This is a genomic window from Sphingobium aquiterrae, assembly GCF_037154135.1.
GTDB classification, from domain to species: domain Bacteria; phylum Pseudomonadota; class Alphaproteobacteria; order Sphingomonadales; family Sphingomonadaceae; genus Sphingobium; species Sphingobium aquiterrae.
Genome location: NZ_JBANFL010000011.1, coordinates 115,344 through 172,657 on the forward strand (window position 1 = coordinate 115,344; position 57,314 = coordinate 172,657).

General features: G+C 66.1%; 51 protein-coding genes and 1 tRNA gene (2 of these 52 cut by a window edge). 39 read left to right on the top strand and 13 right to left on the bottom strand.

Annotated elements, in window-relative coordinates:
• The 5 genes from WFP78_RS13320 to WFP78_RS13340 all read left to right on the top strand — a co-directional run.
• Positions 1-511: the final stretch of an exo-rhamnogalacturonan lyase family protein gene (locus tag WFP78_RS13320; RefSeq protein WP_336963050.1), read on the top strand. It extends 2,204 nt beyond the left edge of the window; 511 of the gene's 2,715 nt are visible here — the last part of the coding sequence; its start codon lies beyond the left edge, outside the window; it ends in the stop codon at positions 509-511.
• A 150-nt stretch (positions 512-661) separates the two neighbouring features.
• Positions 662-3,619 carry a TonB-dependent receptor gene (locus WFP78_RS13325; RefSeq protein WP_336963052.1) on the top strand — a complete coding sequence of 986 codons (2,958 nt, stop codon included), beginning with the start codon at positions 662-664 and terminating at the stop codon, positions 3,617-3,619.
• 76 nt (positions 3,620-3,695) lie between these two features.
• Positions 3,696-4,985 (top strand): oligogalacturonate lyase family protein, encoded by a 1,290-nt coding sequence (locus WFP78_RS13330; RefSeq protein ID WP_336963054.1) that lies wholly within the window; start codon positions 3,696-3,698, stop codon positions 4,983-4,985.
• 30 nt (positions 4,986-5,015) lie between these two features.
• The gene (locus tag WFP78_RS13335) at positions 5,016-7,751 is read left to right on the top strand and encodes an exo-rhamnogalacturonan lyase family protein (RefSeq protein WP_336963056.1); all 2,736 of its coding nucleotides are present in this window, start codon (positions 5,016-5,018) and stop codon (positions 7,749-7,751) included.
• A gap of 17 nt (positions 7,752-7,768) precedes the next feature.
• Positions 7,769-8,563, top strand: coding sequence for a rhamnogalacturonan acetylesterase (locus WFP78_RS13340; RefSeq protein WP_336963058.1), 795 nt, complete (start codon positions 7,769-7,771; stop codon positions 8,561-8,563).
• On the opposite strand, the gene WFP78_RS13345 is transcribed toward WFP78_RS13340, so the two are convergent.
• Positions 8,549-9,238: a DUF6250 domain-containing protein gene (locus WFP78_RS13345; protein ID WP_336963060.1), complete on the bottom strand. Its 690-nt coding sequence runs from the start codon at positions 9,236-9,238 to the stop codon at positions 8,549-8,551. The genes WFP78_RS13340 and WFP78_RS13345 overlap by 15 nt on opposite strands.
• A 135-nt stretch (positions 9,239-9,373) precedes the next feature.
• Here WFP78_RS13345 and WFP78_RS13350 point away from each other — a divergent pair, with 135 nt between their 5' ends.
• From WFP78_RS13350 to WFP78_RS13365, 4 genes are read left to right on the top strand one after another with little or no spacing between them, the layout of a single operon-like run.
• Entirely contained in the window at positions 9,374-10,942 is a 1,569-nt protein-coding gene (locus WFP78_RS13350) for a rhamnogalacturonidase (protein WP_336963063.1), read from the top strand.
• Between the two features lie 3 nt (positions 10,943-10,945).
• A complete protein-coding gene (locus tag WFP78_RS13355) occupies positions 10,946-11,263 on the top strand; it encodes an L-rhamnose mutarotase (protein WP_336963066.1) in 318 nt (105 codons plus the stop codon).
• A 55-nt stretch (positions 11,264-11,318) separates the two neighbouring features.
• Positions 11,319-12,431, top strand: coding sequence for a beta-galactosidase BglB (gene bglB, locus WFP78_RS13360; protein ID WP_336963069.1), 1,113 nt, complete (start codon positions 11,319-11,321; stop codon positions 12,429-12,431).
• 19 nt (positions 12,432-12,450) lie between these two features.
• Positions 12,451-13,962, top strand: coding sequence for an MFS transporter (locus WFP78_RS13365; protein ID WP_336963071.1), 1,512 nt, complete (start codon positions 12,451-12,453; stop codon positions 13,960-13,962).
• A 165-nt stretch (positions 13,963-14,127) separates the two neighbouring features.
• Here WFP78_RS13365 and WFP78_RS13370 read toward each other — a convergent pair whose 3' ends face one another.
• The 4 genes from WFP78_RS13370 to rhmD are packed head-to-tail and all read right to left on the bottom strand — an operon-like array spanning position 14,128 to position 17,867.
• Positions 14,128-15,036 (bottom strand): amidohydrolase family protein, encoded by a 909-nt coding sequence (locus WFP78_RS13370; protein ID WP_336963074.1) that lies wholly within the window; start codon positions 15,034-15,036, stop codon positions 14,128-14,130.
• Between the two features lie 21 nt (positions 15,037-15,057).
• Positions 15,058-15,807 carry an SDR family NAD(P)-dependent oxidoreductase gene (locus tag WFP78_RS13375; protein WP_336963076.1) on the bottom strand — a complete coding sequence of 250 codons (750 nt, stop codon included), beginning with the start codon at positions 15,805-15,807 and terminating at the stop codon, positions 15,058-15,060.
• Positions 15,804-16,670 carry a fumarylacetoacetate hydrolase family protein gene (locus tag WFP78_RS13380; protein ID WP_336963078.1) on the bottom strand — a complete coding sequence of 289 codons (867 nt, stop codon included), beginning with the start codon at positions 16,668-16,670 and terminating at the stop codon, positions 15,804-15,806. The genes WFP78_RS13375 and WFP78_RS13380 overlap by 4 nt, the downstream gene beginning before the upstream one ends.
• A 12-nt stretch (positions 16,671-16,682) precedes the next feature.
• A complete protein-coding gene (rhmD, locus tag WFP78_RS13385; protein ID WP_336963080.1) occupies positions 16,683-17,867 on the bottom strand; it encodes an L-rhamnonate dehydratase in 1,185 nt (394 codons plus the stop codon).
• A 190-nt stretch (positions 17,868-18,057) separates the two neighbouring features.
• On the opposite strand from rhmD, the gene WFP78_RS13390 reads away from it, so the two are divergent.
• From WFP78_RS13390 to WFP78_RS13415, 6 genes are all read left to right on the top strand, one after another.
• Positions 18,058-18,894, top strand: coding sequence for an IclR family transcriptional regulator (locus WFP78_RS13390; RefSeq protein WP_336963083.1), 837 nt, complete (start codon positions 18,058-18,060; stop codon positions 18,892-18,894).
• Between the two features lie 61 nt (positions 18,895-18,955).
• Positions 18,956-19,720, top strand: a complete 765-nt coding sequence (locus tag WFP78_RS13395; protein WP_336963084.1) for an L-rhamnose 1-dehydrogenase Lra1 — start codon at positions 18,956-18,958, stop codon at positions 19,718-19,720.
• A gap of 76 nt (positions 19,721-19,796) precedes the next feature.
• A complete protein-coding gene (locus WFP78_RS13400) occupies positions 19,797-20,720 on the top strand; it encodes an alpha/beta hydrolase (RefSeq protein ID WP_419722966.1) in 924 nt (307 codons plus the stop codon).
• Positions 20,717-21,478, top strand: a complete 762-nt coding sequence (locus WFP78_RS13405; RefSeq protein WP_336963090.1) for a (Fe-S)-binding protein — start codon at positions 20,717-20,719, stop codon at positions 21,476-21,478. Before WFP78_RS13400 ends, WFP78_RS13405 begins: the two co-directional genes overlap by 4 nt.
• Positions 21,475-22,878 carry a lactate utilization protein B gene (locus tag WFP78_RS13410; protein WP_336963093.1) on the top strand — a complete coding sequence of 468 codons (1,404 nt, stop codon included), beginning with the start codon at positions 21,475-21,477 and terminating at the stop codon, positions 22,876-22,878. The genes WFP78_RS13405 and WFP78_RS13410 overlap by 4 nt, the downstream gene beginning before the upstream one ends.
• Entirely contained in the window at positions 22,875-23,504 is a 630-nt protein-coding gene (locus tag WFP78_RS13415; protein ID WP_336963096.1) for a LutC/YkgG family protein, read from the top strand. The genes WFP78_RS13410 and WFP78_RS13415 overlap by 4 nt, the downstream gene beginning before the upstream one ends.
• A gap of 88 nt (positions 23,505-23,592) precedes the next feature.
• Here WFP78_RS13415 and WFP78_RS13420 read toward each other — a convergent pair whose 3' ends face one another.
• From WFP78_RS13420 to WFP78_RS13430, 3 genes are all read right to left on the bottom strand, one after another.
• Positions 23,593-24,735, bottom strand: coding sequence for a ComEC/Rec2 family competence protein (locus WFP78_RS13420; protein WP_336963099.1), 1,143 nt, complete (start codon positions 24,733-24,735; stop codon positions 23,593-23,595).
• A 94-nt stretch (positions 24,736-24,829) separates the two neighbouring features.
• Positions 24,830-25,981: an aldose epimerase family protein gene (locus WFP78_RS13425; RefSeq protein ID WP_336963103.1), complete on the bottom strand. Its 1,152-nt coding sequence runs from the start codon at positions 25,979-25,981 to the stop codon at positions 24,830-24,832.
• An 8-nt stretch (positions 25,982-25,989) separates the two neighbouring features.
• Positions 25,990-27,549, bottom strand: a complete 1,560-nt coding sequence (locus WFP78_RS13430) for a PQQ-dependent sugar dehydrogenase (RefSeq protein ID WP_336963106.1) — start codon at positions 27,547-27,549, stop codon at positions 25,990-25,992.
• Positions 27,550-27,926: 377 nt separating this feature from the next.
• Between WFP78_RS13430 and WFP78_RS13435 the strand changes: the two genes are divergently transcribed.
• The 4 genes from WFP78_RS13435 to WFP78_RS13450 all read left to right on the top strand — a co-directional run bounded on the left by WFP78_RS13435 (position 27,927) and on the right by WFP78_RS13450 (position 34,844).
• A complete protein-coding gene (locus WFP78_RS13435; protein ID WP_336963108.1) occupies positions 27,927-30,677 on the top strand; it encodes a TonB-dependent receptor domain-containing protein in 2,751 nt (916 codons plus the stop codon).
• Positions 30,678-30,790: 113 nt separating this feature from the next.
• Complete coding sequence (locus WFP78_RS13440; RefSeq protein ID WP_336963111.1) at positions 30,791-31,879, top strand: YVTN family beta-propeller repeat protein; 1,089 nt, start codon at positions 30,791-30,793, stop codon at positions 31,877-31,879.
• On the top strand, positions 31,876-33,594 hold the full coding sequence (gene dld, locus WFP78_RS13445) for a D-lactate dehydrogenase (protein ID WP_336963114.1): 1,719 nt from the start codon (positions 31,876-31,878) through the stop codon (positions 33,592-33,594). The genes WFP78_RS13440 and dld overlap by 4 nt, the downstream gene beginning before the upstream one ends.
• Positions 33,595-34,139: 545 nt before the next feature.
• Entirely contained in the window at positions 34,140-34,844 is a 705-nt protein-coding gene (locus WFP78_RS13450) for a GntR family transcriptional regulator (RefSeq protein ID WP_336963117.1), read from the top strand.
• A 210-nt stretch (positions 34,845-35,054) separates the two neighbouring features.
• Here WFP78_RS13450 and WFP78_RS13455 read toward each other — a convergent pair whose 3' ends face one another.
• Together WFP78_RS13455 and WFP78_RS13460 are read right to left on the bottom strand one after the other, a co-directional pair.
• Complete coding sequence (locus WFP78_RS13455; protein ID WP_336963120.1) at positions 35,055-35,795, bottom strand: SDR family oxidoreductase; 741 nt, start codon at positions 35,793-35,795, stop codon at positions 35,055-35,057.
• A 16-nt stretch (positions 35,796-35,811) separates the two neighbouring features.
• The gene (locus WFP78_RS13460) at positions 35,812-36,636 is read right to left on the bottom strand and encodes an SDR family NAD(P)-dependent oxidoreductase (RefSeq protein ID WP_336963122.1); all 825 of its coding nucleotides are present in this window, start codon (positions 36,634-36,636) and stop codon (positions 35,812-35,814) included.
• 262 nt (positions 36,637-36,898) lie between these two features.
• Here WFP78_RS13460 and WFP78_RS13465 point away from each other — a divergent pair, with 262 nt between their 5' ends.
• The 7 genes from WFP78_RS13465 (at position 36,899) to WFP78_RS13495 (ending at position 43,961) form a co-directional block, all read left to right on the top strand.
• Positions 36,899-38,206, top strand: a complete 1,308-nt coding sequence (locus tag WFP78_RS13465) for an MFS transporter (RefSeq protein WP_336963125.1) — start codon at positions 36,899-36,901, stop codon at positions 38,204-38,206.
• Entirely contained in the window at positions 38,203-38,958 is a 756-nt protein-coding gene (locus WFP78_RS13470) for an SDR family NAD(P)-dependent oxidoreductase (RefSeq protein ID WP_336963128.1), read from the top strand. Before WFP78_RS13465 ends, WFP78_RS13470 begins: the two co-directional genes overlap by 4 nt.
• A gap of 78 nt (positions 38,959-39,036) precedes the next feature.
• Positions 39,037-39,972 (top strand): ThuA domain-containing protein, encoded by a 936-nt coding sequence (locus WFP78_RS13475; protein ID WP_336963131.1) that lies wholly within the window; start codon positions 39,037-39,039, stop codon positions 39,970-39,972.
• Positions 39,973-39,975: 3 nt separating this feature from the next.
• Entirely contained in the window at positions 39,976-40,482 is a 507-nt protein-coding gene (locus WFP78_RS13480; RefSeq protein ID WP_336963134.1) for an SRPBCC family protein, read from the top strand.
• A gap of 25 nt (positions 40,483-40,507) precedes the next feature.
• Positions 40,508-41,419, top strand: a complete 912-nt coding sequence (locus WFP78_RS13485; protein ID WP_336963136.1) for a c-type cytochrome — start codon at positions 40,508-40,510, stop codon at positions 41,417-41,419.
• Entirely contained in the window at positions 41,416-43,047 is a 1,632-nt protein-coding gene (locus WFP78_RS13490) for an outer membrane protein assembly factor BamB family protein (RefSeq protein ID WP_336963139.1), read from the top strand. The genes WFP78_RS13485 and WFP78_RS13490 overlap by 4 nt, the downstream gene beginning before the upstream one ends.
• A 35-nt stretch (positions 43,048-43,082) precedes the next feature.
• Positions 43,083-43,961 carry an MBL fold metallo-hydrolase gene (locus WFP78_RS13495; RefSeq protein WP_336963142.1) on the top strand — a complete coding sequence of 293 codons (879 nt, stop codon included), beginning with the start codon at positions 43,083-43,085 and terminating at the stop codon, positions 43,959-43,961.
• 187 nt (positions 43,962-44,148) lie between these two features.
• Here the strand turns inward: WFP78_RS13495 and WFP78_RS13500 are convergent.
• Positions 44,149-44,238: transfer RNA gene (locus WFP78_RS13500), tRNA-Ser, on the bottom strand.
• A gap of 123 nt (positions 44,239-44,361) precedes the next feature.
• On the opposite strand from WFP78_RS13500, the gene hspQ reads away from it, so the two are divergent.
• Positions 44,362-44,742 carry a heat shock protein HspQ gene (gene hspQ, locus WFP78_RS13505; RefSeq protein ID WP_336963145.1) on the top strand — a complete coding sequence of 127 codons (381 nt, stop codon included), beginning with the start codon at positions 44,362-44,364 and terminating at the stop codon, positions 44,740-44,742.
• A 107-nt stretch (positions 44,743-44,849) separates the two neighbouring features.
• On the opposite strand, the gene WFP78_RS13510 is transcribed toward hspQ, so the two are convergent.
• Entirely contained in the window at positions 44,850-45,707 is an 858-nt protein-coding gene (locus WFP78_RS13510) for an ABC transporter permease (RefSeq protein WP_419722962.1), read from the bottom strand.
• Positions 45,708-45,846: 139 nt separating this feature from the next.
• Here WFP78_RS13510 and WFP78_RS13515 point away from each other — a divergent pair, with 139 nt between their 5' ends.
• The 6 genes from WFP78_RS13515 to WFP78_RS13540 all read left to right on the top strand — a co-directional run bounded on the left by WFP78_RS13515 (position 45,847) and on the right by WFP78_RS13540 (position 51,204).
• Positions 45,847-46,542, top strand: coding sequence for a GcrA family cell cycle regulator (locus WFP78_RS13515; RefSeq protein ID WP_336963150.1), 696 nt, complete (start codon positions 45,847-45,849; stop codon positions 46,540-46,542).
• A gap of 140 nt (positions 46,543-46,682) precedes the next feature.
• On the top strand, positions 46,683-47,402 hold the full coding sequence (gene rutB, locus WFP78_RS13520) for a pyrimidine utilization protein B (RefSeq protein ID WP_336963213.1): 720 nt from the start codon (positions 46,683-46,685) through the stop codon (positions 47,400-47,402).
• 34 nt (positions 47,403-47,436) lie between these two features.
• Complete coding sequence (gene rutC / locus WFP78_RS13525) at positions 47,437-47,820, top strand: pyrimidine utilization protein C (protein ID WP_336963153.1); 384 nt, start codon at positions 47,437-47,439, stop codon at positions 47,818-47,820.
• Positions 47,820-48,635, top strand: coding sequence for a pyrimidine utilization protein D (rutD, locus tag WFP78_RS13530; RefSeq protein WP_336963155.1), 816 nt, complete (start codon positions 47,820-47,822; stop codon positions 48,633-48,635). The genes rutC and rutD overlap by 1 nt, the downstream gene beginning before the upstream one ends.
• A gap of 4 nt (positions 48,636-48,639) precedes the next feature.
• Complete coding sequence (gene rutA, locus WFP78_RS13535) at positions 48,640-49,698, top strand: pyrimidine utilization protein A (RefSeq protein ID WP_336963157.1); 1,059 nt, start codon at positions 48,640-48,642, stop codon at positions 49,696-49,698.
• A gap of 105 nt (positions 49,699-49,803) precedes the next feature.
• Complete coding sequence (locus WFP78_RS13540) at positions 49,804-51,204, top strand: L-serine ammonia-lyase (protein ID WP_336963159.1); 1,401 nt, start codon at positions 49,804-49,806, stop codon at positions 51,202-51,204.
• Between the two features lie 36 nt (positions 51,205-51,240).
• Here WFP78_RS13540 and WFP78_RS13545 read toward each other — a convergent pair whose 3' ends face one another.
• Positions 51,241-51,561 carry a chorismate mutase gene (locus WFP78_RS13545; protein WP_336963162.1) on the bottom strand — a complete coding sequence of 107 codons (321 nt, stop codon included), beginning with the start codon at positions 51,559-51,561 and terminating at the stop codon, positions 51,241-51,243.
• 180 nt (positions 51,562-51,741) lie between these two features.
• Between WFP78_RS13545 and WFP78_RS13550 the strand changes: the two genes are divergently transcribed.
• The 6 genes from WFP78_RS13550 to WFP78_RS13575 all read left to right on the top strand — a co-directional run.
• The gene (locus tag WFP78_RS13550) at positions 51,742-52,011 is read left to right on the top strand and encodes a hypothetical protein (protein ID WP_336963164.1); all 270 of its coding nucleotides are present in this window, start codon (positions 51,742-51,744) and stop codon (positions 52,009-52,011) included.
• Between the two features lie 215 nt (positions 52,012-52,226).
• Entirely contained in the window at positions 52,227-52,841 is a 615-nt protein-coding gene (gene rpsD / locus WFP78_RS13555; RefSeq protein WP_336963167.1) for a 30S ribosomal protein S4, read from the top strand.
• Positions 52,842-53,053: 212 nt separating this feature from the next.
• Complete coding sequence (locus WFP78_RS13560; RefSeq protein WP_336963169.1) at positions 53,054-54,739, top strand: M28 family metallopeptidase; 1,686 nt, start codon at positions 53,054-53,056, stop codon at positions 54,737-54,739.
• Between the two features lie 333 nt (positions 54,740-55,072).
• Positions 55,073-56,521, top strand: a complete 1,449-nt coding sequence (locus WFP78_RS13565; protein WP_336963172.1) for a L,D-transpeptidase family protein — start codon at positions 55,073-55,075, stop codon at positions 56,519-56,521.
• A gap of 3 nt (positions 56,522-56,524) precedes the next feature.
• Positions 56,525-56,902, top strand: a complete 378-nt coding sequence (locus tag WFP78_RS13570) for a hypothetical protein (RefSeq protein WP_336963175.1) — start codon at positions 56,525-56,527, stop codon at positions 56,900-56,902.
• A gap of 201 nt (positions 56,903-57,103) precedes the next feature.
• Positions 57,104-57,314: the 5' portion of a murein L,D-transpeptidase catalytic domain family protein gene (locus tag WFP78_RS13575; RefSeq protein WP_336963177.1), read on the top strand. It continues 452 nt past the right edge of the window; only the first 211 of its 663 coding nucleotides appear in the window; the start codon lies at positions 57,104-57,106; its stop codon lies beyond the right edge, outside the window.

Genomic DNA, 57,314 nt, shown 5'->3' on the forward strand with positions numbered 1-57,314 from the left:
CCCGAAGACCGCGCATCTTCACAATATCGACGCGGATTTCAAATATTCCTACCATCTCGCGACCATCTTCGGCGGCGCGGAAGTGATGTTCGAGCTGGAGACGCTGGTGGATTCGCCGGCCTTCATGAAAAGCTGGCTGCAATTCTGCCAATATTACAACGCGCCGGAGGCCGAACGCCGCCGGGACATAGACGACCGGGCGACCGACAATCATTTCACCGCGCCGGAATGGCATGCCCGGCTGACCGCCTATGCCGCGCACAAGACCGGCAACCGGGCGCTCGCGCGGCGGGCTTGGGAGGAGCTGCTGGGCGAGGCCCGCGCCAAATATTCCAGCATCTTCCCGTTCGCGACATCCCGCATCGCGCCGCCGCTGGTGCTGGAGCCGGTCGACGAGGTGGTGCGCGTGTCGACCAACCATGTCGCGCAATGGTCGCTCAACGTCATCGAAGTGCTGGCGCTGGCCGGGGACGACATTCCCAATCCGCTGCCCGGCAGCTGGGGCGCCTGAGCGCAACCGGTGCCACATCCGCTTGACAAAACGCCTGAACGGGCATTAATGTTCATTAAATAGGATAATAGTCCATATGTTGGGATATTAAACTCCCAACGAAACGAAAACAGGGCTGCTTCGGCAGTTGAAATTAGGGGACGGATAAACATGCGTAACATCATTGGGCGCAACATCATTGGGCGCACCGGCTTGCATCTTGCAGCCTCCACGGGAACGATCATGATCGCCCTTGCGGCAGCGGCACCTGCTTATGCCCAGGTGGCGGATCAGGCCGCAGGGCCGCAGGCCACGGCCGCCGAGGAAACCCCGGACATCATCGTCACCGGCTTCCGCGGCAGCCTTGAGAATGCGATCCGCATCAAGAAGGATGCCGCCGGCGTGGTCGACGCGATCAGCGCGCAGGACATTGCCGACTTCCCGGACGCAAACCTGGCCGACTCGCTGCAGCGCATTCCCGGCATCTCGATCGAGCGCGACGGCGGCGAAGGCCGCGGCATCACCGTGCGCGGCCTGGGCGGCGATTTCAGCCGCACCCGCTTCAACGGGCTGGAGGCGATTTCGGCCACGACCGGCTCCACGCTGGGCGCCGGCGTCAATCGCGGCCGGACCTTCGACTACAGCGTGTTCGCGTCCGAGCTGTTCAACTCGATCGTCGTCAACAAGACGCAGTCGGCCTCGGTCGACGAAGGCTCGCTCGGCGCGACCGTCGACCTGCAGACCGGCCGCCCCTTCGATCATCCGGGTTTCCAGGCGGCCTTCTCCGCCCAGGCCGCCTATTATGACAACAACAAGAGCTGGGCGCCGCGCCTTGCCGGCCTGATCAGCGACACCTGGGCCGACGACACGATCGGCGTGCTGCTGTCGGTCGCCTACAGCAAGCGCAAGCTGCAGGAAGACGCCTATTCCAACACCAACCTGGCCGACTACACCGATCTCAACAACGGCTTCTGCCCCATCGTGCCCGGTTCGATCGTGACGCCCAACAACCCGCTCATCGGTTCGGCGCCCTTCACCTCGCAATGCGTCGCCGATACCGACGGCCCCTTCCCCGGATCGTCGCCCGATGCCTATAACCAGATCAACCGGCCCGGCGTCTTCATCGCGCGGCTGCCCGGCTATGGCCGCTTCCTGAACGCGCAGGAGCGCCTGGGCATCACCGGGTCGATCCAGTTCCGGCCGTCCGACACCGCGCTCATCACCATCGACGGCGCCTATTCGCGCTTCAAGCAGGTGCGCGAGGATCAGGCGACCAACCCGATCAGCCTCAATCGCGGCAACGGGTCGCCCCCGGCCGGATCGGCCTTCACCCCGGTCCAGCTTGCCGGCCGCCCGAACATGAAGATCCGCGATGTCGAGGTCAACGACGCCGGCGAGATCGTCTATGGCGTGTTCGACGACACCGATTTCGGCGTCACCTCCGCGCTCGACCGCTCGACCACCGAATTCTATCAGGTCAACCTGAACTATGAGCAGGAACTGGGCGATCGCGGCAAGGCCAAGATCCTGATCGGCCAGTCGCGCTCCTTCTTCGACAATCCCTATTCGCGCCTTGTCACCTTCAGCCGGTTCGACGGCGACGGGTTCGTCTTCGATGCGCGCGAGACGCCCAAGACACCCTATCTGAACTATGGCTTCGACGCGACCAATCCCAACAACTGGAGCTTCGTCAACGGCTACGACAATATCCGCCTGTTCCGTTCGTCGGTCGACAACCGCTTCAAGACCGGCAAGCTCGACCTCAGCTATGACATCGACGACAATTTCACGGTGAAGACCGGTGCCGCGTGGAAGGAATTCAAGTTCATTTCCAAGCGTGAGCAGCGGATCGCCTCGCAGAACCTGCTGCCCGCGTTGCCATCTGGCGTCACCATGGCCGATATCAGCAAGCTGCTGACCGTCGACGGCATCAACCTGCCCGACGGCGCGACCAATTCGCTCGCGATCCCCAACATCCCGGCGATCATGGACCTGTTCGACGTCGATTGCGAATGCCAGAACCAATATGGCGATTTCCGTATGGGCAGCATCGGCACCGGCGCACTGGGCGACAACCGGTCGGTGCGGGAACGCGACGTCAGCGCCTATCTTCAGGCCGACTACAAGTTCGACCTGGCGAACGGCATGCGCATTCGCGGCGACGCCGGCCTGCGCTATGCCCGCACCAACCAGTCCTCGACCGGCTATGTCGGCGCATCGACGCTGACCAACGCCAGCCGTTCCTATGAGAACTTCCTCCCCTCCGTGAACTTCGCGCTGGACATCACCCAGGAGATCACCCTGCGCCTTGGCGCGGCCAAGGTGATGTCGCGTCCCTCGCTGAGTTTCCTGACGCCGGGCGGCTCGATCGGCACCGACGCAGCGCCCTTCTCCGCGACGATCGGCAACCCCGATCTCGACCCTTATAAAGCGACCAATTTCGACGCCAGCCTGGAATGGTATTTCCAGCCGGGCGCCCTCGTCTCGGTCGCCTTCTTCCACAAGAAGGTCAGCAATTTCGTCCAGCAGATCACGCAGACGACAACCTATGCCGCCGCCGGCCTGCCGCTGTCGCTGCTGCGCCCCGGCCAGGACCCGAACACGACGACCAACGTCACCACCTATGAGAACACCTCGGGCGGGAAGATCAACGGCATCGAGCTGTCCTACCAGCAGCCCTTCACGTTCCTGCCGGGCTTCCTCAAGAATTTCGGCGCGATCGTGAACTACACCCACATCGATTCGAAGATCTCCTACTTCCTGACCCGCAACGCCACGGGGGGATCGCTCTCCGCCCCGCTGATCAACGTCTCGCCTAATTCGGCGAACGCCACGCTTTATTATGAGGACAGCAAATTGTCGGCCCGCGTGTCGATGGCCTATCGCGACGAATATATCCGCATCGTGCCGGTGCGCGCGGGTCTCGCCGACACGGCCGGCGCCTATTCCAGCACCAATATCGACGCATCGATCAGCTACAAGCTGACCGACCGGATCAGCATCGGCATCGACGCGATCAACCTCACCAACCAGCCGACAAGCTATTGGGACGGCCAGGATCGCCGCGACCAGCAGGTCTACAGCCAGACCGGCCGCCAGTTCTTCTTCGGCGCCCGCTTCAAATACTGACCTCCCTGCCTGGAGCGGCGCCCCTGCACGGGCGCCGCTCCTCCCTTGCCATCCACGCGCAGCCTGAGGGGGTATCATGAAGATCATCTGGAGCATCGCCGCTGCCGCCATCGTCGTGGCGCACGGCCCGGCCGTCGCCTCCGACGTCGGCAAACGCTTTCCGTCCGAGATGCGGACCGTCACCGACCGGATCACCGGCCGCCCGCTGACCGTGCTGACATCGGGCGCGTCGAGCGATTCCAAAATCTATCCGACGCACCGGCAATGGACGAAGGACGGCCATCATATCGTCTTCCGCTCGTCCAACCGCGCCGCGTCCGGGACGGCGCAGGTGTTCGTCGTCGACGAGATCACCGGCGACATCACCCAGATCACCGACAGCAGCGGCGTCAACACCGGCGGCCTCAACGTCGCGCGGCTGAGCGACAGGGTCTATTATATGCGCCAGCCTTCGGGCGCAGTGGACGGCGCCCAGCTGGTCGAGATCGACCTGGAACGCCTGCTGAAGGATTCGGCCGCCGGCACCCCGCGCCGCGAAGGCTATGAGCGCATCGTCGCGACCATGCCGAAGGACGGGTCTGTCACCAACGGCTTCGCGCTCGATGCCGATGAGAAGACGGCCTATGTCAGCTTCACCGTGCGCAAGGCGCCGCCCCGCCCGGCGGGGGCATTGGCGCCGCAGGTGCCCAGCGGCATCCGCGCCGTCAGCATCGCCGACGGCGGCATGCGCGACATCCTGCACACCGATTTCCTGATCGGCCATATCCAGGCCAATCCGATCAAGCCCGGCGAAGTCATGTATTGCCACGAAACCGGCGGCGACGCACCACAGCGCATGTGGCTGGTGAACGGCGACGGCAGCGGCAACCGCCCCATCTATGTCGAGGGCCCGGACGACTGGGTGACGCATGAGCAGTTCGCCGACGCCGACCATGTGATCTTCAACCTGATGGGCCACACCATGAAGCTGCGGCAGCGGCCGTCCGGCCTGATGGTCGTGTCGCTTCGCGACGGGCGGGTGGAGAATCTGGGCCAGACCGACAGCACCACCGTCACCCGCAGCGAACTCAAATATCTCAGCAGCCCCAACATCCCGCAGGATGACAGCAATACCGGCGGATATTGGCACAATGCCGTCACCTATGACGGCCGCCTGGCGGCGGGCGACGATTTCGACGGCAATGTCCACCTGATCGACCGGCGGACGAGCAAGCAGACGCTGCTGACCAGCGGCCATCGCATGCGGCCCGACCATGCCCATCCAAGCTTCAGCCCGGACGGCACCCGCGTGCTGCTGCAATCCGGCATGATGACCGACGGCGAGCGCCTGTCGCTCGTCACCGTGCCCGTGCCCGTGACGGAGTGAGGCGGGAGAAGGCCGGGAAAGGAACAGCCCATGGACAGTGACGGTGGTGCGATCACGCGGCGCGACACAATGAAGCTTGCTGCCGGGGCGGCCGTGGTCGCGGGCGCCGCGTTGGGGGAGCCGGTTTCCGGCGCGACGGCGCGCGCCCAGCCTGTCGCGGCACGCTGGCTGGGCGATGTCGCCCCACCGGCAGGCCCCGACCTGAGCTGGGGCCTGAGTTATGGCCTGAGCTGGGGCGTTCCATGGCCCCGCGGGACGCTGCGCAAGGATAGCACGCTCACCGCCCATGGCCCGGACGGCACCCCGGTGCCGCTGCAAAGCTGGCCGCTCGCCTATTGGCCCGACGGCAGCCTCAAATGGACCGGCCACGCCGCCGGGGGGACGATGTCCGCGCCCGAAATCCGGATCGAACCGGGGCGCGGCACGCCGCCGGCCGCCCCGGTGATCGTCACCGAACGCCCGGACGCGGTGGTGATCCGCACCGGCACCAGCGCCTATGTCCTCCCCCGTTCCGGCCCCGTGCTGATCGCCGAAGCGACGCGCGACGGAAAGGCCCGCCTGCGCAACGGCCGCCTCATCTGCCTGCGGCAGGACAGTGCCGACATCGGCGCGCCGGCGATCCGCACCGAAGCCTTCGAAAGCCTGGTCCAGTCGGTGCATGTCGAGCAGAAAGGCCCGGTGCGCGCGCTCGTCCGCATCGACGGGGTGCATAGCGGCCGTGGCCGGAGCTGGATGCCCTTCACCATCCGCATCGCCGTGTTTGCCGATGGCGGGATGGCCCGTATCGTCCATTCGCTGGTGTTCGACGGCGACGGGGAAAAGGATTTCCTGTCCGGCCTGGGTATCCGCTTCGACGTGCCGATGGCCGACGAACCGCAGAACCGCCACATCCGCTTCGCGGGTGAAGGCACCGGCCTGTGGGGTGAGGCGGTGCGCAACCTGCCGGGCTGGCAACCCGAGCTGTTCACGCTGGCGCCCCGGTTCCAGGACCAGCTAGACGGCAGGCCCATCCCCATGCTGGCCGAGATGGACGCAAAGACACGCGACCAGTTGCTGCAAGTGCCCAGCTTCGGCGACTTCAAGCTGTTCCAGGGCGGATCGCGCCAGTTCACCGTGACCAAGCGGCGCAAGCCGGGCCTCGCGTGGATCAAGGCGGATCATGGCGGGCGGGCCAGCGGCCTCGCCTATGTCGGCGGGACGTCTGGCGGCGTGTCGCTGGGCCTGCGCGATTTCTGGCAGCGCCATCCGACCGCGATCGAGGTGAACGGCGCCGATGGCGACATCGCGACGCTCACCATGTGGCTATGGTCGCCAGACGGCGGGGCGATGGACCTGCGCCACTATAGCGACGGCCCCCATGGGCTGGACATCAATTATGAGGATTATGAGGAAGGCTTCGCCACGGCGACCGGCATCGGCCGCACCAGCGAACTGTTCCTGTGGCTGCACGACGCGACGCCCTCCCGCGACATGCTGGCGGCGATGGCGGGCGTCGTCCGCGCGCCGCCGCTGCTGGCCGTTTCGCCCGCGCATCTGCACGCGACGGGCGTGTTCGGCCTGTGGAGCCTGCCGGACCGCTCGACGCCGGTGAAGGCCCGGCTGGAGGAGGAATATGACCGGCTGCTCGCCTTCTATGCGCAGGAAGTGGAGCAGCGGGACTGGTATGGCTTCTGGGACTATGGCGACATCATGCACAGCTATGACGACGACCGTCATGTCTGGCGCTACGATGTCGGCGGCTATGCCTGGGACAATAGCGAGATGGGGTCGGACCTCTGGCTCTGGTATGGTTTCCTCCGCTCGGGCGATGCCGGGCGCTTCCGCATGGCGGAGGCGATGACGCGGCATACCAGCGAGGTCGATTTCTACCATGTCGGCCGCTTCGCCGGGCTGGGCACGCGCCATGGCGTGCGCCACTGGGGCGACGGGGCGAAGGAGCCGCGGATCAGCATGGCGCCGATCCGGCGCTTCCTCCACTATCTGACCGCCGACGAGCGCACCGGCGACCTGATGCGCATGGTGGTCGACGCCGACCATGCCATCGCGGCGATCAGCCCGGTGCGCAAGATCATGGAACCCTCCCGCTTCCCCGCCGTCGCCCGCAGCGGGCCGGACTGGTTCGCCTTCGCCGGCAACTGGATGACCGAGTGGGAACGGACGGGCGACAGCCGCTGGCGCGACAAGATCCTGCGGGGGATGAAGGCGCTGGCGACGATGCCCGACGGCCTCTTCACCGGGCCGCCGCTGGGCTATGATCCCGAAACCGGGCAGCTGTTCGACATCGGCTATCATTTCAAGGTCTATTACCTCCTCACCATGATCTTCGGCGGCGCGGAGGTGCTGTTCGAGCTGGACACGCTGCTCGACATGCCCGATTTCGACGCGGCGCTGGTCCGTTATGGCGAGACCTGGAACCTGCCGGAAGCCGAACGGGTGAAGGCGCTGGGGCCGGGCGCGCTCAATCCGCTGTTCGGCGGGGAAAAGCTTTATACCACGGTCTGGTATGCGCGGATGACCGCCTATGCCGCCTGGAAGAAGAAGGACCCGGCACTCGCCCGCCGCGCCTGGACGGAGCTGCTGCGCGGCCGGGGCGGCGTGCTGCCAAAGCCGTTCCTGCAGGCGCCGGCGCGCGAAACGGCGGGCCCCGCCACGCTTGAGCCTCGGCGGGAAATCCCCGGCCTTACCACCAACAATGTCGCCCAATGGTCGCTGAACTTCGTCGAGCTGCTCGCGCTCGCGGGGGATGCGGCCCCCGATGCGCTGTAGACGGCACTGGAGAGATGATGCGCCGCCTTGCCCTGATCGCCGCCCTCGCCTTCGCGCCGCCGGCCGCCGCGCAACCGGCGCCGGACGCGGCGGAGCGCGTCTTCATCGCCAGCGATTCCACCGCCGCCGCCTATCCCGCCGATCAATATCCGCAGATGGGCTGGGGCATGTTCCTGCGCTGCGCCCTGCCCGCGTCGGCGCAGGTGGTGAACATGGCGCGCGGCGGGCGAAGCACGAAGACCTATCGCGAGGAAGCGCTCTGGGCCGTGCTGCTTACCCAGGTTCGCCCCGGCGACACGGTGCTCATCCAGTTCGGCCATAATGACGAGGACATGCAGAAACCCTGGCGCCACACCGAGGCGAAGGGCGACTTCACCGCCAACCTGACAGCGATGGTCGCGGACGTGCGCCGGCGGCAGGCGGTGCCGGTGCTGCTGACGCCGGTGGCGCGCGACGCATTTGCGAACGGCCGCATCCAGGAAACCCATGGCGACCATGCGCTGGCCGTGCGCGACGTCGCGGCGGCCACCGGCACGCCGCTGATCGATCTCAATGCCGACAGCATGGCCTTTCTCGACCGTGCAGGCGAGACGGGGGCGAAGCGCTATTTCATGATCTACACGCCCGCCGACGGCATCGCCCGCTTCCCGCAGGGGCATGTCGACACCACCCATCTCAACGAGCTGGGCGCGCGGGCCATAGCGGCGCTGGTCGCGCAGGGGCTGGGCGGGCTCGGCGTGCCGATCGCGGCGAGGGTCAGGGCTGCGGCACCCGATTCGGTCCGCGCGCTCGGCGATTCAACCTGCCCGTGACGCGACCTGGAAATCGCGGATGCGAAGATGGCTCTTCGTCGTGCGCAGCCCGAAATAGCCGGCGCGATAGGGAGCCCGATCATCGAGCGCGAACAGCCCCTGCCCGTCGCGTTCCACCGCGATCCGCCGCCCGTCCGCGATCAGGCGCACATGCGTCCAGCGATTGGGCTGCAACAGCGAAGGCGGATCGCCCCGATCATGTTCGGGCAGCAGCGGCCGGTTGCCCCGGCGGCCGACATAGCGGCGGAAGCGCGTCGTGCTGTTCCGGTTGCCGCCGATGCCGACATAATAGGTGCGCAGGTCGTCATAATCGGCGAACGCGCCGCTCCGCTTGCGCAGCGCCGCGCCTCCCCCTGCCTCATGCGCCATCCAGAAGGCGTTGACATCGCTCACCGCATCGTTGGCGCCGCCTTCCGCGACAGCCATCACGTCATAGTCTATTCTCACAGGGCCGGTCAGGCGCCGCCGGAACCACAAAGTGACCCCCTCCGGCGTATCGATATCGAGCACGCCGTCCTTCGCCGCCACCCGTGCCGGGGCCTCGGCCTCGACATCCCATTGGGCAAGGCCGTTGCGGAAGTCGTCGCCCATGGCCGCGCTGCGCGCCAGGGCGCCACGCGACAGCGGGATAAAGGACAGGCCGGCCGCGCCCATCAGCAGCGTGCGACGGGACATAAGAATAAGGCCGGAAGATTCTTGCACCATGTGGGACGTTGTAGCATAGTGTGAGATGAATCCTATAGGCAACAAGCAGGAACGGCAGGAGGGCATGATGAGGGGTCGCACAGGTTCACGTCGCGTCATCGCCCGATGACGTTGATGGTCACGCGCCGCGAGGGGGCCGGGGGCCTGGCGGCGGCGCTCGCCCTGCTGCCCTTTCCTGCCCATGCCCGCGCCGTCTTCGATGTGCGCGACCTGGGCGCGCGGGGGGATGGCGCGCAGCTCGACACCGATGCGATCAACGCCGCGATCGGCGCGGCGGCCCGCGCGGGCGGCGGCACCGTCCGCTTGCCCAAGGGGCGCTATCTCAGCTTCTCGATCCGCCTGCAGAGCCGCGTCACGCTGTTGCTGGAGGATGGCGCCGTCATCGAGGCCGCCGATCCGGCGGTGCATGGCGGGCGCTATAACGACCCGGAGGAAGGATCGGACGGCCTCTACCAGGATTTCGGCCACAGCCACTGGCACAACAGCCTGATCCGGGGCGACGGGCTGGAGGATGTCGCCATCATCGGCCCCGGCCTCATCCACGGCAAGGGGCTGACCCGCAACGGGCCGGGCGCGCGGTGGCAGAAACAGGCGGGCGAGCGGCCATTGTCGATGCGCGACATGCCCCAGGCCGAGATCGACCGGCTGGAAACCGATCTTACCGCGATGCGTGGGCGGGGCAACAAGGCGATCGCGCTTAAAAATTGCCGCCGCGTCAGGCTTCAGGACTTTTCCCTGCTGAAGGGCGGCCATTTCGCCATTCTCGCGACCGGCGTCACCGGCCTCGACATCAGCGGGCTGAAGATCGACACGGAGCGCGACGGCATCGACCTCGATTGCGTCCGCGACGTGCGCGTCACCGGCTGCCGGGTCAATACGCCCAATGACGACGCCATCGTCGTCAAGAGCAGCTTCGCCCTGGGCCGCGCGGTGGCGAGCGAGCATGTGACCATCCGCGACTGCACGGTTTCCGGCTACGACCTCGGCACGATGCTGGACGGCAGGCGGGGCCGCAGCCAGGAACTGGCGCCCGATCGGGACCGGGTGACGGGCCGCATCAAGCTCGGCACCGAAAGCCATGGCGGCTATCGCCATGTGCTGATCGAGAATTGCCGCTGCGAACGCAGCCGGGGCCTTGCCTTCGAACTGGTCGACGGCGGCGCGATGGAGGATGTGACGGTGCGCGGCGTGCGGCTGGACGAGGTGACGAGCGCCCCGCTCTTCCTGCGCCTGGGCGACCGGCGGCGGGGACCGGAGGGCACCGGCATCGGGGCGATCCGGGGCGTGTCGATCAGCGATATCGAGGCGAGCGGGATCGACCATCGCTATCCCGCGATCGTCGCCGGCCTGCCGGGCCATCGGGTGGCCGACATCCGCCTGAGCCGCATCCACCTGCGCTTCCTGGGCGGCGGCACGGCGCAGGATGCCGCGCGCGTGCCGGAAGAGCTGGCCGACGCCTATCCGGAGCCGAGCATGTTCGGCGCCCTGCCCGCCTGGGGCCTGTGGATGCGCCACGCCCGCGGCATCGCCATCGACCGGCTGACGATGGAGACCGCCGGCGATGCCCGCCCGGCCATCGTCACCGACAACGTCGCCGATATCGCGGTGACGGCGACGCCCCTGTGGGCGCGCGCCGTGCATCGCCCCGCCCCGACCGCCAGCAAAAGGCCCTGACCGATGCCCAGCACCCATGCCTTCCGGATGCAGCTCAAGCCCGGCGCCGTTGCCGAATACAGGCGCCGCCATGACGAGATCTGGCCGGAACTTTCCGCCCTGCTCCGCCAGTCCGGCATCTATGATTATACGATCTTCCTCGACGAAGCGACGCTGTCGCTGTTCGCGGTGCTGAAGCTGCGCGACGACAATGACCGCGAGGCGTTGCCACAGCATCCGCTGATGCGCCGATGGTGGGATCACATGGCGCCGCTGATGGAAGTGGAGCCCGGCAACCGGCCCGTGGAATGGCCGCTCCTTCCCGTGTTCCACATGGATTGAAGCGACCCGAAACGGCGATGACGACAACATGGCACGACAATAAGGACGGATTTTCATGGCAGCTCTTACCCATTCGGTTCCACGCGCGGACGTGATCGGCGCGATCAACAAACTGATCGACAATCTGGTGAACCTGAAAGACGAAACCGGCGAATTCCTGCTGCGCCTGGACGACGGCCGGGTGATCGACACCAAGGGGTGGAACGATTGGGAATGGACCCACGGCATCGGCCTGTTCGGCATGTATCGCTATTATGAGCAGACCAACGACGAACGCGCGCTGGACATCATGCTGCAATGGTTCGCCGACCGCTTCGCCGCGGGGACGCCGACCAAGAACATCAACACCATGGCGCCCTTCCTGACGCTGGCGAACCTTTATGAAGATACGGGCGACCAGAGCTATATCCCCTATCTCGACAGCTGGGCCGAATGGCTGATGGCGCCGGACGGCCTGCCCAAGACGGAGGAAGGCGGCTTCCAGCACATCGTCTTCAACGACGAGAATCCGCAGGAGATGTGGGACGATACATTGATGATGTCGGTGCTGCCGCTGGCGCGCATCGGCCTGCTGCTGGATCGTCCCCATTATGTCGAGGAAGCCAAGCGCCAGTTCCTGGTCCACATCAAATATCTGTTCGATCGGCAGACGGGGCTCTGGTATCATGGCTGGACCTTCGAGGGGCGGCACAATTTCGCGGGGGCATTGTGGGCACGCGGCAATTGCTGGGTGACGATCGCCATTCCCGAGATCATCGAGATGCTCGACCTGCCCGCAGGCGACGCCTTCCGCACCTTCCTGGTCGACACGCTCGCCGCGCAGGTGAAGACACTGGCCCGGCATCAGGACGAAAGCGGCCTGTGGCATACGCTGATCGTGGACCCTTCCAGCTATCTGGAGGCATCGGCCACCGCCGGTTTCGCCTATGGCATCCTGAAGGGGGTTCGAAAGGGCTATCTGCCGCGCGAGTATGAAGCGGTGGGGATCAAGGCCGTGCAGGGCGTGCTCGCCAATATCGACGACAGCGGCGAGTTGAAGCAGGTGAGCTTCGGCACCGCGATGGGCGACACGATGCAGTTCTACAAGGACATCCCGCTGACATCCATGCCCTATGGCCAGAGCCTCGCCATCTGCGCGCTCGCGGAATTCCTCCGCACCTATATCTGACCGGGACCGGGAGAGGATCATGACACAAGCAGCACCCGCCCCCCAGGGACGGCCCGTCAGGCTCATCAACTATATCGCCTATGGCTCCAACGATTTCCTCGGCGCGGGGTCGATGGCGGTCGTCTCGGGCTGGGTGCTGATCTTCTATACGCAGTTCTGCGGGCTTTCCGCGGGCCAGGCGGCACTGATCTTCGCCGTCGCCCGCATCCTCGATGCCGTCGCCTCGCCGCTGATCGGCTATGTCTCCGACAATTTCGGGCGGACCTGGCTCGGCCGGCGCTTCGGGCGGCGGCGCTTCTTCATCCTCGCGGCCATCCCGCTGCTGCCCAGCTTCGCGCTGATGTGGCTGCCGGGCCAGGCGTTCCTCTACTATCTCGTCAGCTACGTCCTGTTCGAGCTGGTCTATGCGATGGTCATCATCCCCTATGAGACGCTCGCGGCGGAGATGTCCAACGACTATCGGACCAAGGCGAAGTTCGCCGGATTCCGCATCTTCCTGGGCCAGATATCCGCCATCCTGGCGGGCTTCCTGCCGATGTGGCTGATCGACTATCTGGGGCGGGACAGCGCCGACACCTTCTTCTACATGGGTGCGATCTTCGCCCTGCTGTTCATGCTGACGGCGGGTTTCCTCTACAGCTTCAGCTGGGAGCGGGAACCCGTGGCCGGGGAGCCGGAGAAAGCCGTCCAGGCGGCCGGGCCCGTCGACGCGCTGAAGGCGCTCTACAGCAACCTGCTGTCCACCATGCGCATCCGCGCCTTTCGCCTGCACCTGGGCATGTATCTGGGCGGCTATATCAGCCAGGACGTCTTCAACGCGGCCTTCACCTTCTTCGTGATCTTCGCGCTGGCGGGGTCGACCGCGCTGGCCTCCAGCCTGATCGGCACGATGTATGTCGTGCAGCTGGTCGCCGTCTTCATCGCGATCAACGTCGCGCTGCGGGCCTCGCCCAGCCTTGCCTATCGCATCGCCGCAGTCAGCTTCGGCACCGGCGTCCTGCTGCTGATCGGCTGCTGGGCGGGCGGCGTGCGCGCCGGCAACTGGATGCTGTGGGCGCCCATCCTCTTTGCCGGGCTGGGGCGCGGCGCGCTCAACTACATCCCCTGGGCGACATACAACTATATGGCGGACGTGGACGAGATCGTCACCGGCAAGCGGCGCGAGGGCAGCTTCGCAGGCGTCATGACCTTCGTGCGCAAGGCGACGCAGGCGGCGGCGGTCGCCGGTGTCGGCTACATCATGCAGCTGGGCGGCTTCCAGTCGAAGGCGCAGGTGCAGTCGGACGCGGCGATCCACATCATCGTGCTGGTGCTGGGCATCGGCACGCTGGTGGTGCTGGCGGGCGGCATCCTGGTGTCGTTCCGCTTCCGGCTCGACCCCCGCACCCATGCAGTGCTGATGAGCGAGATCGAGCGGCTGCGCGCCGGCGCGACCGAGCCCGCCGATGCGAAGAGCCGCGCCATCGTGGAGGACCTGTCGGGCTGGCGCTATGAGCAGCTATGGGGCCGGAACAGCGTCGCCACGCGCTGACGCCTTGCGCCGGGGGCATTCATGATGCTCCCGGCCTTCGGTTCAGCGTGGATTTTCGCACGTCCGCAGGCCCGCATCGGCGCGATGTCGGTCGGCCCCGGCGTGATTTCGCGCCGGATGGACTCATCCCGGACCCACTCCCGTTCAATCGGAACCGGAGTGGGTCTAAAGTGCGAGCCCCAGCCGATAGATCCGGTTCGCGTTGCGGCCGAACAGGGCGCGGCGTTCGTCCTCGGTAAAGTCGGCGACGATCGCGGCATAGGCGTCCAGATGCCGGTCGAAGCTGCCCGACAGCTTGTCCGTCGGGAAATCGCTGGCCAGCATCGCGCGGTCGGTGCCGAACAGGTCGATCGTGTCCAGCACATAGGGCCGCGCGCCATCGACGCTCCACGGGCGCCAGACGAAGCCCATGCCCGAAATCTTGACGAAGACATTGGGCAGCGCCGCCAGCGCCGCCATGCCCCGGCGCCACGCCTGCCAGCCGTCGGCATCGGCCGGCACCGCCATGCCCGCGTGGTTGATGATGACGGGAATGCCCGGATGGCGCGCGATCAGCCGCGCGAGGGCCGGGAACTGGCCCGGATAGGCCTGCAGGTCGAAGGACAGGCCATGATGGGCGAGCCGGGCGAACCCCCGCTCCCATTGCGGGTCCAGCGTCACGTCGCGCGGCGTGTAGCTGCGGCGCGGATCGGCATGCCAGTTGACGATATGGCGGATACCCCGGACATTGGCGCTGACGGCATGCGCGGCCAGCAGCGCGTCGACGGCGGGATCGTCCAGCGGGGCGAAGGCGACGATCGCGTTCGGCATGCCGCGCGCCTCCGCCATCGCCTGCAGCCAGCGGGTCTCGTCCAGCGCCGCCGCCGCTTCCGCGCCGGCATCCACATGCACGATGCCCCGGACGTCCCATCCGGCCGCGTCCGCCAGATAATCGTCAAGCAGATAGGTCGCCGCGATCGGCGCGACGCTGCCGTTCGGCCCCTCGTCGGAGAAGGGAGGCGTCAGCCAGGGATAGCGAATCCGGTCGAGGTCCCACAGATGGACATGGGCATCGACGAACGGCATGTCGCGCATGGCTGGGCTCCCCTCCCCGCGTCAGAAGGTCGTGCGTCCGCCCGACGTGTCGAAGGTGGCGGCGGTGGTGAAGCTGCACTCCTCGCTCGCCATGAAGCACGCCATGGCGGCCGACTCCTCGACTTCGCCCAGGCGGCCCATCGGTATCTTCGACCGCATATAGTCGACCTGGCTTTGCGGCAACTGGTCCAGGATCGGGCTTTCGAAGGTCGCAGGCGTCAGGCTGTTGGCGATCACGCCCCTGCCGGCCAGCTCCTTGCCCAGCGACTTGGTGAGGCCGATCACGCCCGCCTTCGACGCCGAATAGGCCGATGCATTCGGATTGCCTTCCTTGCCCGCGACCGAGGCGACGTTGACGATGCGGCCATAGCCGTTGGCGAGCATATGGGGAACGACCGCCCGGCAGCAGTAGAACAGGCCGTTGAGGTTGATCCCCATCACCTGCTGCCAGCTGTCGATGGGGAATTCATGCACGGGCTTTGTCGCGCCGGTGATGCCGGCGGAGCAGACGAGGATGTCGACCTTGCCCAGCGCCGCCGCGCTGGCATCGGCCGCCTGCGCGACCGCTTCCGGGTCGGAAACGTCGAGGGCGTACAGATATGCGGCGCCGACCTCGGCCGCCGTGGCAGCGAGCTTGTCGGCATCCACGTCCCACAGCGCGACCTGGCCGCCTTCGGCGACGATGCGTGCGGCAACGGCCTTGCCAAGGCCGGATGCGGCGCCCGTCACGATGGCGCAGCGGCCTGCGAAACGACCGGCAAAAATGCTCATGCCTGGTTCTCCCCCGTCTTGCAGGCGACAAAATCCTGCCGCTGTTCACCCAGCTTCTCGATGCCCAGCGTCACCACGTCGCCCGGCTTCAGATACCAGGGCTCCGGCTTCTGCCCCATGCCCACGCCCGGGGGCGTGCCGGTGGTGACGATGTCGCCGGGCTCCAGCGTCATGAACGTGCTGAGATAGGAGACGATGGTCGCGACGTCGAAAATCATCGTGCGGCTGTTGCCATGCTGCACGCGCCTGCCGTTGACGTCGAGCCACATGGAGAGGTTCTGCGGATCGCCCACCTCGTCGCCCGTCACCAGCCAGGGGCCGACCGGGCCGAAGGTCGGGAAGCCCTTGCCCTTGTCCCAGGTCGCGCCGCGCTCGATCTGCCAATGGCGCTCCGACACGTCGTTGATCACGCAATAGCCCGCCACATGATCGAGCGCATCGGCCGCATCGACGCGATAGGCACGCGTGCCGATGACGACGCCCAGCTCGACTTCCCAGTCCGTCTTCTGCGATCCGGCGGGAATGGTAACGGGATCGTTCGGCCCCTGGAGGCAGCTGATCCACTTGTTGAACACCACCGGTTCCGCCGGGATCGGCAGGTTCGATTCCGCCGCATGGTCGGCATAGTTGAGCCCGATGGCGACGAACTGGCGCGTGCCGGCAACAGGCACGCCATAGCGCGCGGCGCCTTCGGCCAGCGACAACGATGCCGGGTCGATGGCGGCGAGCCGCGCCAGCCCGGCCTTCGACAGCACGTCGCCGCCAATGTCATCGACATGGGCGGAAAGATCGCGAATCCGGCCGTCCGAATCGATCAGGCCGGGTTTCTCGGCGCCCACGGGGCCATAGCGGCAAAGCTTCATCTTCTGTCTTCCTCAGTTCGGATAGGGACGGTGCAGCGCGATCTCGCGATTGAGCTCGACGCCGAAACCCGGCTTGTCGAGCGCGCTCGCCTTCAGCCGTCCCTTTTCGGGGACCGGCTCGCCGATCAGTTGCGGGTGGAACATCGGCACGACCTTGTCCGCGCCCGGCGCCATCATCAGGAATTCGGCGAAGGGGCTGTTGTGGCGCGTGATGACGAAATGATAGCTGTAGACCGAGGAGCCGTGCGGCACGACCAGCTTGCCGCGCGCATCCGCCAGCGCGGAGATCTTCAGCAGCTCGGTCACGCCGCCGCACCAGCCGACATCGGGCTGGATGATGTCGCAGCAGTCCATGTCCATCAGCATGCGGAAGCCCCAGCGCGTCGCCTCATGCTCGCCCGTCGTGACCAGCATGCCCCTGGGCACGTTGCGCTTCAGCTCGGCATAGCCCCAATAATCGTCGGGGCTGATCGCCTCCTCGATCCATTTTAGGCCATGTTCGTGCGCGGCGATGGCAAGGCGCGTGGCATAATCGACGTCCAGCGCCATCCAGCAATCGAACATCAGCCAGAAGTCTGGGCCCACGCGCTCGCGCATCGTCGCCAGTTCGGCGATGTTCCGGTGCAGCCCTTCCAGCCCCTCGGCAGGGCCATGGTGCAGCGGCATCTTGCCGCCGATGAAACCCATGTCCCTGGCAAGGTCGGGCCGCGCGCCGGTCGCGTAGAATTGCAGCTCGTCGCGCACCGCGCCGCCCAGCATATGGTAGACCGGCTCCTGCCGCAGCTTGCCCAGCAGGTCCCACAGGGCAAGGTCGACGCCGGAGATGGCGTTCACGACCAGCCCCTTGCGGCCATAATATTGGGTCGAGAAATACATCTGGTCCCAGATCTTCTCATATTCGGCCGGCGAGCGCCCGATCAGGAAGCGCGACAGATGCTTCTCCACGATGAAGGCCGCCGGCTCGCCGCCGGTGGTGACGGCAAACCCGATGGTGCCATCCTCCGCCTCCAGCTCCACGACCAGCGTGCCGAGCACGTTGATGCCGAAGCTCTGCCGGCTCTGCCGATATTCGGGGTAACGCGCCATCGGCGTCGCGATATGATCGTCGATCCAGTGGCCGGCGCCCTGGTCATGATAATCGGCGCCACCGCCCCGCACCACGAACGCCCGGACATGCTTGATTTTCGACAGCCCCATTTTCCTACCCGCCATCCTCTGAACAATGCCCATCCGCCGCATTGCCTTGCATATTGGAGCAGTCATCCCAGTATGTGATACTGGAAGATGTCGATCTCCAACATGCGGTGGGATCGGACCCGTTCGGGGCCGTTCCATGCCGTGCGATTGATGGTTTACTTTCTCACGTTATGGGATAGGGTATTAAGGAATGAGACAGAAGGCGTCAAACGAAGATTCCGATGCAGGCAAAAATGAAGCCGGCACAGGACCGCAGGGAAGCCAGACCCTGCTGCGTGGCCTCGACATGATGGACCATGTCGTGGATGGGCCGGTCACGCTTGCCGAGCTGTCGGCCCGCATGGGCCTGACGCGGTCGACCACGCACAGGCTTGCCAATGCACTCATCGACCGCGGCTTCCTCACCTTCTTCCCGCGCGAAGGCTATCAGCTGGGGCCGAAGCTGCTGTATCTGGGCTTCCTCGCCCAGAGCCAGGTCGACCTGATCCAGACGGCGCGGCCCTATCTCGAATCGCTGGCGGCGCTGACCGAGGACACGGTCCATTTCGGCCGGCTGGAAGCGGACAAGGCGCTGTATCTGGACAAGATGCCGGGGCGGCGCAGGGTGGAGATATCCAGCCGCGTGGGCGATCGTCATCCGCTCACGTCGACGGGCCTGGGCAAGGCGCTGATCCTCGATCATATGCCGGCCCAGTGGCGCGCGCTGTTCGACGCCGACCATGCCGACAGCACCCCCGCCACCGACTATGCGCTGTGGGAGGAACGCATGCGCGGCTATGTGGCGGCCGGCCGCGCGTTCGACCTTGAAGAGAATGAGGATCAGATCCGCTGCGTGGCGGCGCCGGTCCGCGATGCGTCGAACCGCATCGTGGCGGCGATCAGCGTCTCCAGCGCCGCGCAATATATGAGCGACGCGCGCATGGCGGCGCTGAGCGACGACATTCGCGCCACCGCGCAGCAGATCAGCGTCGCGCTCGGCTGGAGCACGAATCCGGCGCCCGAACGGCATCATCGCGGGCGCCGCTAAAGCATCGAAGGACCAAGGCGGTTCCGGTGGATGGAACCGTTCTAACGAAAGGATTGCAGGCGTGGGTTTGCTGGAAGGAAAGACGGTCGTGATCACGGGCGCCTCGACGGGCATCGGGCGCGCAATCGCGATCGGCGCGGCCGAGCATGGCGCAGACGTCGCGATCAACTTCTCGCGCGACAAGGCGGGGGCGGATTCCTGCGTCGCGGCCATCGCGGCGCTGGGCCGGCGCGGGCTTGCCGTGCAGGGCGACGTCGCCGATCCGCAGACCGCCACCGACTTCATCGGCCATGCGGTGGATGCGTTCGGCAAGGTCGACGTGATGGTCAGCAATGCCGGCATCTGCCCCTTCCACAGCTTCCTCGACATGCCGGTCGAGACGTTCGAGCGGACGATGCGCGTCAACCTGCATGGCGGCTATTTCATGTGCCAGGCGGCGGCGCGGCAGATGGTGGCGCAGGGGCATGGCGGGTCGATCATCGCGGTGTCGTCGATCTCGGCGCTGGTCGGCGGCGAATATCAGACGCATTACACGCCCACCAAGGCGGGCCTGCATTCGCTGATGCAATCGGCCGCCATCGCGCTCGGCCGCCACGGCATACGCTGCAATTCGCTGCTGCCCGGCACGATCCTGACGGAGATCAACAAGGAAGACCTGGCCGATATCGAGAAGCGCAGATATATGGAAAGCCGCGTGCCGCTCGGCCGGCTGGGCATGCCGGAGGACATGGCCGGGCCGGCGGTGTTCCTGGCATCCGACATGGCCCGCTACGTCACCGGGGCGGCGCTCCTGGTCGATGGCGGCATGTTCGTGAACCTGCAATAGGGCGCGCGCCGTGACGAGCCGCCCCGCCTGGCACATCAATCGTCGTTCGCTGCTGGCGGCGGGCGCGCTGGCGGGCATGGCTTCCGCGGCGCGGGCATTGCCGCCGGTGCCGGAAGGCTTTGCGCGTTTCCCGATCTGGCCCGGCGCCATTCCCGGTGCCGTTCCCGGCGGCAGGGCCCTGAAGCTTGAGGACAGGGAAGTGCCGCGCAGCCCCGACGGCCCGGTGGACGACACCGCCTTCGTCCAGATCGCAACCCCCACCCTCACCATGATCCGGCCCCGCAAAAGCAATGGCGCGGCGCTGCTGCTGTTGCCCGGCGGCGGATATCGGCGGATCGCGATCGGGCATGAAGGCTATGCCATCGCGCGGCGCTTCGCGGCCGAAGGCTATACCTGCTTCATCCTGCTCTATCGCCTGCCCGCGGACGGCTGGGCGGATGGCCCCGATGCGCCCTTGCAGGATGCCCAGCGCGCCATGCGGATCGTGCGGCAGCGGGCGGCGCAGGAAGGCTACAGCCCGGACCGGATCGGCATGATCGGATTTTCGGCCGGCGGGCATCTGGCCGCGCGCCTGGCCACGCGCTTCGCGCAGCCGACCTATCCGCCCGTGGATGCGGCAGACGGCCTGTCCGCGCGCCCGACGGTGGCGAACCTCATGTATCCGGTGATGACGATGACCGGCCCGCTGGTCCATGCCGGATCGCGCGACATGCTGCTGGGCGAGAACCCGCCCGAGGAACGCCTGCGCGCGCTGTCGCCGCAGCTTTGGGTGCCGGCGGACGGACCGCCCACCTTCCTTGCCCATGCGGCCGACGACGCCACCGTGCCCGTGGGCAACAGCCTGCTGATGTTCTCCGCATTGCAGGCGGCGAAGATCCCGGCGGAGATGCACATCTTCGAAAAGGGCGGCCATGGCTTCGGCCTGACCCTGCCCGACAGGACGACATCCCCCTGGCCGACCCTGTTCATGGACTGGGCGCGCAGGCACGGCATGCCATGAACGTCGCGCTGTTCGTCACCTGCCTGGTCGACCTGATGCGGCCGCGCATCGGCTTTGCCGCGATCCGCGCGCTGGAGGCCGCCGGCTGCACCGTCATCGTCCCCGAAGGGCAGACCTGCTGCGGCCAGCCCGCGCTCAATTCCGGCGATCGCGAGAGCGCGACCGACATCGCCCGGCGCACGGTGGCGCTGCTGGAATCCTATGCGCATGTCGTGGTGCCCTCCGGCTCCTGCGCGGGCACGATCGTGCATCACTATCCCGAATTGCTGGCCAGCGACCCGGCATGGGCGGCGCGCGCGCAGCAGGTGGCGGGACGCACATGGGAAATCCTCGCCTTTCTGGACGAGAAATGCGGCTGGAAACCCACAGGCACCGCGCTGCACGCCGTCGCCACCTATCATGACAGCTGCTCGGGCCTGCGTGAGCTGGGCGTCCGCGTCCAGCCCCGGCGCCTGCTCGCCGCGGTCGAGGGATTGGAGATGCGGCCGCTTGCCGGGGCGGAAACCTGCTGCGGCTTCGGCGGCACCTTCTGCGTCAAATATCCGGCGATCTCCAACGCAATCGTAGACGAGAAGGCCCAGGCGATCGAGGACAGCGGCGCCGACCTGCTGCTGGCCGGCGATCTGGGCTGCCTGATGAACATGGCGGGCAAGCTCAACCGGCGCGGTTCCTCCGTCCGCGCCTTCCATACGGTGGAGATTCTGGCCGGCATGGGCGACGGCCCGGCCATCGGCGAACGGGGGAACGGGCGCGAATGAGCAACTCTGCCTTCACCCGCCGCGTCGACATGGCGCTGGGCGACCCGATGCTGAAGGTCGCGCTGGACCGGACGGCGGGCACGGCAGAGGCGAAGCGGGCCGTCGCCGTCGCCGCCTTTGCGGAATTCGACGCGGCACGCGACCGCGCCGCCGCGATCAAGGATCATGTGATCGCCCATCTGGGCCATTATCTGGAACAGTTCGAGGCGAATGCCATCGCCGCCGGCGCGCGCGTCCACTGGGCGACCACCGCCGACGAAGCCTGCCGGATCGTGATCGACATCTGCCGCGCGGCCGGCGCGACGTCGGTGGCGCGCTCCAAGTCGATGCTGGGCGAGGAGATCGGCCTGCCCCACGCGCTGGAGGCCGCCGGCATCACGCGGATCGAAACCGACCTGGCCGAACATATCATCCAGCTGGCCGACGAGCGCCCCTCGCACATCGTCTGGCCCGCGATGCACAAGACGCGCGAGCAGGTGTCGGACCTGTTCCGCGCCCATCATCGCGTGCCTCACCAGGAGGAAAGCATCGCCGCCATGGCCGAAAGCGCCCGGCGCGAGTTGCGGCAGCGGATGCTGGGCGCCGATGTCGGCATATCCGGCGCGAATTTCCTGATCGCCGACAGCGGCGCCGTCTGCACCGTCACCAATGAAGGCAATGCCGAGCTGTCGCTGGTCCCCCCGCGCGTCCACATCGTCACCGCCGGGATCGAGAAGATCGTGCCGAGCATGGCGCATGCCGTGCATATGCTGCGGATGCTGGCCCGCTCCGCCACCGGCGCGGCGCTGACGCAATATACGACCTTCTATGCAGGGCCGCGGCGGCCGGGGGATGGCGACGGGCCGGAAGAGATGCACATCGTCCTGGTCGACAATGGCCGCACCGGGATGCGGGCGGGCGATCTGGTCGAGATGCTGCGCTGCATCCGCTGCGGCGCGTGCATGAACCATTGCGTCGTCTTCCGCCAGATCGGCGGCCATGCCTATGGCGGCACCTATCCCGGCCCGATGGGATCGGTGCTGACCCCCGCGCTCGACGGGCTGGCGCCCAATCGCGACCTTGTCCACGCCTGCACGCTCAACGGGCGTTGCCAGGAGGTCTGCCCGGTGCGGATTCCCCTGCCCACGCTGTTGCGGGGCTGGCGGGAGAAGAGCTGGCGCGAGGGGCTGGAGCCAGTGACCACGCGGACCGCGCTGGGACTCTGGGCATGGTTCGTCCGCCGCCCGCGCCTTTACCGGCTCGCCAGCGGCATCGGCGCCCGGTTCCTGGCGCTGTGGGGCGGCGGGGGCTGGATTCGCACGCTGCCGCTTGCCGGCGGCTGGCTCGCCCATCGCGACCTGCCGGCGCCCGAAGGCGGCAGCTTCATGACGCAATATCGCCGGCGGCAGCGCGGCAGATGAGCGCGCGCGACACGATCCTGTCGCGGCTGGCGTCCGGCAGCGGCGCGCGAGGCGACCTCATCGCCGGGGAGGCTGCCGCATTGCTGCGCGACATGCCTCTGCCGCCCATGCCCGAAGGCGAAGCGGCGCATCTTTTCCTGGAGAAGCTGTCGGAGCCGTCGATCTCCGCCACGCATGACCGGATCGCCGACCTGGCGGCGCTGCCCGAGGCCGTCGGCCGCTATCTCGATGGCTTCGCCCTGCCGCGCGCGCTCTACCTGCCGCCCGACCCGGCACTGGAGACGCTCGACTGGACCGGTTTCGACCGCCATGCCTCGGCCGCGCCGGACGAGACGGCAGCGCTCGCCCGCGCGCTGATGGGCGTGGCGGAAACCGGGTCGCTGATCTTCGAAACCGCACCGCATGCGCCGATGCTGCCCAATTTCCTGTGCCTGCATCATCTGGTCGTCCTGCCGCGCGCCGCCATCGTCGCCCGGCTGGAAGCGGCGGCCGCCTACGGCCTCCAGCCGGTACGCGCGCGCTACTGGGTCTCCGGCGTCAGCGGCACGACGGATATCGAGGGCCAATATGTGCGCGGCGCCCATGGCCCACGCTATCTGCATGTGATCGTAACGGACGAGGGCTGAAGGCGATGTCCCGTCAGCCGGCTTGCAACCGACGGACCCGCCGGGCGCCTTCTCCGCCCGGCCCCTCCCGCGCCCGCATCGGCTGCTGTCAGCGCGCCGCCTGCGGATAGGTCCTGCTGAAGCCGTTGCGCGGATTGGTGATCGTCACACTGCCCGTTTTCGCCACCATGATCTGCAGGGGATGGATCGCGTCGGGCATGCCGTCGGGATTGGCGATCTGATCGGATGGCGGGTTCTTCCCCGGCGCGCGGGTGGCCATGTGCAATTGCCAGATCGCCTGTATTGCCGGGATCGCGCTGGCCGTGTCGAACGTGGCCGGGTCCGCGCCCTTGGTCGCGCCATTTTCGATCAGCAGCACGGTCGGGCGGACCGATCGGAGGAATGTCGGGCTGTTGCTGTTCGCGCTGCCATGATTGTTGGCGACCATCAGGTCGACCGGGCCGATCAGGTTGCGCGGGCAGACCAGGCTGTTCTCCACATCCCAGGTCGTGTCGCCCAGCGACAGGATGCGCGCCTTGCCCCAACTGGCGACGATGCCCAGCGAGCGGGGATTTTCCTCGCCGCCAAGATCGGGCGGGCCATCGCTCGGCGGGCAGCCCGCGCCGGGCGCGCCATCGCCCGCCAGCGGTTGCGCTGGAATGGCGCGATCGCTGTCGACCGCGATGAGGACGAGATCGTCGATCCTGAGCATATCGCCCGGCTTCATGACGCGATGCGGCCTGCTGCCGATCGCCGCGACATATTTGGGATAGTTCACCGCCGGGGCAAAGCTCTTCTGCCGCTCGGTCGCATCGGCCGGCAGATCCTCGCGATTGGCGCCATGGTCGATGAAGGTGCCGACCGGGATCAACTGCATGAGTTCCACCGCACCGCCGATATGGTCGATATGATAATGCGAGAGCATCAGATAATCGAGCTTGCTCAGCCCCGCCGCCTTCATCTGCGCGACGATCCGCTGCGCGCTGCTCGGCGTGGGCGTGGGCGCCGCCCCCTCGGCCGGACGCGGCCCGCCCATGCCGACGGGCCAGCCGGCGTCGATCAGCAGCGAATGCCCTTCCGGCGTGATGTAGAGCGTGGCCGCGCCGCCCTCCACATCCACAGGGATGATGCGCAGCATCGCCTCCCCATGGGCCGCACGCGCGGGCGCTGGCCCCGGGGCCAGCATGGCGGCGGCGAGGGCAGTCAGGGCGGCTGGGGCAGTCAGGGCGGCCGGGGTAAAGCGTCCCATCATGATGATGCGATCCTCATGTCATGTCCTTATCTGGCGGCGCGGAAAATGCGGCATTGCAAGCCCCGGGGCAATCCCGTGACCATGCACCGCGCCATCATCCGCCATCGGTGCCGAAGGCGAATTCGGTGGTCGAGTGGAAAACCTGCCCCGGACGCAGGACGGTGGAGGGGAAATTGGGCTTGTTCGGGCTATCGGGGAAATGTTCGGTCTCGAAGGCCACGCCGTCGCCCTGGCGCAGCGTCCGCCCCCCCGCGCCGGGCATGCCGCCGTTCAGATTATTGCCGGTATAGATCTGCACCGCCGGCTCGGTGGTGCGCACCTCCAGCGTCCGCCCGCTTTTCGGGTCGTGCAGCCTCACCGCGACGCTGAGGTCATTCTCATGCGGCTTGTCGAGCACGAAATTATGGTCGATGCCCTTGGCCAGCAGCATCTGCGGATCGCTCGACCACACGCGCTCGCGGATCGGGGTGGGCCGGCGGAAATCGAGCGGCGTCCCCTCGACCGGAACGATCTCGCCACGCGGCACCTGATGCTCGTCGGTGGGCGTCCAGCGGCTGGCGAAGACCTGCATCACCTGGTCGTAGACCGACCCCGAATCATCGCCGCCGATGTTGAAATAGCTGTGGTTGGTCAGGTTGATCACGGTCGGCTTGTCCGTCGTCGCCTCATAGTCCAGCCGCAGCACATTGGCGTTGGTCAACGTATAGGTCATCTTGACGCGCAGTTCGCCCGGATAGCCATTCTCGCCGTCCACGCTGACATAGGTGAGCACCGCGCCCGCAGCATCCGCGCGCTGGAAGGTCGAGACCTGCCAGATCTGGCTGCCGAACCCTTTGGGCCCGCCATGCATGGCGACGCCCGTCGCCGGGTTCGCCCGCAGCGTGTAGAAGACGCCGTCGAGGGTGAAGCCGCCGCCCGAAATGCGGTTCGCATAGCGGCCGACCACGCTGTTGAAGGCGCCCGCCTTTTCCCAATGCGCGAAATCGGGCATGCCCAGGACGACATTGCCGACCTTGCCGGTCCGGTCCGGCGCGTCGATCTCCACGAAGGTGCCGCCGCGGGTCGAGAAGCGCACGGTCATGCCCTTGTCGTTCCGCAATGTCACCAGCTCCACGGTCCGGCCGTCGTCGGCCTTGCCGAATATCGCCTTCTGCGCGGTCGCTGCCATCGCCGCGGCGGGCAGCATGGCGAGCATGACGGCGGCGCAGGCAAGCCCCGTCCGGTTCGCGTTCATATTCGCGTTCATGGCCCCCCTCATTGTGCCGGCACCAGTCTGATCACCATGCCGGGGGTCGGATCGGACAGGCTGAGGCCGGTCCCTGCCCCCGTCGGGTTCTGCAACAGCACATAGAGCAGGCCGTCCGGCCCGGTCGTCACCGCGCGCGTGCGGCCGAATTTGCTGAACAGCACCTCCTGATGCGTCACCGCGCGATCGCCGATCTCGATCCGGCGCAATTGCTGGCCGGCCAGGGCCGCGACGAAAAGACCATTTTTCCATCCCGGATACCGATCCCCCTTGTAAAAGCCGATGCCGCTGGGCGCGATGGTGGGCGTGTAATAGACGATCGGCTGTTCCATGCCCGGCGCGCTGCGTTTGGTGATGCCCGGCTGGCTGCCCATAGAGATCACGCCCCAGCCGTAATTCTTGCCGGGCTCGATGATGTTGATCTCGTCGCCGCCGGTCGGCCCATGCTCCGATTCCCAGAGCAGGCCGGTGCGCGGATCGAAGGACAGCCCCTGGGGATTGCGGTGGCCATAGCTCCAGATGCTGGGGATCGCCCCGGCCGTGTGGACGAAGGGATTGTCGGCCGGGATCGAGCCGTCGTCATTGACCCGGTGGATCTTGCCCAGCGGCACGTCCAGCCGCTGCGCATTGGCCATGTCGCCGCGCTCGCCGAGCGAGAAGAACAGGTGCCCCTTGCCGTCGAACAGGAAGCGCGATCCATAATGCGCGCCGCTCGTGGTGTAGAGCGCGACCGGCGCGCGGAAGATCGTCTGCGTATCGACCCATTCGTTCCGCGCATTGATCCTGCCGCGGATCAGCACGGTCATCGTCGGCGGGTTGACCGGGCGCTGGCCGGGCACCCGCTCGGCGCGCTCCTGCGGCGTCATGACATGGCCGGGCGCCACTTCGGTATAGGAAAGGTAGATCCAGCCGTTCCGGCGATAATCCGGATGCACGGCGACATCCAGCATGCCGCCATCCTGGCGCACCCATGGCGTGGGCGTGCCCTTCACCGGATCGGGCAGCAACGCGCCCTTGCGGTCGACGATGCGCAGATGGCCGCCCCGTTCGGTGACGAGCAGGCGGCCGTCCGGCAGGAAGGCCAGCCCCCAGGGCGTGTCCAGCCCCTGCGCCACCACCTCGATCCGGAAGGTCTGCTTCTCGCTCCTGATGATCTGGTTGGCGGGATCGGGGACGAAGGCGGGCGCGCCCTTGATCTCATGCGCATGGGTGCGGAGATAGCCGATGAGCTGATAGATATCGTCATCGGGCAGCATGTCCTTGAACGGCGGCATCTCGGTATCCGTGATGCCGTTGGCGATGATGTCGTGCAGCGCCTCGTCCTTCATCCCGCCGATCAGCGCCTCGTTGAACAGGCTCGGGCCGCGGCCGCCGGAAAGATCCGTGCCATGGCAGCCGGCACAAGTGTCGGCATAGAGCTGCGCCGCGTGGCGATAGGGATTGAAGCCAGCCGCGGGCGGCGCGACGGGGGAAGCCTGCGATGCCGGACCAGCGCCCTGTCCATCGGCACGCCCCCACGCGATCGCCGCGACGATCGCGACGGCGATCAGGGAGGAGCCCCGGAACATCCCGGCCGCAGCCCTTCCCCCACGCCGCCGAATCAAGCGCATTGCCATCAACTCCTCTCCCCCTGACCATTTCTCGTCATGTGCTACAAAACTGTATGCGAAAAATCGGGAATCCGTCCCCCTCTCATCCGTTATATTTGATCAATGTGCGATGAAATGTTGCAAAATCACGTTGTATTGAAATCTGACAGCTTCAAGCAAGATGCATACAGTCTACAGATGAGATACCAACCGGCAGGGCCAAAGGAGACATCGTCAAGGACGGACGCCCCATCACCAGGGCGCAGGCCAACGCGCCTGCAATCAACAAGTTCGAAAACGAACAATCGAAGGATCGGCCGCTCTCGACCGGGCGGTCTCCAACAACGGGGAGAGATATGCTTACACACACATTTCCGAATGGCGCATCGATCGTCAGGCGCGGCCGGCTGTTGGCAGGGTCTGCGATCATCCTCACGCTGCTGGCCGCAGGACCGGCCCTTGCCGAAACACCCGCCGCCCCCGCTTCGGCGCAGGGCGGCCCGGCCTCCCCGGCGGACGCACCGCCGGCACGGGATGCCGCCACCGCCCCGCAGGGCGCTGCCACCGACCCAGCCGACCTCAACGAGCAACAGGTCCAGGACATCATCGTCACCGGATCGAGCATTCGCGGCGTCGCGCCCACGGGGTCCCAGCTCATCGGCGTCTCGCAGGCGCAGATCGCCGATACCGCCCCCGCCAATACCAAGGAATTGCTGGCGGCCATACCGGCGCTGGGCAATTTCGGCGCCAATGCCGAGCAATCCACCTCCAACCGTTTCCGCACCGCAGGCTATCAGCCCAACATCCACAATGTCGGCATCTATGCGACGCTGACCCTGTTCAACGGCCATCGCTTCGCGCCGGTCGGCGGCGAGGCGGTGTTCCCCGATCCCTCGATCATCCCGGTGATCGCGGTGCAGCGCGTGGAAGTGGTCGCCGACGGCGGATCGGCCATCTATGGTTCGGATGCGGTCGCCGGCGTGGTGAACTTCATCTATCGCCGCAATGTCGAGGGCATCGAGGGATCGGTGACATACGGCTTCAACGACACGCGCTACCGCAAATATGACGCGGCGCTGATCGCCGGCCATAGCTGGGGCACCGGCAATGTCATGCTGGCCTATGAATATTCGCAGAACCGGTCGCCGCTCACCACCGATATCGACTTCCTCGCGCTCGGCGGGGACCAGACCTCGCGCGGCGGCCGCGACCTGCGCAGCTCCAACTGCCTGCAGCCGAACGTCACGGTGAACAACCGCACCTATGCCTATCCCGGCTATACGGTCGGCCGCAACACATGCGGGCTGCTGGACGCGGGGAGCATCATCCCCGACGGCCATCGCCACGCGGCCCTGCTGACCGCGCGCCAGGAACTGGGCGACAATGTCGAGCTGTGGACCGAGATCAACTATTCCAACTACAAGACACGCTCCTTCGGCGGCCAGACCTCGCTCGCGCTGATCATTCCCAACACCAATCCCTATTTCCAGCTGCCGCCGGGCGAAGTGGCGGACTCGATCCTCATCCGCCGCAGCGCGCTCGGGCTATTTCCGTCGCGGTTCAGCATCCAGTCCTCCAAGGCCTGGGGCGTGACGGCCGGCGCGGATGTCGACCTGGGCGGCGACTGGCGCGGGACGGCGATGGTCCATGTCTCCAAGACGAACGACTTCAACAGCGATCCCGAGCTTGACCTGGTCAATGCAGAGGCCGCGGCCAACGGCACCACCCTGGCGACCGCGCTCAATCCGTTCGGCCAGGCTGCGGACAATAATCCGGCGGTGCTGGCGAGCATCGACGACAATTATCGCCGCGACAACCGCACCAGCCAGCGGCTGCGCGAATTGCAGTTCAAGGCCGACGGCCCGCTGTTCGACATCGGCGGCGGCACCGTCCGCGCGGCGGTCGGCGTCGATTTCCGCGAGGAAGAGGCCGTGCAGCTGCAGACCAGCGGCACGGCGCTGCGCAGGATCATCACCGTGCGCGACGACGATATCGACCGCACCGTGATGGCCGGCTATGGCGAGCTCAACATCCCCCTCGTCGGCACGACCAACGAGATGCCGTGGTTGCACCAGGTGACGCTCTCCCTGGCCGGCCGCGTCGATTATTACCGGCAATATGGCGCACAGTTCAATCCGAAATACGGTATCGTCATTGCACCCTTCGCCGGATATTCGCTGCACGCCAGCTATGGCACATCGTTCGTCGCACCCAATCTGGGCCTGCTGTCGAGCAAGTTCGGCTATGTCGGCTCACGCGACCAGACCACGCCCTATACCGACTGGGAAACCGGCCAGCCGCTGCAGATTCCTTATAATATCTACAACTCGGGCGGCGGCAATCCGGACCTGCAGCCGGAAAGCGCGAAGACCTATTCGTTCGGCGTCGACCTTGCCCCGCCGCAGATCCGCGGACTGCGGTTCAGCGCCAGCTATTATCATGTGACCTATGAAAACACGATCTACAAGGCGACGCTGACCGACGCGATCACCAACCCCGCCTTTGCCGCCTATCGGGTGATCAACCCGACCCCCGCGCAGATCGCGGCGGAGATGGCCGCCGTCCCGCCGGAAATGGAAGTGCAATCCTATATCACCTGGGATGTCATCTTCCGCTCCTATGCGATCAACCTGGGCGTCCGGAAATTCGCCGGCATCGATTTCGACGGCGGCTATGATTTCTCCACCGGGATCGGCGATTTCAACTTTGCATGGAACGCCAATCTGAAGTTGACCGACAAGCAGCAGGTGCTGCCCAGCGCGCCATTCAACGATCGCCTGGGCACCGATCAGGCCCCCCGGTGGAAGGGGCGCCTCGCCCTGACCTGGGCGCTCGATCCTGTGACCATCAACCTCGCGGCCAATTATGTCGACTCGTTCAGATATAATAATGGCAGCATGTTCAAGAAGGCGGACTCCTGGACGACCTTCGACCTGGTCGGCCGCCTCTCGCTCGACAATCTGCACAAGGGGCTGTCGCTGCAGGGCCGTGTCGTCAACCTGTTCGACAAGGACCCGCCGTTCGTCGACAATGCCAACGGGTATCTGCCGGCGCTGGCATCGCCGTTCGGCCGTCAGTTCGAGCTGACGTTGCGCGCGAAGATGTAATGCCATGCCCGAGCGAGGAAGGGCCGCGGCAAGAGGGGCCCTTCCTCGCGAACGGTTGCATCGACAAGCCCGCACCGGGGGTATAGACTATTTCATTCGACATGAGGTGGATCTTGATTATCGCGCCATGGAACCGCAATCCACCGCCCTCCCCGCTTTTGCGACGATCCGCAATCGCCCTGCTCGCCGCGCTCGCGGCCTGCTCGGGGGGCCGGCAGGAGGCATCGGCCGGGCCCGGCGGCACGGCCACACCGATCTATGTGTCTGACGAGCGTGGCAACCAGGTCCTGGTGATCGATCCGGCGACCGGCGGCATCACCCGCACGATCGCCGCCGGCATTCGGCCGCGCGGCATCCGCCTGTCGCCGGACGGGAACACACTCTATGTCGCGGTATCGGGATCGCCCATCGGCGGCCCCGGCGTGGACGAAAGCACATTGCCGCCGGCCGATCATGGGAAGGACGGCATCGCCGTGATCAACCGACAGAGCGGGGTCGTCCAGCGCATATTGAATGCGGGCACCGATCCGGAGACCTTCACGCTGACGCCGGATGGGCGGACGCTGGCGGTCTCCAACGAGGATGCCTCGCTGGTCTCGCTGGTGGATGTGAGCGGGGTGCGGCCGACCCGCGCGATCAAGGTGGAAGACGAGCCCGAAGGGATCGCGATCACGCCCGACGGCAAGCGGCTCTTCGTTGCCTGCGAGGGGACCGACATGGTGCTGGCGTTCGACCTGGGGACCTTCCGGCAGGTTGCTTCGATCGCGATCCCCGGCCGCCCGCGCACGCTGCTGGCATCGGCGGACGGCAAGGCGATCTATGTCGCGGTCGAGACCGGCGGCAAGCTCGCCGTGATCGACGCCGCGGCGATGGCGCTGACGCGGCAGATCGACCTGGCCGGAGGCGACGCCAGGGTGCGGCCGATGGGCCTTGTCGAGGCGCCCGGCGGCAGGACGGTGTTCGTATCAACCGGCCGCGCCGGCACGGTGCTGGAGGTCGATCCGGCCAGGGGCGCGATCCGGCGCACCATCGCCGATGTCGGCGCGCGGCCATGGGGCATCGCGCTGAGCGCGGACGGCAAGACGCTGATCACCGCCAACGGCCCTTCGGGCGACATCAGCCTGATCGACCGCGACACCGGCAAGGTCCGCGCGCGCGAAAAGGCCGGGGTCGGGCCGTGGGGCATCGCGTTGGCCGGATGAACGGGCCTGCGGACCATGCCGCGCTGATCGCCCGATTGCGCGCGATCCTCGGCGGCCGGTACATCCTCACCGATCCCCGCGCGACGCTGCGCTACCGCCGCGGCTATCGCTGTGGCGAAGGGGCGGCGGTCGCGGTCGTGCGGCCGGGGTCGCTGATCGAGCAGTGGCGCGTCGTCCAGGCCTGCGTCGCGGCGGATGTGTCGATCATCCTGCAGGCATCGAACACCGGGCTCACCGGCGGCTCCACGCCCGATGGAAACAGCTATCCGGGCGGCGTCGTGATTATCAGCACGACACGCATCTCCGGGCTGCATGTGATCGACGGCGGCCGGCAGGTCGTGGCGCTGCCCGGCACCACCCTCTATCAGCTGGAACGCGCGCTCAAGCCCCTCGGCCGCGAGCCCCATTCGGTGATCGGCTCTTCCTGCATCGGCGCTTCGGTGCTGGGCGGCGTCTGCAACAATTCGGGCGGGGCGCTTGTCCAGCGCGGGCCCGCCTTCACCCAGCTCGCGCTGTACGCCCGCATAGACGCGGACGGCCGCCTGGAGCTTGTCAACCATCTGGGCATCCAGCTGGGCGATGATCCCGAAGAGATCCTGCGCCGGCTCGAAGCGGGCGATTTCACGGCGGAGCACATCAGCGACGATCCGGGCCGGTGGGCATCGGACCATGGCTATGCCGACCATGTCCGCGCGATCGACGCCGAAACGCCGGCGCGGTTCAACGCCGATCCGCGCTGCCTGTTCGAGGCATCGGGCAGCGCCGGCAAGCTGGTGCTGTTCGCAGCCCGGCTGGACAGCTTCGCGAAAGACGAGGCGACCGCCACCTTCTACATCGGCACGAACGATATCGCGGAGCTTACCGCCCTGCGCCGCGCCATATTGGGCGGGTTCGGCACATTGCCGATCGCGGGCGAATATATGCACCGCACCGCGTTCGACATCGCCGAACGCTATGGCAAGGACAGCTTCCTGGCGATCCAGCTTCTGGGCACCGACCGCCTGCCGGCGCTTTTCGCGATGAAGGCGCGGGTCGATGCGATCGCCGGCCGGTTCAGGCTGTTCGGCAAGGCGCCCGGCGATCATCTGCTGCAATTTCTCAGCCGGCTGTTCCCCACGCATCTGCCCGCCCGCATGCGCCAGTGGCGCGACCGCTATGAGCACCATCTGATGCTGAAAATGGCGGGCGACGGGATCGCCGAGGCGCGCGCGCTGCTCAACGGCCTGTTCCCTTCGGCCCAGGGCGATGTCTTCGAATGCACGCCGGACGAGGCGACCAAGGCCTTTCTGCACCGTTTCGCGGCGGCGGGCGCGGCGGTGCGCTATCGCGCGGTGCATGCCGACACGGTGGAGGATATCGTCGCGCTCGACATCGCCCTGCCCCGCAACGAGCGCGACTGGTTCGAGACGCTGCCCGCCGATCTGGATGCCAGGATCATCCACAAGCTCTATTATGGGCACTTCTTCTGCCATGTCTTCCACCAGGACTATGTCGTGGCGAAGGGGCATGATCCGCTCGCCATCGAACATGCGATGTGGGATCTGCTGGACGCGCGCGGCGCCGAATATCCAGCCGAGCACAATGTCGGCCATCTCTACAAGGCCAAGCAGGCGCTGGCCGATTTCTACCGGTCGATCGACCCGCGCAACCAGCTCAACCCCGGCATCGGACAGACCAGCAAGGCGCGCGCATGGGACGACGGCATTCGCCCCTGACCGCCCCGTCGACGCCGCGCGGACAATCGGGCTGCGGCCGGGGATCACGATCGGCAGCGGCGATGGCAGCGGAGGCGGCCCGCGCATGAGCGGCCGGCCCCGCCGCCCCGAGGGGCTGTTCGGCGCGACCGGTTCGGCGAGCGCTCGCGGGGCCCTGCCCCGAAGCGGGAAATCAGCATGGCCTTCCGTATATTATATTCATTCAACCCTATCTAAAACCTGCCGATTTCCTGAATTTTCCTGCTGAAAACAACGCGATACCGGCAATGTGTGACTGCATTTGACGCAAGGATGCACCCTTTGGTATACAGCTATCCCAGTAGCAGGAACCGATCTGGCCCGCGCGGCCGATTCGCGCGACGCACTGGATCGGCAGGACGGAGCGGCCTATGTTGGCTTCCTTGAAATGCGGGTATCGCAGCGCGGACAGTGCTGGCAATGCGCCGCGAAAGGCTTGTGCCAGCCCAACCTGATCCCGTTTACCGGCCAGCTGGAACGGCCACATGAATGAACAACCGCCCGAGCCATGGAGAATTCGCCCGAGCATGCAGACCCAGAATATCGAAGCGGACGACACGTCAATATCCGACCACATGCCCTCGACGTTGCGCACGCACCTGGTCAAGACGCTGCGCTCGCAGATCCTGAGCGGCCGGTACAAGCCAGGGGACCGGCTGAACGAGAGCCAGATCGCGCGGGAATTCAACATCAGCCGCATCCCGGTGCGCGAAGCCCTTTCGCAGCTTCAAGAACAGGGGCTGGTGATGAACCACGAACGCCGCGGCATGTTCGTCATCCAGCTTTCATCCGACGAGGTGCAGCAGATCAATAGCCTGCGGCTAGTGCTGGAGGCCGAGGCGATGCGCCTGGCCCGCGCGCGGATGACGCCCGAAATCCTGGCCGAACTCACCGAACTGGTCGAACAGATGGAGGCATGGGACGGACCGCTGATCGACGCGGCCGCACTGGACCGCAAATTCCATGCGGTGATCTGGCACGCGGCGGGCAATCCCTATCTCGAACGCACCCTCAATTCGCTGACGACATCGCTGTTCGCGCACAAGGCGCTGGAGCATGTCAGCCAGGAAATCCGGCGCTGGCGCCTCAACCATCATCGCGCGCTGCTCGATCTGGTTTCCGGCGGCAATGACGACGATCCGCAATTCGCCCTGCTCACGCACCTGCGCATGGCCTATTCGGAGCCGGAGCGCTTCTCGAGCCTGGCCCTGACGGACGCGCATCGGGGCTGAGCCCGGCCTTCCACCTTCCATGAAGCCGCAGCGCCTTGGGCCGGCGGGCGACGAACGTCCGCCCCACGCGCCGCTGATTGCCCACGATTCCCTGGCCAGCGACAGCCTGGAGATCGGCCTGGAGCGGCTTGCCATCCGATGGCACCGGATCAACCGCTCCAGGCTTTTGATATGTCATATTTTCGGGCCGTCAGGTGATTTCGAATCCCGCTACAGACTCATCCCGCCGTCCACGATCAGATTGGCGCCGGTCATGAACCTGACCTCGTCGGAGGCCAGCATGACCGCCACCTCGGCAATCTCTTCAGGCTGGCCGATGCGCCCCATCGGCTGCCGCGCGACGAAGGCCGCGCGCGCGGCCTGTTCGTCGCCGGTCGCGCGCAGGCGCTCGCCGAGCGAGGGGCTGTCGACTGTGCCGGGGCTGATCGCGTTGCAGCGGATGCCCTCGCCGATATAATCGCGCGCCACCGACATGGTGAGGCCCACGACGGCGGCCTTGCTGGTGCCATAGGCGAAGCGATCCGGCGCGGCCATCACCGACGAGACGACCGACGCGATATTGACGATCGCGCCATCGCGGCGCGCGCGCATGGCCGGCAGGAAGGCGCGGATCATCCCCATCATCGACATGACATTGATGCTGAGGCTGCGCTCTAGATCGGCCGGATCGCATGCGAGGATGCTCCCGCCCACCACCCAGCCCGCGCAATTGACCAGCACATCGACCTGGGGAAAGGCCGCAGCCAGCGCCTCGGCCGCTGCGCCGTCCGTCACATCCAGCTTCGCGGTCCTGACCTCGCGGTCGGCGAATGCCTCGTTCAGGCGCACCTCGTTGAGATCGGTCGCGATCACCGTGGCGCCCTCGCGCAGGAACGCTTCGACCACGGCGAAGCCTATGCCCTGCGCCGCGCCGGTGATCAGGCAGGTCTTGCCAGCCAGTCTTTCGCTCATGTCATCCTCTTCTTCGTCAACCGGGGAAAAGCGTGGTGCCGCCATCGATCCGCAGGATCTGGCCGGACATGAACCGGCTTTCCTCGGACGCGAGGAAGACGACCACATCGGCGATCTCGGCGGGCGTGGCATAGCGATCGAGCGACGGCCCCTCCTGCATCATCCGGGGATCGGCATCACGGGTCGCAAGGAAGCGCGCGGTCTTGGCCGGGCCGGGGCTGACGGCATTGACGCGGACGCCCGATGGCCGCATCTCCAACGCCAGGCAGCGGGTATAGTGGATGATCGCCGCCTTGGCGCAGCCATAGACGACTTCGGGCGAGACGCCCTGATGCCCGTTCAACGAGCCGAAATTGATGATCGCACCGCGATTGCGCGCGGCCATGCCCGGCGCGACCGCACGGCACATCAGCATCGTGCCGATAAAATTGCGCTGGAGCACGGCCATCGCGTCGGCCAGGCTGATGTCCAGCGCGCCATTGGGCTCCGGCTTGGTCCCCGCCGCGCCGATATCGCCGCCGGCGCAATTGACGAGGATCGAAATCGGGCCGAGCCCGGCCTCCACCTGCCCGACCATGCGGGAAACGGCGGCCTCGTCGGTGATGTCGCCGGTCACGCCCATCGCCCTTGCCCTGTCACGGGCAAGGCGTTCGGCCACTTCGGACAGGCTGGCCGATTCGCCATATTGCGCCGGCGCCTCCTCGCTGATGTCGTGAACAGCGACAGAGGCCCCGAGGCCGACGAGCTTTTCGGCGATCATGTGCCCCAACCCCCGGCCCGATCCGGTAACGAGCGCGACCGCGCCGTCCAACGGCGCCGGGTGAACAGTGCGCGATCCCATTTCTTGCTCCTTGCCGATCATGTCTCCACCCCAATTGAATACAGTATTTACTGCCAGCATGTGCATCGAAATCGCTTGCAGATGCGGTTGATCCGTATCTATCCATGACGCGCACCCGGCGTCTTGACAAGCCCAAATCTGCATTTAGTATACAGGCCATGCCATGCGATATGGCCTATCAAACAGGAGCCACCGGCCCGGCCGGCGGAATTCGGTCGGGGGAGAGCATGATGGTGGTGCGGCCGATGCGCGCAGGAAGAGCATGACGCCGAGTCGGGTTCGCTATGGCGTCGTCGGCTTCGCGCTGTCGCTTGCGGTGCTGTCCTATGTCCAGCGCGTCGCGATCTCGCAGGCGGCAGGGCCGATCGCCGCCGACCTGGGGCTCAACAAGGTGCAGCTGGGCGCGGTGCTCGGCGCCTTCGGCCTTTCCTACGCGCTGTTCGAAATCCCGATGGGCCTGCTGGGCGACAAGCTTGGCGTGCGCCGCGTCCTCACCCAGATCGTGATCATCTGGTCGATCTTCACCGCGCTCACCGGCGCCGCCTGGAACCTGGCCTCCCTCTGGACGCTACGCTTCCTGTTCGGCGCCGGGGAGGCCGGCTGCTTTCCCAACCTCACCCGCATGCTCAGCCAGTGGCTGCCGAGCGGCGAGCGCGTGCGGGCGCAGGCGCTGATGTGGGCCTCCACCCGCTGGGGCGGCGCGGCGGCGCCCCCGCTGGCGCTGGCGGGCATCACCCTGTTCGGCTGGCGCTGGAGCTTCGTCGCCTTCGCGCTGCTGGGCGTGCTATGGGCGATAGCCTTCATGCTCTGGTTCCACGAGAACCCGGCCGACCATCCCAAGGTCAACGCCGCGGAGCGCGCATTGCTCAGCGAAGCGACCCGGCTGACCAGCCATCATGAGGAAGGCTGGACGCACATCCTGCGCCGCCCGCAGACATTGCTGCTGATGCTGCAATATTTCTGCTGGTCCTATGTCTGGTATTTCTTCGTCACCTGGATGCCGACCTATCTGCATGAGGCACATGGCCAATCGGCCGCGGCCACCGCGGGATTGTCCGTGTTGCCGCTGCTGCTGGGCGGTTTCGGCTCGCTGATCAGCGGCCTGCTGCCGCTGCGCATCCCGCGCCGGCTGATCGCGATCGGCGCCTTTGCCACGGTCGCCCTGCTGCTGGTCGCGCTGACGCATGCGCCGAGCGCCGGGATCGCGATCGCACTGATGGCCGCGATCAGCTTCTGCGGCGACCTGACCGTGCCGATCTCGTGGAACGCCTGTGTCGAGATCGGGCGGCGCTATACCGCGACGGTGGCGGCGGCGATGAACATGTTCGCCAATTTCTCGGGCTTCGTCGCGCCGTGGATCGCGGGGATCATCCTGCAGAAATCGGGCGACGACTGGAACCAGGTGCTGCATGTGATGACCGGGGTCGCCGCGCTGGGCGCGGTGCTCTGGCTCTTCATCAATCCGACCGGCCAGCGTGCAACGGACGAAACCCAAACGGAAACAGACACCGAAGCGACGCCCGCCAGCGAGGCGCTGCAACCCTTCAAACCATCAGGAGTAACCTTGTGAACATTGATCTTTCCGGGAAGACGGCAGTGCTGATCGGGGCGACCGGCGGGCTTGGCGAGGCGATGGCGCATGCCCTTGCCGGCGCGGGCGCGGCGATCGCGCTGGTCGGGCGCAACCAGGCGAAGCTGGATGCGCTTGCCCAGGCGGTGGTGGCCAGGGGTGGCACCGCCGCCAGCTTCACCGCCGACCTGACCGACGAAGCCAGCGTCGCCGCGCTGGCGGAGGCCGTGAATGCGCGCTTTCCCCGCCCGCAGATCCTCATCAATTCCGCCGGCACCAACATCCGCAAGAATATGGTCGACTTCACGCTGGAGGAATTCCGCAGCGTGGTCGATTCCAGCCTGATCACCACCTTCCTCGCCTGCCGCGCCTTCGTGCCCGGCATGATGGGAACGGGCTATGGCCGCATCATCAACATGACCTCGATGCTCGCGCATGTCTCGCTGCCGCAACGCACCGCCTATTCCTCGGCGAAATCGGCGCTGCTCGGTTTCACCCGCGCGCTCGCGCTGGAACTCGCCGGCGAGGGGATCACGGTGAACGGCATCAGCCCCGGCCCGTTCGGCACCCCGCTCAACGCGCCGGTGATGAACGATCCGGAGGCCAACGCCGCGTTTCTCGCCAACCTACCGGTGGGCCGCTGGGGCAATCCGGAGGAAATCGGCGCCCTGACCGTCTATCTGTGCTCGACGCTTTCCGGCTTCGCCACCGGCACGGACATCGTCATCGACGGCGGCTGGACCGCGCGCTGATCGACATTTTTTAGCGCCAGCCGCCCGGCAGAGGCGGCGGCTCCCCCTCCCCTGTTCAGAGCTTTTGGAGAAGATGCCATGACAAAAACCGCATTTCATTGGCTGCCCCTTGCCGCGTGCCTGCTTTTCGCCCCGGCCACGTCGTTCGCGCAGCAACAACCCGCCCAGGACCAGACCCAGGCATTGCTGCAGAAGCCGCACATCCCGGGCCAGAATGTGAACGGCCTGCATGTCTATCTGCGCGGCGGGCTGAAGACCCATCGCCAGGGCCAGCATGACTATCCGCAATTCGTCGCCGACTGGTCGAAGATCCTGACCGAGCATGGCGCGGTGGTCGATGGCTCGCTCCATTCGCCGACCGCCGAAGAGCTGAAGGATGTCGACGTCATCGTCATGTACAAGGGCGATGCCGGCTTCATGACGTCGACGGAAAAGGCCGCGCTCGACGCCTTCGTGAAGCGCGGCGGCGGCATCGTCATCATCCACGATGCGCTGTGCGGGCCGGACCCGGCACAGTTCGCCGATTATGTCGGCGGCGCCAAGAAACATGGCGAGGTGAACTTCACCCTGGGCACCAGCGTTCCCTACAAGATCGTCGATCCGCAGCATCCGATCATGAAGGGCATGTCGGACATGACCCTGTTCGACGAATCCTTCTATCGCATGACATGGGCGGACGATGCGAAGATCCATGTGCTGGCGACGGCGACGATCACGGACACGCCAAGTTCGCGCAGGGGCGGCGGCGTCGGCCAGACCGTGCCGCAGATCTGGACCTATGAGCACACCCCGTCCGGCGGCAAGCCGGCCCGCGCCTTCGTGTGGATGCAGGGGCACACCTATGCCAATCTGCAGAATTACCAGATCGAGAACATGCTGCTGCGCGGCATCGCCTGGGCCGGCCGTCATCCGGTGGACGAACTGGTCAGCTTCCAGAGCGAGGATCTGGGGCCGGGCGCGCACGAGCCGGCCGAATCCTACCTGCCCGCCAATGGCGGCAGCGCGGGGCGCTGACCGATGCGACAGTGGCTCGGCGCCCTGCTGCTCATCCCAGCCGTGGCGGCCATCGCGCCCGCCGCGGCGCAGGACCATGTCGTCATCCGCCATGAGGTGGCGGTGGCCCGCCCCGCCGATGCGGTGTGGAAGGCGATCGGCGATTATTGCGCGATCAGGGACTGGATGCAGACCGATTGCGACTATGCCCGGGGCCATGGCGAGGTCGGCACCATCCGGCGGATTCGCAATCACAGCACGTCCGAGGTGATGGTCGCCAGCACGGCGCATTCCTACACCTATTGGCAGACGGTCGGGAACATGGCGCCATATGACTATCATGGCACGCTGGCGGTGGAGCCGGACGGGCCGAACCGTGCGCGCCTCTCCTACACCCTGTTCTACGATCAGGCGGCGATGCCGTCGGATGCGGTGCGCGCTTCCGAACATGCCCGCATCGACAAGCGCTTCGCTGACCTGCTCGGGGTGATGAAGACCATGGCGGAAGCAAGACAGGCGGATGTGAAATGAATGGATATGCGAAGGAAATGAGCCAATGCGCCACCTGATCCTGGGCCTCAGCCTCGTCACGCTGGCCAGCGGCGTCGCGTTCGGCCAGATGCGGGATGCAGCGCCGCAGGCCGCACCGCCCGCGCCGCAAGGCGCCGGCGCGGCATCGCAGGACGACGCCGCGGCCGCGCTCAACGCGAGCGGCGGCGGGCGACGCGGCGGCGGCAACCGCGCCGACGCGACCCGGACCTTTCTCGGCCTCGGCGCGGCGCCCGATCCCGAGGCGGCGAAGCGGGGTGCGCCCATTTTCGCGGAGAACTGTGCCGCCTGCCACGGCCCCGATGCCCGTGGCGGGATCGGCCCGAACCTGCTCTATTCGGGCCAGGTGCTGGATGACGACCATGGCGAGAAGCTGGTGCCGTTCCTCACCGCCGGCCGGCCGGAAAAGGGGATGCCGCCCTTTGCCCAGCTGGGCGACAAGGGCCTGGCCGACATCACCGAATTTCTCCATCAGCAGGTCGAGAATTACGCCAATCGCGGCACCTATCAGAACACCAACAACCTGCTGGTCGGGGACGCGAAGAAGGGCGCGGCCTATTTCAAGGCCACATGCACCAGCTGCCATTCGGCGACCGGCGACCTGAAGGGCGTCGGCGCGAAGTTCCGCCCGCTCGACCTCCAGCGCAGCATGATTTTCCCGTCGCGTGAGGACCATCCCGCGCGCATGGTCCGGGCGACCGTCACCACGCCGCAGGGCAGCGTCGAGGGGCGCGTCACCAGGATCGACGATTTCACCATCGCGCTCGTCGATGCCGCCGGCCTCTCCTATGCCTTCCGCCGCGATCCCGACGTCAAGGTCGCGCTGAAAGACCCGCTGCAATGGCACAAGGACTTTTCCTACCGCCTTAAGGACAATGAGATGACCAACCTCGTCACCTATCTGGCGACCCTGAAATGAGCCGCGCCCGCCTGCCCGCGCGCGCAGCGCTGCTCGCCCTGCTCTTCGCGTCCGGCGCGGCGGCGAACGAGCTTGATCCGGCCCGGCTCGGCGCGCCGCCCACGGATATGTGGCCCACCTTCCACGGCGATTATTCGGGACGGCGCTTCTCGCCGCTGAAGCAGATCGACGAGCGGAACGTGCCATCGCTGCAGATCGCATGGACCTCGCGCTTCAACGATGTCGGCGCGATGCGCGGCGCGCCGCAGCCGGTGATCAAGGGCACGCCGCTGATGGTCAACGGCGTGATGTACATGACCCTGCCCGACCTCGTCTTCGCGCTCGACGCGCGCACCGGCGAGCGGCTGTGGACCTATAAATGGGTCGACAAGGGCGGCCATCTCGTCGGCAATCGCGGCGTCGGCATGTGGAAGGACCGGCTCTATTTCATGGGCCCCGACAATTGGGTGATCTGCCTCGATTCCAGAGACGGGAAGGAGTTGTGGCGCAAGGAGATCGCCGACGCGCGCAAGCAATATTTCAGCACGTCCGCGCCGATCGTCGCGGGCGACCATCTGATCGTCGGCGTCGGCGGCGATGCGATGGACATTCGCGGCTTCCTCCTCTCGCTCGATCCGCAGACCGGCGAGGAGCAATGGAAATTCCATGTCACGCCCGGCCCCGGCGAACCGGGGATCGAGACCTGGCCGGATGCGGAATCCGCCTCCCATGGCGGCGGTGGCACCTGGCTGCCCGGCAGCTACGATCCAGAGCTCAAGACGCTCTACTGGGGCACGGGCAACGCCAACCCGGTCTATGCCGGGCAGGGCCGGATGGGCGACAATCTCTACACCGCCTCGCTCATCGCGCTGGATGTCGATACCGGCAAGCTCAAATGGCATTTCCAGGCGATGCCGCACGACACCCATGATTATGACGGAACCAACACGCCGATCCTCTACGATCGCGTGGTCAACGGCCGGACGATGAAGCTGGTGTCCTATGCCGCGCGCAGCGGCTGGTTCGTCACCGCCGATCGCGTGACCGGCAAGCCGATCGTGTCCATGCCCTATATGGAGCCGCTCAAATGGGTGAAGGGCCGCAACCCCAGGACGCTGGAGCCGATCTCCGATCGCGACAATGATCCCAAGACCACCGGATCGATCGGCAATGCGAACCCGACCAACTGGTACAACCCCTCCTATAGCGACACGAACGGGCTGTTCTACCTCAACACGGTTCGCGGCATGGGCCTTTATTATCTCTATGACACCAGCCCCAAGCCGGCGGGCTATGCCGGCGGCGGTGGCGGCGCAATCGGCGAGGGCACGCGCGTGCTGATGGCGATCGACCCGCTGACCGGCAAGCATGCCTGGGAACATGCCTATCCCAATCTGGCGAGCCCCGGCTCCACGGTCGGCCCCGGCCTGATGACGACGGCGAGCGGGCTGATCTTCACCGGCGACGACCAGAACAACATCATCGTCTATCGCGCGGCGGACGGCAGGATATTATGGCATCTGCGCGCGAACGCGAACCAGTCCAACGGGCCGATCTCCTATATGATGGACGACAAGCAATATGTCGTGCTCGCCGCGGGCGACACGCTCTATGCCTTCACCCTGCCCGATGCCATGGTGCAGCGATGACGGCGCCACGGACCGGATGGACGCGGGCCGGATGGATGCGGAGGGGGCTCTTCTCCGGCCGGGCGCTCGCGCTGGCGTTCGCCTCGGCGACGCCCGCTTTCGCGCAATCGGCGCCCGCGCCAGCACCAGCGATCCAGCCACAGGCGATCAAGCGGATCGCGCCGGATTATTATATGGTCACGGGCGCTGGCGGCAATGTGACGCTGTGGGTCGCCGATCACGGATTGATCCTGGTCGACGACAAGCTCGCCGGGCAGGCCAATTTCGACAATCTCGTCGGCGCCATCCGCACGGTCAGCGACAAGCAGGTGCTGGCCGTGTTCAACACGCATCATCACGCCGACCATATCGGCAATGACGATCGTTTCCTCGACGCCAATGTGATGGTGATCGCCAATGACGGCCTTGCCGACCAGCTCGCGAAGCAGCTTGCCCATGGCGCCTCGCCCAACATCCTCTACAGCAAGGATTTCTCGCTGCTGATGATGACCGGGCGGGTCGACGCGCATCATTATGGCCCAGGCCATACCGGCGGCGACACGGTGGTCTATTTCCCCACCGGCCGGATCGTCGCGGCCGGCGACCTGCTCAATGCCACGACACCGACGATCGACTATGCCGGCGGCGCCAGCATAACCGGCTGGCTGCATGCGCTCGACGCGATCCTGGCGCTCGACTTCACGCTCGCAGTGCCGGGCCATGGCGACGCGCCGATGACACGGGCGCAGGTGCAGGCCTTCCGCGGGAAGATGGCGACCTTCCTGGATCGCGCCCGCGCCGCGGTGCGCAAGGGCGTGCCCAGGAACGGCCTCGTCGCGGCGATCCCGGTCGATGACCTGGGCTGGACATGGAATGCGAATGCCTGGCCACCGGCACGGCGCGACGGGCTTTGGACGGAAGCGGGCGGAAAATAGCCGACAGCACAAGCGCGGGCGTGCGCCGGCACCTGTCGACGCACCCCCGATGATCGCGCGGCGGCACAACGAAGCCGCCGGTGACGAAATCCATACATGGGATCGAGAACCGGCCTGCCCGACATGCTTTTTTGCTGCCCAGGGCGAGAGATCGGCGACCATGTGCAGGCTAAACCAAGGGCGTAAATGGCGGAGAGGGAGGGATTCGAACCCTCGGTGAGCTTGCACCCACGCCGCATTTCGAGTGCGGTGCATTCGACCACTCTGCCACCTCTCCGCAGAAGGACTGGCAGCGCCTGTCCCGGTCGAGGGGCGGGCATTAGCGAAAGCAATGGGCTTTGCCAAGCGGGCTTTATGCCATTTTTCTTGTGCTGGCGCGCGGCGCGCCTACATAGGGTGCATGACGACACGGACTCTGCCGGCCATCGGCGCGAATCTTGCTCTTGATGCCCCTTTCATCGCCCATGCCCGCTTCAGTATCGGCGACGTGGTGAAACACCGCATGTTCGGCTTTCGCGGCGTGGTGTTCGATATCGATCCCATCTTCGCCAACAGCGAGGAATGGTATGAGGCGATTCCCGAAGACATGCGGCCCGATCGCGCCCAGCCCTTCTACCATCTGCTCGCCGAAAATGGCGAGGCGAGCTATATCGCCTATGTCAGCCAGCAGAATCTGATGGCGGACGACAGCGACGAACCCGTCGAGCATCCCGCCATTTCGGGGCTCTTCGGCAGCTTTGCGGACGGCAAATACAGGCTTCGGCCGGTGCATCGCCATTAAGGCCCACGGCCACTAAGCGACGAAGGCAGTGATTTCCCGCGCGCCGGTGCGCCGAAAATCACGCCCTACATTGCTGAACCCTTGGGCCGCACGCGCGCCCCGGCGCATCAGGGCTTGAGCTTCCATCCCCGGCTCAGGGCCGTGTAGCACAGCAGCGCCAACCCGACGACGATCGCCAGCAGCACGCCGCTACCCACCACGATATTGCCGTCCGCCGCCGAGACGAAGCCATAGCGGAAGCCCGAAATCACATAGAAGAACGGGTTGGCATGGCTGATCGTGCGGAAGGTCGGCGCCAGCCGGTCGATCGCGTAGAAGGTGCCCGACAGCAGCGTCAGCGGCGCCACCACGAAATTGGTGACGGCCGCCGCATGATCGAACTTGTCCGCCCAGATCGAGGTCAGCAGGCCCAGCAGTGCCAGCATCGTCGCCCCCATCGTGCCGAACCACAGGATCGCCCAGAGATGGATCGGCGTCACATGCACGCCGGGCCAGATCGCCATCGCCAGCCACACCGCCAGGCCGACCAGCCAGGCGCGAGTCACGGCGGCCCCGATGATCGCCCCCATCATTTCCGCCGTGGAAATGGGCGGCATCAGATAATCGACCAGCGTGCCCTGCATCTTGCCGGCGAGCAGCGAGAAGCTGGAATTGGCGAAGGCATTGTTCAGCATGCCCATGACGATCAGGCCCGGCGCCACGAAATCGGCGAAGTGGATGCCCATCACCATGCGGTTGCCGCCGCCCAGCGCGACGGTGAAGATCACCAGATAAAGCAAGGTGGTAACGGCCGGCGCCCACACCGTTTGCAGCTGCACCTTCATGAAGCGCCGCACCTCTTTCAGGTACAGCGCGCGCATGCCGGCCCAGTTCACCGAGCGGATGAGAGGGATGCCGGGTTCGGCGCGGATGCGTGAGTTGCGCGCAGGCATGTGCCCGGCGTCATTTTGGGGCTGGCCGTTCATCGCAGGATCGCCTATCGGGTGCCGCTTGTCGCTGCAAGTGATTTGACGAATTGAAGCAGGGCCATCGCATACCCATATGCGAAGCCTCGCTGCTCGTTCGTTCGAGCTTGCCATGATTTTCTGTTTCGGGAGCTGCCCATTGGCCTGGACTGACGAACGCATCGACCAGCTGAAGACGATGTGGGAAAAGGGCATGACCGCCAGCCAGATCGCTGAAGAGCTGGGCGGGGTCAGCCGCAATGCCGTGATCGGCAAGGCGCATCGCCTTGGCCTGCAATCGCGCCCTTCGCCCGTAAAGTCGACGGATGCCACCGCGCCGCGCAAGGCCGCAGCGCCCGCGGCCGTGAAAAAGGCCCCTGCCCCCGCCGCGCCGCCACCCCGGCAGCCCGCGCCGGAAACCCCGCGCGCCGCCGCAACGCCTTCGGCATCTTCGGCGCCCGCCGCATCTTCCAGCGAGCCGGCCGCCGCAACTCAGCCCGCGCCGGAAGCGCCGCCCATGCCCCGCATCGTGTCGGTCGGCCCCGGCGGCTTCCTGCGCCAGGGTCCGGGCGACCAGCAGGCGCCGATTCCGCCCGCGCCGCCGCGCCGACTCGTGCCAGCCAAGCCCAGCCCGGAAATCGCCGGCAAGACCAGCCTGCTCGACCTGACGGAAAAGATCTGCAAATGGCCGATGGGCCATCCGGGCGAGCCGGATTTCCACTTCTGCGGGCAGCAGGTGAACCCCGGCTTCCCCTATTGCGTGGAACATTGCGGCCGTGCCTATCAGGCGCAGCTGCCGCGCGGCACACGCCGCCCGCCCCCGCCGCTGCCCTTTGGCGGCCCGCGCGTCCGCTGAGCGTCGACAGATGAATGCAGGGAAAGGCCGCCGTGACAGGCGGCCTTTTCTTTCACGGGCTTGCGCTTCACCGCAATGATGGTTCATGTTCGCAATCGCGGCATGGACAGGGATCAGTGAGCGAAACCGAAAGCCCCACCATCATCGTCGGCAGCGCAGACGGCAATGCCGTGGCGGACGGCATCACCCTGCCCGCGCGGCCAGAAGCGCTAAGGCTGAACCCCGCCGAAACGGCCGTCGTCGTCATCGACATGCAGAACGCCTATGCCTCGCCCGGCGGCTATGTGGACATCGCCGGCTTCGACATTTCCGGCGCAGCGGGGACCATCGGCAAGATCGCGACCGTGCTGGATACCGCCCGCGGTGCCGGGGTGCAGGTGATCTTCCTGCAAAATGGCTGGGATGCCGATTATGTGGAGGCGGGCGCAGCGGGATCGCCCAACTGGCACAAGTCCAACGCGCTCAAGACCATGCGCAAGCGCCCGGAACTGCACGGACAGCTGCTCGCGCGCGGCGACTGGGACTATCAGCTGGTCGATGCGCTGACGCCCAGGCCCGGCGACATCTCGCTGCACAAGACGCGCTACAGCGCCTTCTTCAATTCGCAGCTCGACAGCGTGCTGCGCGCGCGGGGTATTCGCACCATCGTCTTCGTCGGCATCGCGACCAATGTCTGTGTGGAAAGCACGCTGCGCGACGGCTTCCACCTGGAATATTTCGGCGTGATGCTGGAGGATGCGACCCATCATCTGGGGCCGCCCGCCATGCAGGAGGCGACCGTCTACAATGTCGAGAAATTCTTCGGCTGGGTTTCCACGGTCGCCGATTTCTGCGGCAGCTTCGGACAGGTCGAGGAATAAATAAGCCGCGGGATCGTAAATCAGGAGCTTTCACATGCCCTTCACCCCCATCAACCCGCCGCAGTTCCCAACACCCATCGCGCCCTATTCGACGGGCGCGAGGGCGGGCAACACCGTCTATGTCTCGGGCGTGCTGGCGTTGGGGGAAGGCGGCGCGGTGCTGCATGTGGGGGATGCCGCCGCGCAGACCCGCCATGTGCTGGACGTCATCAGGATCACGCTGGAGGCGGGCGGCGCGACCATGGCGGACGTCGCCATGAACCATATCTTCCTGAAAGAACTGAACGATTATGCCGCGTTCAACGCGGTCTATGCGGAATATTTTCCGGGCGACAAGCCGGCGCGCTATTGCATCCGATGCGATCTGGTGAAGCCCGATTGCCTGGTGGAGATCGCCAGCGTGGCGCATATCGGCTGATGACGACGCCCGGCGGCCAGACGCCCATCGACCAGCTGATCGCCGGGCTCCATTGGGAAAGCCATGGGCCGCAGGATGGCGTTCCGCTGATCCTGTCCGCCGGGCTCGGCGGATCGGGCCGATACTGGCTGCCCAATGTGCCGGCGCTGGTGGAGGCGGGATACCGCGTCATCCTCTACGACCATCGCGGCACCGGGCGCAGCGACCGTGCCCTGCCCGATGTCGTGACGGTCGACGATCTGGCGGACGACATGCTGGCCCTGATGGATGGCCTTGGCCTGCCGAGCGCCCATATCATGGGCCATGCGGCGGGCGGCGTTGCGGGGCTTGCGCTGGCGTTGAAGGCGCCGGAGCGGATCGACAGGCTGGTGGTGGTGAACGGCTGGGCGCGGCCCGACCCGCATTTCGCCCGCTGCTTCGACGCGCGACTCGCCATCCTGCATGGGGCCGGCGCGGAAGCCTATCTCAAGGCCCAGCCGATCTTCCTGTTCCCCGCGACGTGGATTTCGCAGCATCATGAGCAGCTGGAGGAAGAAACCCGCCATCACCTCGCCCATTTCCCCGGCGCGGCGACGATGGAAAAGCGCATCGCCGCGCTGCGGGCCTTCGACATCGGCTATCGGCTGGGCGACATCGGCGTTCCCCTGCTGGCGCTCGCGGCGAAGGACGACATGCTGGTGCCTTATACGGCATCGCATTTCGTCAAGGAGGTGCCCGGCGCCGTGCAGGCGCTGATGAACTGGGGCGGCCATGCCTGCAATCTCACCGATCCACAGGCGTTCACGCGCCTCGTCTCCGATTTCCTGAGGAGTTGACCCAATGCAAGTCGGCGTTTTCGTACCCATCAACAATAATGGCTGGCTGATCAGCGAGAACGCCCCGCAATATAAACCCAGCTTCGACCTGAACAAGGAGATCGCGCTGCGGGCGGAGAAGCATGGGCTCGACTTCCTGCTTTCCATGATCAAGCTGCGCGGTTTCGGCGGCAAGACGGAATTCTGGGAATATGGGCTGGAAAGCTTCACGCTGATGGCTGGCCTCGCAGCGGTGACGGAGAAGATCAAGATCTTCGCCACCTGCCCCACGCTCATCATCCCGCCGGCCTTTGCGGCGCGGATGTGCAACACCATCGATTCGATCAGCCATGGCCGCTTCGGCCTCAACCTCATCACCGGCTGGCAGCCGCCCGAATATACACAGATGGGCCTGTGGCCGGGCGAGGAGCATTTCCGCAGCCGCTACAAGGTGCTCGATGAATATGCGCAGATATTGCGCGAGCTTTGGGAAACCGGATCGTCCGACTTCAAGGGCCAATATTATCAGATGGACGATTGCCGCGTATGGCCGAAGCCCGGCGCGGACATGAAGATCATCTGCGCGGGATCGTCCGACGACGGCCTCGCCTTTTCCGCCAAATGGGCAGACTATGCCTTTTGCCTGGGCAAGGGCGTGAACACGCCGACCGCCTTCGCCTTCAACAATGAGCGACTGGCTGCCGCCACGGCCAGGACCGGGCGCGCCGTGTCCGTCTTCGTCCTCATCATGATCATCGCGGCGGAGACGGATGCGGAAGCGCAGGCGAAGTGGCAAAGCTATAATGACGGCGTGGACATGGACGCCATCGCCTGGCTCGCCGATCAGGGCGGGAAGGATACCGTGAACAAGGATACCAATGTCCGCCAGCTCGCCGCGCCCGAAGGCGCCGTCAACATCAACATGGGCACGCTGGTCGGCAGCTATGAAAGCGTGGCGCGGATGCTGGATGAGATGGCGGCGGTGCCCAATACCGGCGGCGTGCTGCTGACCTTCGACGATTTCGTGGAAGGCGTGGAGGCGTTCGGCACCCGCATCCAGCCCCTGATGCAATGCCGGCGCTGACATGGTGGCATTATCCGGCATTATAATGGCGCGGGGCATGGCGGCTATTGATTGATAACCCGTTCTACGGTTGACCTTCCCCCAGCCGTTGCACGATAGTCCCGCATGACCGAGAATATAACCGTTCGCGCCAAATCGCGCATAGACAGTTCCATTGCCATCAGCGTGACGGAGCTGTTCACCATCGGCGTCGGCCCGTCCAGTTCCCACACCGTCGGACCGATGCGCGCCGCGCTGATGTTCATGGAAAGCCTGCCGCGCGAGCCCAACCGTGTCTGCTGCGAGCTTTACGGATCGCTGGCGCTGACGGGGCGAGGTCATGCGACCGACAGTGCCGTCCTGCTCGGCCTGTCGGGCGCGCGCGCGGAAACGGTCGATCCCGACAGCATCGCCGATCAGGTGGCGGCCATCCGCAGCGATCATCGCATCCGCTTCGGCGATTGGGACATCCCTTTCGACGAGGCCGCCGACCTGGTCTTCCACATGGGCACCTTTCTGGAAGCCCATTCCAACGGCATGCGCTTTACCGCCGAATTCGAGGACGGCGCGCCGATTGCCCGCGAATATTATTCCATCGGCGGCGGCGCCGTCCTCTCCGGCGCGCCGGTGGAGGATCGCAGCCTTGTCGGCCATAACCGCGTCCAGCCCTTTCCCTTCGCCTCGGGCGCGGAGATGCTGGCACAAGGCGAGGAAACCGGCCTCTCCATCGCGACGCTGGTGCTCCGCAACGAGGAAGCCTGGCGCCCGCGCGCCGAGACCGAACTGTTCCTGGATCAGGTGGCCGATGCCATGCATGCCTCCATCGACCGGGGCCTGCGGCAGGAGGGCATGTTGCCCGGCGGCCTGCGCGTGCGGCGACGCGCGAAGAGCATCCATGCCCGACTGCGCGCCGGGCAGGACAATATGCAGCCCGCCGAGGTCTTCGAATGGGTCAGCCTGTTCGCGCTCTCGGTGAACGAGGAAAATGCCGCCGGCGGCCGGGTCGTCACCGCGCCCACCAACGGCGCGGCGGGCGTCATCCCGGCAGTGCTGCGCTATTACCGAAAATTCGTGCCCGGCGCCGACCGCGAAGGCGAGCGCACCATCCTACTGACGGCGGCGGCCATCGGCTTCCTCTACAAGAAGCGCGCGTCGATATCCGCCGCCGAAATGGGGTGTCAGGGCGAAGTGGGCGTGGCCTGCTCCATGGCGGCGGCGGGCCTTGCCGCCGTGCTGGGCGGCACCAATGCGCAGGTGGAGAATGCCGCGGAGATCGGCATGGAGCATAATCTGGGCCTGACCTGCGATCCGATCGGCGGCCTCGTCCAGATCCCCTGCATCGAGCGCAACACCATGGGCGCGGTGAAGGCGATCAACGCCGCCTATCTCGCACTGCAGGGCGATGGCCGCCATATCGTCAGCCTCGACGCGGTGATCGAGACCATGCGCCAGACCGGCGAGGACATGGCGAGCCGCTACAAGGAAACCAGCCTTGGCGGCCTCGCCGTCAATGTCGTGGAATGTTGAGAATGGCGCGGCGCTGGCCGGTGGCCAGACCGGCGATCAGTCCGCCGCCGTGCCCCGCAATTGGTCGAATGTCGCCATCTCATAGGCGATGGACCCTTCGACCAGCCGCTCCCACATCTGCGCGATGACGTCCGCCGGCAGGTTCAGCGTACCGGCCTCGGCCACGGCATTGTCGATGACCTGCGCCTTGCGCGCTTCGTCCCGCACAAGCGCGCGATCCGGCTTGATGCGCGCCGCCGCGCGCATATAGCCAAAGCGTTCTGCAAGCAGCGCGACCAGCCGCCGGTCCACATCATCCACGCCGGCGCGAACCTGCGCCATGGTTTCACAGGCATCGGAATTGGTGATTTCAGCCATGCAGCCTCCCTAGGCGCGGGCACGGATGAAGTCGAGAGGGCGCGTCGCCAAAGCGCCGGCACTGTATCGCGATGCAGCATTTCCGGCCTTGACGAAAGAACCGCCGCCCATTTCTATAGCCCCATACGCAATCAAGGAGGACGCGCCCGGCGCGCCTTCCCCATCGAAAGAGTTTACCCGATGACCATGATTCTGCGCGCCACCGCCATGGCCGCCCTGCTTTCCGTCGCCCTGCCCGTATTTGCCGCGGACAAGGCGCCATCGACAGAAGCGCCATCGGTCGATGACAGCCAGAAGGTCGTCTGCCATAGCGAGCCGGTGCTGGGATCGATCATGTCGCGCAAAAGGGTCTGCAAGACCAAGGCAGAATGGCGCGCCTTCAATGCCGACACCACGCGCAAGCAGGAACAGATCCTGCATGGCCTGGGGAACATCAGCCCGGCCAACTGATCACCCCCGCGCGGCCGACGCCTCCACGTGCCGCCCGGACATCCAGACTTGACTCTCGCGCCTTCCCTCTTCATAGGCGCGCCTTCGCAATTGGCCCCGCACCCCGGTGAAGCGGTGGCCCTGCCCCCTGAAATATGGGACGCGGGCGAAGACCGGGATTGATGCCGTACCGGCAGCGGTGCGGCTGATGTTGTTGGCAATTGAAGGAAATTACGATGTCGAAGCGCCATAGCGCCAAGTACAAACTCGACCGCCGCATGGGCGAGAATATCTGGGGTCGCCCGAAGAGCCCGGTCAACAAGCGTGAATATGGCCCCGGCCAGCACGGCCAGCGCCGCAAGGGCAAGATGTCGGACTTCGGCATCCAGTTGCGCGCCAAGCAGAAGCTGAAGGGTTATTATGGCGACGTGACCGAGAAGCAGTTCAAGAAGAACTATTTCGAGGCATCGCGCATGAAGGGCGACACCGGCCAGAACCTGATCGGCCTGCTGGAGCGCCGCCTGGACGCGGTCGTCTACCGCGCCAAGTTCGCGCCGACGATCTTCTCCTCGCGCCAGCTGGTTTCGCACGGCCACATCTATGTGAACGGCGTGAAGTGCAACATCGCCAGCCGTCTGGTGAAGCCGGGCGACGAGATCACCCTGGGCAAGAAGGCGCAGGAAATGGCGCTGGTCATGGAAGCGCAGGGCCTGGCCGAGCGCGACATCCCCGACTATATCGCCCCCGACGGCGCCGCCAAGATCACCTACACCCGCGTCCCCACGCTGGACGAAGTGCCCTATCCGGTGAAGATGGAACCCAATCTGGTTGTCGAATTCTATTCGCGCTGATCGATCGGTTTTCCGAGCAGACAAGAAAGGGCGGCACCGCAAGGCGCCGCCCTTTTTTCGTTGCCTTGTTGGCGAAGGCATGGGGCTTCGTCCCTGAACCATATCTTTTTTCAGGCTCCACCGGCGACCCCGTCTGTTGAAAGGCGCGATCCTTTGCTTGCCACTGCCGTTCGGCACGATATGCATCTGGTCGATAACAGGAGCTTACACCCATGCATCGCCCTTCCGGTCTGGCCATCGCCGTTGCAGCCTCTCTCACGCTTGCCGCCTGCGCGACGACGACAGGCACAGGCGTGACCGTTGCGCCGACGCCCGCCTCTGCCCCCGCCACCCCCTCCGCCGACACGATGAAGCGGCTGGTGCAGGAGCTGTCGTCGGACGCCTTTGAGGGGCGTGCGCCCGGAACCATCGGAGAAGAAAAGACGCTGGCGCTGCTCGTCTCCGAATTCCAGAAGCTGGGCCTTACGCCCGGCAACAAGGGCAGCTGGTTCCAGGACGTGCCGCTGGTGGAACTGACGGCGACCAAGGTCAGCCCCCTCAGCTTCTCCGGCGGGAAAAGCACGATCACCGCCGCCTATGGGCCGGAGATGGTGGCCGCCACCTACCGCGTGACGCCGCATAGCGCGGTGAAGGACAGCCCGGTCGTCTTCGTGGGCTATGGCATCAACGCGCCGGAAAAGGGCTGGAACGACTATGCCGGGGTCGATGTGAAGGGGAAGACGGTCGTCATCCTCATCAATGACCCGGACTATGAGAATGCGGACCTGACCGGGCCGTTCAACGGCCGGGCAATGACCTATTATGGCCGCTGGACCTATAAATATGAGGAAGCCGCGCGGCAGGGCGCGGCCGCCGCGATCATCGTGCATGACACGGTGCCCGCCGCCTATGGCTGGAATGTCGTGCAATCGAGCTGGACGGGCGCGCAGCAGGTGGCGGACGCCGCCAATGGCAATATGGACCTGTTGCCGATCATGAGCTGGCTGCGCAAGGACAAGGCGGAGGCATTGATGGCCAGCGCCGGGCTCGACCTCGCCACCCTCACCGCCGCCGCGAAGAAGCCGGGGTTCAGGGCCGTGCCGCTGGGCAAGGTGAAGGCCAGCGTTTCGCTGGACCAGACGGTGCGCAAGCATCTGTCGAAAAATGTCGTCGCCATCCTGCCCGGCAAGACCCGGCCCGATGAATATGTGCTCTATTCAGGCCATTGGGATCATCTGGGCCGCTGCGAGGCGGCGCCAGACGGCGACGACATCTGCAACGGCGCGATCGACAACGCCACCGGCACCGCCGCCCTCGTCGCGCTGGCGGAGGCCAATGCGAAGGCCGGGCCGACGGACCGCAGCCAGCTGTTCCTGGCCGTGACGGCGGAGGAATCCGGCCTGCTGGGATCGGCCTATTATGGCAACAACCCGGTGCTGCCGCTCAGCCGGACGGTGGGCGGCGTCAATATGGACGCGCTCAGCATGGCCGGTCCGGCGCGCAACGTGATCGTCATCGGCAAGGGCAAGTCGGACCTTGACGCCTATCTGGACCGTGCGCTGGCCGCCGAGGGCCGTGTGGCGACGGCCGAGCCGACCCCGGAAAAAGGCTTTTACTATCGTTCCGACCATTTCAGCCTGGCGAAAAAGGGCGTGCCGATGCTCTATTTCGAGGGCGGCAACGATCTGGTGAACGGCGGCGTCACGGCCGGGGAAGCGGCGGCGAAGGAGTATGAGGAGCACCGCTATCACGGCCCCAAGGATGAATATGATCCCCATTGGGACTGGACGGGCGTGATGTCCGACCTGCGGCTCTATTATACGATCGGCCGCGAACTGGGGAACAGCACCGCCTGGCCGAACTGGGTGGATGGCGACGAATTCCGGGCGATCAGGGACCAGAGCCGGGCGGGGAAATAACGCGCCCTGTTCATCGGGCTCCCGTTCATCGGCCGGACATGCCGGTTGTGCTGGAACGGGCGGAACGGACCATGACGTGACATAATGTGACATCAATTGCCTGACAGGGGATATTTCTTGCACCGCGCGCGCTTCCCGGCGGGAAAGAGCCGGGACGATCACAAGCCCTGCCGACATGATCGGAAGGGCTGGCGGCCGGGCCAGCCACGGCGCGGCGTTGACGGCGCGGCAACCGCGCTCCCGTCCTCCACGCCTGACAGGATATGCCGGATTATGCCCATCTGCTCTTTGATCGCCGGGCAAGGATGGTCTATCCGGTCCGCCATGCCTTCCATGTTCACATCCCTGTCGACCGCCGCGCCCCTGTTCGCGGCCCTGCTTTCCAGCGCCGCGCCGGCACAGAAAATGCCCGTGCAGCTGCTTCCCCCGGCACAGCCGCCAGCCGTTGTCCAGACGGTGCCGCCGGCCCCGCCGCCCGTCATCGCCCCGCCGGTGCCGATTCCGCCGCTGTCGTCCAGCCAGAAAGCCTTTCTGGCGGCCTGGGTGAAGGGTGGCGACGCGCAGGGGCTTGGCAAGGCGCAGCTCGATGACCGCGCCCTGTCTGGCGACATGCTGGTGCAGGCCGCGCTGGACCGTGCCCATGCGCTGCACAGCGGCCGGGTCGACACCGCCGATTTCCTGGCGATCTGGGCACTGCGGCCAGCCCCCTATGACGCCCGCCCCGCTCTGGCGCAGGCGGTTGCCCAGGACCGGCTGCAGCAGTGGACGGAGAGCCTGACCCCGCCCTATGCCGGCTATGACGGCCTGCGCCAGGGGCTGCAGACCTATCGGCGCATACGCGACGAGGGCGGCTGGGCAAGGCTTTCCACCGGTGCCGCCGAAGGTGCCGTCCGCCAGCGCCTGGCGATCGAGGACAAGACCGGGGGGGCCGGCGAAAGCCTGGTCGCGGCCCTGCAGCGGGCGCAGCGCCGCTATGGCCTGAAACCCACCGGATTGCTGGACGCGGCCACGCTCGCGGCGCTCAACGTGCCGGTCGAAAGCCGCATCGCGTCGATCATGGCCAATATGGAGCGGTGGCGCTGGATGCCCCGCGACATGCCGGTCAACCGCGTGCAGGTGAACATCGCCGCCGCCGTGCTGACGGTGTTCGAGGGCGATCGGCCCGTCACCTCGATGAAGGCCGTGACCGGCCGGCCCGGCAATGAAACGCCGATGCTGGCCAGTTCCATCCACTCGGTCGTCGTCAACCCGCCGTGGAACGTGCCCTCCTCCATCGCCAACAAGGAGCTTTGGCCGCAGGGACGCCAGACGCTCATCAAAAAGGGATACAGGTTCATCAAGACGCCCGATGGCGGCGAACGGCTGCAACAGGCGTCGGGGCCGGCCAATTCTCTGGGCCGGCTGAAGTTCGATTTCGACAACCCCTTTGCCGTCTATCTCCACGATACGCCGGCGCGCGGCAAATTCTCCAGCTATGACCGGCTGGCCAGCCATGGCTGCATCCGCCTGGAAAAGCCGGTGCCGCTCGCCGAACTGATGCTGCAGGGCAGCCCCGATTTCGCGGGCAAGGTGCAGACGCTGATCGACGCCGGCAAGACGCAGCGCGTGTCGCTGCCGCAGCAAGTGGCGGTCTATTTGTTGTACTGGACCGCCTTTGCGGGGGGCAATGGCGTCATGAACTTCCGCGAAGACCCCTATGGCTGGGACAAGCTGCTCGCCGCGAAGATCGAGGCATCGAGCCAGAGCGCCCAGTCGACCATCGCCGCTTCCAAGGAGCCCTGAGCAATGCCTGTCCGCCTTCGTCGCCTGACCATGTTGGCGCCCTCCCTGGTGCCGTTGCTGGCCGCGATGGCCCTTGGCGCCTGCCACGACCGGGAGCCCGAGCAGCAGCCCTTCGATAACGACGCGAACGTCGTAGAAAATATCGCGCCGGAAAATATCATGCCCGCGCCCGAGCCCGACAATGCGCAGAATGCGGCCAAGCCTGCCCCGCCGCCGGAGATTTCCGACGAGCAGCAGATGCTGGACGACGCCGCCGCCGTCGGCATGACCGCCCGGCTCCCCAATGGCGAGAACGGCGGCCAGCATCCGGACGCGCCGGTGGAACGCAAGGGCGGCGACGCGGCGAGCGGGAACAGCCAGGAACTGGGGCAGATCTACTGACGTCAGGATTTCCGCCGGGAAGGGTCTGCGCAAACGCCCGAACACTCTCCTGATGCCTGCAGTCGGCAATCCGATATGTGCGGGGCTGATGGAAAGGACGGGAGGCCCACAAGCAATGGACCGCCAACAACCATCGCGTTTCATGAACGCACCGCCAAACAGGGCTTGGGCTCCAGGCGCGACCGGGTTATATTGGGGTCGATGGACAGAAGAGCATTTACGCGGTTCGCCCTGACGGGTCTGGGCGCCGCCCTGTTTCCCGCCTCGCTCTGCCGCGCCGCATTGCTGGCGCCGGGCGGCCAATCGCTCCTGCCCGGAACATCGCCTCTGCCCGGATCGGTGCCCTATCAGGCGCTGCTGGAACGCGCCAGGGCGGCGCTCGACCGTCATCAGGGGCGCATTGCCCTGCGCG

What these genes read in the sequence shown, in the direction of transcription:
- WFP78_RS13325 (WP_336963052.1), top strand. Translation starts at nt 662, where the DNA reads ATGCGTAACATCATTGGGCGCAACATCATTGGGCGCACCGGCTTGCAT.
- WFP78_RS13330 (WP_336963054.1), top strand. Translation starts at nt 3,696, where the DNA reads ATGAAGATCATCTGGAGCATCGCCGCTGCCGCCATCGTCGTGGCGCAC.
- WFP78_RS13335 (WP_336963056.1), top strand. Translation starts at nt 5,016, where the DNA reads ATGGACAGTGACGGTGGTGCGATCACGCGGCGCGACACAATGAAGCTT.
- WFP78_RS13340 (WP_336963058.1), top strand. Translation starts at nt 7,769, where the DNA reads ATGCGCCGCCTTGCCCTGATCGCCGCCCTCGCCTTCGCGCCGCCGGCC.
- WFP78_RS13345 (WP_336963060.1), bottom strand. Translation starts at nt 9,238, where the DNA reads ATGTCCCGTCGCACGCTGCTGATGGGCGCGGCCGGCCTGTCCTTTATC.
- WFP78_RS13350 (WP_336963063.1), top strand. Translation starts at nt 9,374, where the DNA reads ATGACGTTGATGGTCACGCGCCGCGAGGGGGCCGGGGGCCTGGCGGCG.
- WFP78_RS13355 (WP_336963066.1), top strand. Translation starts at nt 10,946, where the DNA reads ATGCCCAGCACCCATGCCTTCCGGATGCAGCTCAAGCCCGGCGCCGTT.
- bglB (WP_336963069.1), top strand. Translation starts at nt 11,319, where the DNA reads ATGGCAGCTCTTACCCATTCGGTTCCACGCGCGGACGTGATCGGCGCG.
- WFP78_RS13365 (WP_336963071.1), top strand. Translation starts at nt 12,451, where the DNA reads ATGACACAAGCAGCACCCGCCCCCCAGGGACGGCCCGTCAGGCTCATC.
- WFP78_RS13370 (WP_336963074.1), bottom strand. Translation starts at nt 15,036, where the DNA reads ATGCGCGACATGCCGTTCGTCGATGCCCATGTCCATCTGTGGGACCTC.
- WFP78_RS13375 (WP_336963076.1), bottom strand. Translation starts at nt 15,807, where the DNA reads ATGAGCATTTTTGCCGGTCGTTTCGCAGGCCGCTGCGCCATCGTGACG.
- WFP78_RS13380 (WP_336963078.1), bottom strand. Translation starts at nt 16,670, where the DNA reads ATGAAGCTTTGCCGCTATGGCCCCGTGGGCGCCGAGAAACCCGGCCTG.
- rhmD (WP_336963080.1), bottom strand. Translation starts at nt 17,867, where the DNA reads ATGGGGCTGTCGAAAATCAAGCATGTCCGGGCGTTCGTGGTGCGGGGC.
- WFP78_RS13390 (WP_336963083.1), top strand. Translation starts at nt 18,058, where the DNA reads ATGAGACAGAAGGCGTCAAACGAAGATTCCGATGCAGGCAAAAATGAA.
- WFP78_RS13400 (WP_419722966.1), top strand. Translation starts at nt 19,797, where the DNA reads ATGGCTTCCGCGGCGCGGGCATTGCCGCCGGTGCCGGAAGGCTTTGCG.
- WFP78_RS13405 (WP_336963090.1), top strand. Translation starts at nt 20,717, where the DNA reads ATGAACGTCGCGCTGTTCGTCACCTGCCTGGTCGACCTGATGCGGCCG.
- WFP78_RS13410 (WP_336963093.1), top strand. Translation starts at nt 21,475, where the DNA reads ATGAGCAACTCTGCCTTCACCCGCCGCGTCGACATGGCGCTGGGCGAC.
- WFP78_RS13415 (WP_336963096.1), top strand. Translation starts at nt 22,875, where the DNA reads ATGAGCGCGCGCGACACGATCCTGTCGCGGCTGGCGTCCGGCAGCGGC.
- WFP78_RS13420 (WP_336963099.1), bottom strand. Translation starts at nt 24,735, where the DNA reads ATGATGGGACGCTTTACCCCGGCCGCCCTGACTGCCCCAGCCGCCCTG.
- WFP78_RS13425 (WP_336963103.1), bottom strand. Translation starts at nt 25,981, where the DNA reads ATGAACGCGAATATGAACGCGAACCGGACGGGGCTTGCCTGCGCCGCC.
- WFP78_RS13430 (WP_336963106.1), bottom strand. Translation starts at nt 27,549, where the DNA reads ATGTTCCGGGGCTCCTCCCTGATCGCCGTCGCGATCGTCGCGGCGATC.
- WFP78_RS13435 (WP_336963108.1), top strand. Translation starts at nt 27,927, where the DNA reads ATGCTTACACACACATTTCCGAATGGCGCATCGATCGTCAGGCGCGGC.
- dld (WP_336963114.1), top strand. Translation starts at nt 31,876, where the DNA reads ATGAACGGGCCTGCGGACCATGCCGCGCTGATCGCCCGATTGCGCGCG.
- WFP78_RS13450 (WP_336963117.1), top strand. Translation starts at nt 34,140, where the DNA reads ATGCAGACCCAGAATATCGAAGCGGACGACACGTCAATATCCGACCAC.
- WFP78_RS13455 (WP_336963120.1), bottom strand. Translation starts at nt 35,795, where the DNA reads ATGAGCGAAAGACTGGCTGGCAAGACCTGCCTGATCACCGGCGCGGCG.
- WFP78_RS13460 (WP_336963122.1), bottom strand. Translation starts at nt 36,636, where the DNA reads ATGGGATCGCGCACTGTTCACCCGGCGCCGTTGGACGGCGCGGTCGCG.
- WFP78_RS13465 (WP_336963125.1), top strand. Translation starts at nt 36,899, where the DNA reads ATGACGCCGAGTCGGGTTCGCTATGGCGTCGTCGGCTTCGCGCTGTCG.
- WFP78_RS13475 (WP_336963131.1), top strand. Translation starts at nt 39,037, where the DNA reads ATGACAAAAACCGCATTTCATTGGCTGCCCCTTGCCGCGTGCCTGCTT.
- WFP78_RS13480 (WP_336963134.1), top strand. Translation starts at nt 39,976, where the DNA reads ATGCGACAGTGGCTCGGCGCCCTGCTGCTCATCCCAGCCGTGGCGGCC.
- WFP78_RS13485 (WP_336963136.1), top strand. Translation starts at nt 40,508, where the DNA reads ATGCGCCACCTGATCCTGGGCCTCAGCCTCGTCACGCTGGCCAGCGGC.
- WFP78_RS13490 (WP_336963139.1), top strand. Translation starts at nt 41,416, where the DNA reads ATGAGCCGCGCCCGCCTGCCCGCGCGCGCAGCGCTGCTCGCCCTGCTC.
- WFP78_RS13495 (WP_336963142.1), top strand. Translation starts at nt 43,083, where the DNA reads ATGCGGAGGGGGCTCTTCTCCGGCCGGGCGCTCGCGCTGGCGTTCGCC.
- hspQ (WP_336963145.1), top strand. Translation starts at nt 44,362, where the DNA reads ATGACGACACGGACTCTGCCGGCCATCGGCGCGAATCTTGCTCTTGAT.
- WFP78_RS13510 (WP_419722962.1), bottom strand. Translation starts at nt 45,707, where the DNA reads ATGAACGGCCAGCCCCAAAATGACGCCGGGCACATGCCTGCGCGCAAC.
- rutC (WP_336963153.1), top strand. Translation starts at nt 47,437, where the DNA reads ATGCCCTTCACCCCCATCAACCCGCCGCAGTTCCCAACACCCATCGCG.
- rutD (WP_336963155.1), top strand. Translation starts at nt 47,820, where the DNA reads ATGACGACGCCCGGCGGCCAGACGCCCATCGACCAGCTGATCGCCGGG.
- rutA (WP_336963157.1), top strand. Translation starts at nt 48,640, where the DNA reads ATGCAAGTCGGCGTTTTCGTACCCATCAACAATAATGGCTGGCTGATC.
- WFP78_RS13540 (WP_336963159.1), top strand. Translation starts at nt 49,804, where the DNA reads ATGACCGAGAATATAACCGTTCGCGCCAAATCGCGCATAGACAGTTCC.
- WFP78_RS13545 (WP_336963162.1), bottom strand. Translation starts at nt 51,561, where the DNA reads ATGGCTGAAATCACCAATTCCGATGCCTGTGAAACCATGGCGCAGGTT.
- WFP78_RS13550 (WP_336963164.1), top strand. Translation starts at nt 51,742, where the DNA reads ATGACCATGATTCTGCGCGCCACCGCCATGGCCGCCCTGCTTTCCGTC.
- rpsD (WP_336963167.1), top strand. Translation starts at nt 52,227, where the DNA reads ATGTCGAAGCGCCATAGCGCCAAGTACAAACTCGACCGCCGCATGGGC.
- WFP78_RS13560 (WP_336963169.1), top strand. Translation starts at nt 53,054, where the DNA reads ATGCATCGCCCTTCCGGTCTGGCCATCGCCGTTGCAGCCTCTCTCACG.
- WFP78_RS13565 (WP_336963172.1), top strand. Translation starts at nt 55,073, where the DNA reads ATGTTCACATCCCTGTCGACCGCCGCGCCCCTGTTCGCGGCCCTGCTT.
- WFP78_RS13570 (WP_336963175.1), top strand. Translation starts at nt 56,525, where the DNA reads ATGCCTGTCCGCCTTCGTCGCCTGACCATGTTGGCGCCCTCCCTGGTG.